The sequence below is a fragment of the Bradyrhizobium sp. 18BD genome (genome assembly GCF_054185225.1).
Map to the genome: position 1 here is coordinate 228,027 of NZ_JAVAYL010000005.1, position 55,807 is coordinate 283,833.

A 55,807-nucleotide genomic window follows, 5' to 3' on the forward strand; every position below is an offset into this window, starting at 1 on the left:
TCCTTCTCGAGCTTGTCGATCGAGCGTGCGCCGAACAGATCGAGCCTGTCCGGATCGATCGAGGCGCGCGGATCATCGCCGAGCAGGCCATCGAGCCCCGCTTCGCCGCACAGGAACGCCGCCGACATGCCGTGCATGTTCGCCGTGATCGTCGTCTCCGGCGTGTTGTAATCGGCATGCGCATCCAGCCAGAGCACGAACAGCTTGCGTCCGTGCTCCTGCCAATAGCGCGCCATCGCATTGACCGAGCCCATCGACAGCGTGTGATCGCCGCCGAGGAAGATCGGGAGCGCGCCGGTGCTCGCGATCTCATAGCCTCTGCGGCTCAGCACGCGCGTCCAGCGCTGGATTTCGCGGTAGTGATTGGCTTTTTCGGGCGGCTTGTCGGCGAGGTCCCGGACCTCGGCCACGGAAAGATCGCCGTAATCGACGACCTCAAAATCCAGGCTCTCGAGCAGTGTCGCAAGGCCGGCGGTGCGCAGTGCCGCAGGACCCATCAGGGTACCACGCTGCGAGGCTCCCATGTCGATGGGAGCGCCGAGCAAGGCGATGCGCCGGGTTCGATCCGTCATGGTCCGGTCGGTCACGGCCGTCTCCCGAGATCAGCAAGGCTGCCGCCAGCCTAACAGAGATTCGCATCCGTCGTTTCACGGAGGCGTTTCTCCTCGGACCGGAACAAAATCCCGTGCGCCGAATTGCCCATCCAAGGCCGGCACCCGCCGTTCAGAACGGCGCCTGTCGCGGATAGCCAAAGGTCGTCAGACCCGCTGTTCAAAACTAGCGCTCGCGCGGATAGCCAAAGGTGCCGGTCTCCATCTCTTCGTCGGTTCGGAGGTCGCGAGCTTGAGCACGGAAATACCGCAGCCCAATCCCCAGCCCGGTGTCGCCGAGCGCGCCATCGATGTGGCCACCGACGTCTCCCACACGATTGGCGAGGTCGCGGGCGGCCTACACGCCGCAGTCGACCGCCTCACGGCCGCGATCGACGAAGCCCGACAACCCGGCCGGCCACTCGCGACAATCGCTGCGATCACCCGCGAGGCGCCCTTAGCCAGTCTGTTCGTCGCCTTCCTGCTTGGCGTCGCGGTGGCGCGCCGGCGCTAGCAGCGCAACCGGTCCCCTCAGGCGGCGCCGACGGCTTCGAGTTGGACCGTCAGGAATTGCTTCTCGAAGGCGTCCACCGGCATCGGACGGCCGAAGAAATATCCCTGCCCTTCCCCGCACCCCATGCTGACGAGGAAATCGGCTGTGGCGCGGTTCTCGATACCTTCGGCCACGACCGTGAGCCCGAGCTGCTTGCTGAGGCCGATAGTGGAGCCAACGATCGCCGCGTCGTCGGAATCGGCAAGCAGATCGAGCACGAACGACCGGTCGATCTTGAGCCCATCGAGCGGGAATTTCTTCAGATAGCTCAGGCTGGCGTAACCGGTGCCGAAGTCGTCGAACAGGATGCGGACACCGAGCTGCTGAATCCGCTTGAACATGTCGAGCACGCGAGCCTCGTCATGCAGCAGGATATCTTCGGTGACCTCGAGCTCGAGCAGCGAGGGCGAGAGTCCGGTCGCTTCGAGCAGGGACGCGACCGAATGCGCGAGATCGCCGGAGTCGAGCTGCGACGGCGACAGGTTGATCGCAACCCGCACGTTGTGTCTGGACAATTCCCAGGCGCGCGCCTGCCGACCGGCAGTCTCCATCACCCAGTTCGCGATCCGCTCCGAGAGGGCCGAGGTGTTGACCACCGGCATGAACTCGCCGGGCGAGACGTAGCCGCGCACGGGATGCCGCCAGCGGATCAGCGCTTCGGCCCCAACCAGGCTGCCGTCGACCAGGCGAACCTGGGGCTGGTAGAACAACTCGAACTCGCCGCGATCCGCGGCAAGAGCTAGCTCGCTCTCCAGCGTCAGCCGGTTCTCCAGCTCCTGCCTGATTGAGCTCTCGAAGATCACATGGCTGCCGCGCCGTGTCATCTTCGCCTTGGAGAGCGCGAGATGGCTGTTGCTCAGGAGATCGTCGGCGTTGTGTCCGCCGTCGGGATAGACTGCGACGCCGAGGCTCACTCTGACGCGGTGCTGTCGCGAACCCGTTGCGAGCGGCGCTTCGAACGCGCGCGCGATCCGCTCGGCGAACTGCGCAATCGGCTCGCCAGCGTCCGCGCAGTCGAGCGCGATGGCGAACTCGTCGCCGCTGAGTCGCGCGACGACCGCCTTGCCGTGGACTTCGCTGCGGAGACGCTCGGCAACGGCCCGCAGCACGAGGTCGCCGGCCGAATGCCCGAGCATGTCGTTGATCTGCTGGAAGCCGTCGAGCCCAAGCACGAGCAGGGCGACGTCGGAAGAACGCCGCTCCGCAGCGGCGATGAGGCCGGTCAGGCCCGCATGCAGCATGTTGCGGTTGGCAAGCCCCGTCAACGCGTCGTGTTCGGCCAGGTATCTGACGCGTTCGGCCTCGCGCTTGCGAACGGAGATATCGCGCAGGATCGCTCCGTACTGGAAGCCGTCGGTTCCCTGCCAGCCCGAGAAGCTCGCCTCGACGGGAAAAGTTTCACCGTTCTTCCGCCTGCCCTCGAACTCGACGACGACCGCCCCACCGGGGACCAGCAGCGCCTGGCGCGCCGCATCGCGCATGGCAAACGCCTTCGCGCCGCCGTCGGCGGGCAGTGCACAGAGCGTTTCGAACGGACGCCCGATCATTTCGGTCGGCATATAGCCGAAGATCGCGCTGGCGCCCGGATTCCACACCGTAATCCGATGCTTCTCGTCAGTGCAGACGAGACCGTCGCCGAGCGACATCGCGATACGATGAAAACGGCTCTCGGCGATGCGCCCCAGCAGACTGCGGAAGTCGATCTCGTCGAGCGCAATCGCCGTCAGATAGGCCACGATGGCAATGTGAAACAGGGACGTGTCGATGACGAGGGGCCATTTCGCCTGAACGAGCGCAGCGACCAGCTCGACACCCAGCCCAGCGACGACCAGGACCGCGACGCGGACACCCGGTGCAACGCGGCGCCAGGAATACATCATGAGCACGCAGATCAGGCCGAGACCCAGGATCATGCCGACATCGGACGTCCAGCGCAGCATCCGGTTCTGCAGGATTGATTCCGCCGCGAGGGCCTGAAGGACGGGCCCCGACACGATGCGGCCATTTGGAACGCTGAAGCGGTCGCCGAGCTCGAGCGCCGTCGCACCAACGATGATCTTCTTGTCTCTCAGCTTGTCGAGCGTCGCGGTATCGCCGCGCAGGACGTCGGCATAGGAGACGCTTGGAATCGAGGCTGCTCGAATGCTGAAGTCGATCAGGAACGGAGGCCGCCGGTTGGCGTCCTGTCCGGCCAGCACGACAGCCATCGACGGCATCTGGGCATCGCCGAGCTTCTCACCGACCGGATAGCGGCGAACCAGCCCGTCAGCTTCGACCCCGACATTGACGACGGCCGGCCACGACTGGTTGCTGAACGGCTTCAGAGGACGATTGATGTGAACCGTACCGCTATTCGGCGCCGGCTGCTTGAAGGACGGCAGGATCGTCGAACCGCCGACCTCGCGAAGCGCCTTGAGGAAAGCCTCGTCGGAAGCAGGATCGGACGGCGTGCTGAAATCGACATCGAAGGCGACGTCCCGCGCGCCGGCGGCCTCGAGCCTGTGCAACAGGTCGGCATGCAGGCGACGCGGCCAGGGCCAGATCCCGATCTGGTCGATCGAGGGCGCATCGATGGCCACAACGACGACGTTGCCGGTCGCCGCTCGCGATTGCCAGGCGAACCGCAGATCGGTGAGCGCATTGCGAAGCGCGCCGTGCCATCCCGTGGACAGCACGACCGCCAGCGCGATCACGACAAGAATATGCGGCCGATAGCGTTTCACCCGATCCTCCCGCGCACCCGCTTCCGCGGGCGCGCCCCCATCCCCTTAGAATAACGCCCTAATGCTTGTTGTGACCGTAGGCGTTACCGTTGCCGTTGCTGCCGTTACCGCCGCCATTCCCGTTGCCGTTACCGTTGTTACCTTTGCCGTTGCCGGTGGCGCCGCTGTTGCCGTTCCCGTTGTTGCCGTTTCCGCTGTTGTTGGTGCCGGCTCCGGCGCTCGTGCTGATGTTGGTGCTGGTGCTGGTGGTGGTACTGCCGGAGCTATCGCTGGTTGCCCCAGCGGAGGTCGCAACGGTCGTCGTCGTACTCGACGACGTCGATGCGGCACCGGCCGCGGATGCACTGCTGCTCGTGGTGACCGCCGTCACGGTGGAGCTGTTGGCGGCCGCTGTCGTCGTGCTTGCCTTCGTATCGCTCCAGACCGTCTCGGTATTGCTGCTGGCGTTCGCGTTGCGCACCTGCCCGGGAACGACAGCGCCGTGGGCGAGCCCGTTCGTGACCTTGTGGAAGTTCAGCTTGACCTCGCCGAGCGAGCTCGAGATGCGCACGACGCCGGCCTTGGGTCCGTGAGCTCCGCTCGCTTGATGCGCTTGCTTCGATGTACCGGCCGCCTTGCTCCCCTTGTCGGTCGGACCAAGCGCATGGATCGCATGACCGTTCGCGGCGTTACGCGGCGCGGACAGGCCCGATTTCGGCACGGGGACGCGCTCGATCGTAGAGGCGCGCGGCTTGCCATGCTCGATCGGATTGAAGGTCCCGGTACCGCTCAGGCTGAGGCCGGGCTTGCCGTGCTCGAAGGCGGTGGCCGATTGACCCGGCATGATCTGGGCGATCTGTCCGGTCTTGAAGTCGGAGACTTCGACCTGGCCGCGGAGCACGCCGACCTTGGTGCTGCCGGCGCCCACGGTCACGCTGAACCGCGTCCCCTTGACCACGGCGGCGAGATAGGGCGTCTCGACCTCGAAATGCTTGACGTTGCGCTTCTCGACCTCGAGCAGGATCGAACCCGCCTGCTGGATGATGGTGGTCGAGAGCCCCTCCTTCTTCTCGGCCGGCAATCCGACCACCGAGTTCGGCGAGATCAGAATCGTTTCCTCGCCGCGGACGAGGAGCACGCGTCCATTGCGTCCGGTGCGAATGGTGTCGCCGGGCCTCAGCGTGCCTTCCTGACCTAGTGACACAGGTTGCGCGCCGTCGGCTCCGAGCCAGACCTCGCCCGAGGACTTGCTGACCGACCAGACACCGTCATCCGCAGCGGATGCGACGGAGGCCATACCAAGGATCAGCGCCGCCGCGAAGGCGCACCGCATTCCAACTTTTCGCAGCATCACGATCCTCAGTCCGCGTTTCAATCGGTGCTGAGGGGTATCCGAAATCGGTCAAGAGAGACTTAGCGGGAACCGGTGAGACGAGCGGCTGCATTAACAGTTCATTGACCATAAAAAACTAAGAAAAATCATGCGGCTAACGACCCCTTACCGTCTCCGGGACACCTCTCCGTCAAACTACGGAGAGCGGCTCCATGCGTGCATCGAGAAGCGGCAGCTCCTTACCGCACTGGTGCTGATCGCACCGCTTTTCACGGGAGTTTCGCAGGCGCTCGCGCAGCAGGCGAACGCGCCCGGCTTCGATCCGCGGCAGCCGGAAAAACACTTTGAAAACCAAACCGAGCAGGAATCGCTGAGCCGTCCGCCGGTGCGGCTGCCGTCGGTCGGCCAGCCCAACACCGGTGGTGACACCAGGCCGCAATTCGTACTGCGCGGTGTCAATGTCAGCGGCGCCCACGCCGTCCCCGGCGATCGCATCGCCGCGGTGTATCAGCCCTATCTCGGCAAGAAGGTCTCACAAGCGGACCTCGCCGCGATCGCCGGCGCGATCAGCGATCTCTACCGCGAAGCCGGATTTCACTTGAGCCGCGCGATCGTGCCGCCGCAGGACATCGCCGACGGCCGCGTCCGGATCCAGGTGATCGAAGGCGCCATCGTGCAGGCCGAGCTGAAATGCGACGGCGCCGAACAGTTCGGCGTGAGGCCGATGCTCGGACCGGTTTTGGCCGAGCAGCCGTCGCGCTTGAAAACGCTCGAGCGTCAGCTCTTCCTCATCAACGGCAGGCCGGGTGTCCGGATCATCGATACCGCGCTGGAGGAGATTGGCGGTGCGACCGGACGCTTCCGTCTCACCGTCTATTTGAAGACCGGGCACGTCTTCTCGTCGTTCGGCCTGGACAATCTGGGCTCGTCCTCGGTCGGCCCGTGGCAGACCTACGCGACCGGCGCGTTCAACTCCTACCTCGCGCCCGGCGACACGCTGGCGGTCAACCTGTCGACCATCGCCAATGACCCGCGCCAGCTCGGCTTTGCACGGATGTCCTATGACGCCCCAGTCGGCGTCGACGGCGTGCGCCTCGGCGCCTCCGTCCTCTACAGCGCGGTGCGGCCGGGCGACGCCCGCCGCCTCGACAGCGACATCACCACGACCGAAGCATTCGAAGTACGGGCCAGCACCGTGCCCTTCATGTCGCAATCGTCGGGGCTGACGTTGACGATGGCTGGCACCTTCAGCAACGTGTCCGAGCATGATCTATACGGCCCCTGGTACAACGACCACATCAGGACCGCGAGCCTGACCGCCGACTACCGGCTTCAGGATCGCTTCGGCGGCACCAATTTTGCGACGGTCACCTACCGCCAGGGCCTCGACATCTTCGGCGCCTCGCATTTCGACGACGATCTGCTGTCGCGCGACGGCGCCGCCTCGAACTTCTCGGTGCTGAACCTCTGGTTCACCCGCTATCAGACGCTCAACGACGCCTGGTCGCTCAAGCTGTCCGCGGCCAGCCAGACGGCATCGCGGCCGCTATTCACCTCGCAGCAATTCTATCTCGGCGGTGCCGCCTTCGGCCGCGGCTATGGCGCAGCCGAGATCAGCGGCGACAACGGCCTTGCCGGCTCGCTCGAAGTCCGTTTCGACCAGAAGCTGAACTTCCGCTACTGGACCGGCTATCAGCTCTACGCCTTCGGCGACGCTGGCGCAGTCTGGAACGACGGTTACCGGCTGAGCGATGGTCTCTCGCTGACATCGGCCGGAGCCGGCGTGCGCTTCTTCCTGCCGGACGATCTCCAGGCCGATCTCGGCGTGGCCGTCCCCTTGAGCTACCGGGCACCGGACAATGAGCGCCGAAGCCCGCGTTTCCTGTTCACGCTGTCGAGCGCGTTCCGGCTCTGCCCCGAACGCGGCAGGGGCGGCTGCCTCTAGTCGCCCGACTTTGGTCGCATGCCTTGATGCGGCCCTTTTGCGGCGCTTCTCACAGACTTGCCTAAATTTAATCCCGTACCCTGCTCACGATCGCTCGATCCGGGAGTTCCAAATGACCATGTTCAGCCGAAAGTGATTTGAGACCGATCCATGAAAAGGATGTTCGCAATCCTGGCGTTCCTCTGCGTCCTCGCTGTCGGCCAGTATTTCGTCGTCAGCCGGTTCGCGATCCGCCATGAGGTTTTGACCCTGTTCGACGCCTCGCGCCAGCGGCCGATTACAGTTGAGCTCGCGGTGCGGCGCGACTACGAGACCAAGGCCAATCTCGGCCTCTGGAAGCTGCCGCTCGCCATCATCAGCAACGGCAACACCGTCAAGGCCACCGAATATTCCTTCCTTGCCAACGTGCTCGCAGCGCGCGGCTATCTCGTTGCGAGCATCCAGCAGGACCTGCCGAGCGATCCGCCGCTGATGACGCATGTCGGCCAGCAATATGTCGGCCGGCGTGAGGTCTATATCCGCTGCGAGGCCAACATTCTGTTCGCGCTCAACGAGTTGAAGCGGCGGCACGACAACGTCGATTACGACCACATCACCCTCGTCGGCCATTCCAACGGCGGCGACGTCTCGATGTATGTCGCCCATCAGCATCCCGAGCTGGTGTCGAAAGTGATCACGCTCGATAATCTGCGGGTGCCGTTCGTGCTCAGCGACAACTTGAAGATCCTGTCGTTCCGCTCCAAGGACCCGCACTTCCAGACCGATCCCGGTGTGCTGCCGACGCCGGAAGAGGCCAAGGCGCGCGGCATCGACATCGTCCATACCGGCGCGCAGCACACCGATATGAGCGATCGCGGCCCTGACGCGGTCAAGGCGAAGATCCAGGCGACGCTCGACCGCTTCCTGCGTGACAGCGCCAGCAGCGCGCTCGCGCCGGCCGATACGCGAAGCCCGATGATCATGAACCCCGGCGACTACTAGCCGGAATCCTTTGCGGCAGATCAAGGCTGGCCCCGGCCGGCCAGGCTAGGAAGGGCCTCACCATCCCGGAGAGGCACGTGTCGCACTCCATCGAAAGCCTTGATAGCAAAAGCCCCGATATGACGGGCCTTGGCCTGCCCGCCGCACGGATGCCGGCATTCGCGCGGCATCTCTATCGTTCGGCCCGCAAGCTGCTGCGATCGATCATCGCCCGCATCGATCTCTCGCAATTTCCGGGATCGTGCTGTGGCTGAACGCGGCCGTAGGTCATGCATGGGGTTACCGGATGCGCCGGCATTTGAGACCAAGCTGCCTGATGCTTGTCGTGGCCGCGAGCCTCGGCACGTCTTCCGTTCTCGCCGCCGACGCCGATCATGGCGCCGATCTCGCCAAACGCTGGTGTGCAAGCTGCCACGTCGTGGCGAACGGGCAGGCCCAGGCGAGCGCTGACGTCCCCTCCTTTGCATCGGTTGCGCGCAGGCCGGACTTCAGTCCGGAGCGGCTCTCTTTCTTCCTCCTCGACCCGCATCCGAAGATGCCGAACTTCCCCTTGAGCAGGACTGAAGCCGACGACATCGCGGCCTACATCGGATCACTGCGCTAGCAGCGTACCGGGCAATCGCGACACCTCCCGCAAAATGCAAATCCCTGCCGGAGACCGACAGGGATCAGCAGAAAGGATGATGGACGGCGAATGTGAGCCATTCGGTGGCCCATCATGGACCTGCACCAGCATCGAAGTGCGGATCTCAGGACTGCGCAAGATCAATTTGTAGGCACGCAGCATCCCACGAGGAATCAGGATTTCCCCTTGCCCGGGGGCTGCATGAAACTGCCGGTCATCTGACGCATGTGATCCCCGGCGCTGGTGAACTGGCTGCGCAGGAAGTCGGACTGGATCCGCATCGCTTCCTGAAGATCGGTGGCGTGAACGAGCTTGCGCGCATGCTCGAACGCCGACTTCATGTTCTGCTCGGTGAAGGCGAGCGCCTGCTTGGAGACTTCGGTGCCCGCTCCTCCGGGAACCGATGACATCGACTTGGTCGCGGCTTCGAAAAACATGCCGAAGGCCTTTTCCGCCTGGTCGATCGTCTTCTCGGCCAGGTCGCGCAGTTCGGCCGGAACTTCGAGCTTCGGTTCGATCATGGTCGCACTCCTCCCTTTTTCTTAACTGAATACCACACTTGCCGGACCGCCTTCCAGCGGCGAACCCGGGGGCAAACGTCCCCGGCGGTCCGGCTTGGGCAGAAAAACGAAGGAAAGGGCTCCGGGCGCGCGGTCCCAGCTCAGGACAGGGGGTGCTCGGGAAGGGCTTCTTCCGTGGCGAGGTCTTCAACGAGCTTGATCACCTCGAAACGCTGCCGGGGCGCGAGCTTCAGAAAAGCACGGAGCAAACGCAGGCTCTCGACGGTGCCACTCGCAGGTGCACCAAGCTTGAGGTGCAGTTCAGCCGCGAAATTGAGGTTCTTCATCTCGCACCTATGACAAGCATCGGCCTTCCTGATTCGACATCGGGGTCCCGCGCGAGAACCGGACACCACAACCGAACGCCATGGCACGGACGAATCTCGGCCGGGAGGCCCGGCGGGTTAGCACGCTGAACGACACAACCATACGGACCGGCTCAACCGATCAGGTTGCAATTATGCCAAGGAACAACCCTTCCGGCAAGCCCAACCACCGGCTTAGTGATGCTTCGTCTGCATCGCAGCACGGCAATTCCGGATAACAGGAATATGGACTGCCGTCACCCGCCTGCGTCAAGAAGCAGCATCAATCACGCACGCGGCCTTGATCGCTGTCAACAGGTGCAGCGTTTCGGCACGTTTCCGACATGAATGGTCGTTGGCGGAGCCGGCCTAGCGCTTCTTCAGCGTATACACGTAATTGTTGAGTCCGACCTCGGCGGTTGTATCGTCGACGAAATGAACGTCGATCTCGCAGCCGGTCTCCAAAGTCCTGATCGGACCATTGGCAAAGCCGAGCGAGACGGCCAGCGCCTTCGGTTCCGCCTTCTTGTCGGCGCGTTGCATCTCGTCGAATGCACCCTGGAAGATCATATCGGGGCCATAATCCGTCACCTTGTACTGCGGCCTGGCGCAGGCAAAGGGACGCGGCCCCGAGATTTCCTTCGTCTTCAGGACGATCACCTTGCCCATCAGCCGGGCCCGCTCGCTGCCGTCAGGGGTGCGTTGCCGATCGGCCCATGGCGCGACCACGGCGGTCGTGAACGTCCAGCTGCCGATATAGAACGGGTCGGCGGCCGCAGCGGGGCCCACGGCACCGACGGACACGAGAAGGCAAGCAATGCCGGCGAACTTCATCTGACATATCCCCTTGAGCTCTCGACTTGGACTCGCCGCTTCGCATCAAGGTTCATCGCTCCCGAACTATTTCCGCACATGAACCGTCGTTCAAGATCGAACGACCAAGCGGTTGTGAAACGGCCACGCAGATCACGGGCGCCATGGCTGATGGACTTTGAAACCGATTCGGGCGCGCGTCAGCACCAAAGGACGACGGCATGCTTTCTCGCTGCGATCTCATCAAAGGCGCCGCGGTCGCGCTTTTCACCCTCTCGATTCAAGGCGCATGGGCGCAGGAGACCAAAATGAACCTGTTCAAGATCATCACCATCAAGGACGAAATCGTCGTTGGACTGTCGGCGGAAGAGCTCCAGGCCCTCGGCGGCAATGATGCGAGCGCGGTTGCGCATGCGCTGGCGCAGAAGGGCGACCTCACCGTCTGGCAATACAACGTGCATCGCGGCCCGAACGGCGAGTTGCAGCAGGCGCCGACCGCCAAGATCGGACTTCTGGCCAACGCCTCGCTCCGTGTCGAGCCCTACACGACCCCATACCAGATCGTACCGCATCCCTAAGCAGCAGACCGGCACGCCGGCGATCGAAACCGCCGGCGTGCCGCTATCACCTGCGTTGGTTTGCACGCTGTGTCCCTGTTTCCGTCGCAAAGCCGTAGATCAGCGCCAGCCGGTCCAGGCATTCGCGAAAACGCCGGGCGAAATAGTCGTTCCAGCGCTGTGTACGGACGGCCCGGAGCTCCCCGATCTGATTCATGGTCAGGCCCAGCACCAGCACGTCATAGACCAGCGCCGAGCCGTCGGTGCCGAGTTCACGCTGGACGCGATTGAGACGCAGCACCGCCTGTCGCTGGCTCTCGGTGACAGGCTCGCGTGTACCGGTGCCGTCGACATATTCACGAGTCGGATCTACCGCCTGAGGCCCTCGCTCCGCCCGCTCCCAATCGTTCTGGAAGGCACGCCCGCCGCGGTATTGGGCCTCGTCGATCTGGTGGTGGGAGTGCAGCCGGCCGAGCGGATCGCTGCGGATCGACCGGACGGCCATGATCTTCTCGCCGGGATCGAGCGCCAGCGGATTGTCGACCTCGACCTCCGCCAATTCGGCATTGAACGGGACGTCGCGCGATCGCCGGTCGTGGATCGCAGTCAATTTGTAGGACTTGTTGCGTCGGGCACGTGCCACTCGGATACTCCTTGCAAAGCAGGCAATTGAACGGGTGGCTGCGGTTTCAGGCGGCGGAGACGAGCTTCAGCACCACGGGACCCGCGACACGCTCGGGCGAAGTCCCGGACCTGCGCGTCAGGCGTGCATGCGCAGCGCAATAGCTGGAGCCGGGCTGGCACGGATGGCCGCAGAAGGTGATGTCCTCCCCTTCCTTGTCGCCGCCGTAGGGATAGCGGCAGTCGGCCTTCCCAAGTTCGATCAGCTGGATCAGGCGCGGCTGAACGCCGACGCAGCGCAACTTCACCCGCGCAACAGGCTTCATTGCGGACGGCGGCGGCACATTCAGGTACGGCAACGCCATCCGGCGCGGCGGAAGCGGACCGGCCTCGCTCGGCAAGGACGGCGCGATCGACGGGCTCGTCATCCATGTCGGCGTAACGAGCCCTAATCGCTTGGCGCGGCCGGCCACTGCGCTGCGCGTGTAAGCCGTTCCAAACCTTGCGTTAATCCGCCGCCCGATCTCCGCGTAAGAGATGCCCTTGAGAAAATAGTCGCGCAGCGCGTCGGAATGCTCCGACGGCCATTGGCCCGGTTCCATGATGCTGTCCTGTGATGCGCCTCCTCCGATCGCACGATCGGAAGGCGGAGCGCACATTCCGTTATTCCGAAACCAAAGTCAAGCAAGAATTCTGATATTCATAATTGCATTAATTCCGAATTCCGGACTACAAGGGGAGACAGTCGATGGGCAATCGAGGGAATCACCATGTTGGACGTTGCGATGATCGAGCGGGGGCTGGAGAAGACGGGCAAGAGCAAGGGGGGTCTCGCCGCGGCCATGGGCGTCCGCCCTGGCGCAGTCTCCGAGATCCTCGGCGGCGAGCGCCTGGTGAAGGCGTCGGAAATCATTCCGATCATGGAATATCTCGAGCTCAATCTCGCGCCGATCATGGGCCGCGTTGGTGCCGGCGCCGTGATCGAGCCGGATTATGAACAGGTTCCCCCGGAAGGCCTGGGCGACATCGCACTGCCCTTCCCGATCATGGAAGAGACCGTAGCCTTCGAGATCGTGGGCGATTCGATGCTGCCCAAATACGAGAGCGGCGATGTGATCGTCGTCTACAAGGACCAGCGCCATCCGCTGTCGAGCTTCTACGGCGAAGAAGCCGTGGTCCGGCTCAAGACCGGCGAGCGCTATCTGAAGACCATCGAGCGGGGCAAGTCGCCCTCCGTCGTCAACCTCACCAGCTTCAACGCCAAGCCGATCGTCGGCGTCAAGCTCGACTGGGTCGGGGAGATCTGCCTCTCGATGCCCAAGGGCCAGCTCGAGCGACTGCGGGCCAAATCGGCCCGCCCGCGCAAGAAGGGCAAGTGAGGTCGATTTCCGATTTTTGGAAATCGAGCTTGACTTAATTCCGTTTTTCGGAAATACTCTGCCGCGCGCCTGGGGCGCGGCAGGATCGTTTCATGCAGTATTTCGTCGTGATGATCGACTATGGGCGGCGTGGCCGCGAGGCGATCGTCGACCCCGAGATCACAAGGCGCGAAGTCATCTCCCGCGTCGCCTCGGGTGAATACCGGAACATCTCGTTCATCCACGAGATCGCGGAGAATGCGGTCGAGGACGTCACCGAGGCGATCCTGATCGAGGCCGCCCTTCCCCAGATTCCGCCTGAGGACGTCGACCTCCAGGCGATCCGCTTCGATCACGCCCGGGACTTGCGCAAGCACGAGAAAGCGTGACGCAGGCTGGAGCAACCTGCGCCACGGCTCAATCCGACATCACACCGTGAGAACCGTCGATCCCGTCGTCTTGCGCGCGGCGAGGTCGGCATGCGCCTTCGCGGCGTCCTTCAGCGGATAGGTCTGGTGCACCTCGATCTTCACCGCGCCGGACTTGACCACGTCGAACAACTCGTTCGCCATCGCGACGAGGGCCGCGCGTTTCGCTGCGTAGGTGAACAGCGTCGGACGGGTGACATAGAGCGAGCCCTTCTGCGCGAGCAGGCCGAGATTGAGCGGCTCGACCGCACCTGAGGATGCGCCGAACAGCGCGGCGACGCCGAGCGGCGCGAGACAGTCCAGCGACTTCAGGAACGTGTCCTTGCCGACGGAGTCATAGACCACCGGCACTTTCTTGCCGCCGGTGATCTCGTCCACGCGCTTCACGAAATCCTCGCAGGTGTAGATGATGACGTGATCGCAACCATGCGCCTTGGCGAGTTTTGCCTTCTCGTCACTGCTGACGGTGCCGATCACGGTCGCGCCGAGATGCTTGGCCCACTGGCTCAGGATCAGGCCGACGCCTCCGGCTGCGGCGTGAAGCAGGATGGTGTCGCCGGCCTTCACCCGATAGGTCTGGCGGATCAGATATTGCGTCGTGAGGCCCTTCAGCATCATCGCCGCCGCGGTCTTATCGTCGACCCCGTCAGGCAGCTTCAACAGCCGGTCGGCCGGGATCAGCCGCGCCTCTGAATAGGCGCCGAGCGGCGAGGCGCCATAGGCGACGCGATCGCCGGGCTTCAAATCGGTAACACCGGCTCCGACTTCCTCGACGACGCCGGCTCCCTCGCTGCCAAGACCGCTCGGCAGTTGCACCGGATACACGCCGGAGCGGTTGTAAATGTCGACGAAATTGAGACCGACGGCGGTGTGGCGGATGCGCGCCTCGCCCGGCCCGGGCTTGCCGACACTGACCTCCTCCCAGACCAGGACTTCCGGACCGCCGGTCTTGTGAAAGCGAATGGCATGCGTCATGGGCGTTGCTCCCTTATCGTTGCAGTGAATGTCAGAAAACCTGATCGGTCGGAGAAATAGGCATTTGGTCCGCCCGTTACAGTATAGAAGCCGTAACAAGAATGTCACAGCCAACGACAAACGCCCGCCGTTCCACCTCTGTTCGAAAGAGTTGATGACGGCCGTCGCACAACCGGCAGTACGTTTGCGCGGGGTTTGGTGGTCGCCTGCAAAGGAGAGCCGAGATGCCCGCTTATGTACAGCATCATCAGGACATCGAAATCGCGCCCGTGATTTGCCCGACATGCACAGGGTTCCTGCCGATGTATGTCCGCGAGGTCGAGCCGCATTGGAGCCTTGCCAAGATCGACTTCGTCTACGAATGCGCCGATTGCGGCGCCGAGGTCCGGCAAACCATCCGCAAGCCGGAGCTGCTGCGGCACTGATCGGGTGGCCGGCGAGCCGCCCAAGTATTTGCGTTCAGCGGAAAAAACGCCGTTCACGCGGGCCTGATGCCTCCCAAACGAGGCTTGTTCTTTGCCGGGAACGCAGGCAGAACAAGCCTCAAGCAAGACCTTTGGGAGCGCCATTTCGTGGCTGATCAGAAGGCCTCGACCTCGATCGAGGCAGTGGAGAGCGGCCTCGCCGCGCAAGGCTATATCGCGAGCCGGCAGATCGCGACCGCTGTCTATTTGTCGCAACAGATCGAGAAGCCGATCCTGGTCGAGGGCCCCGCAGGTGTCGGCAAGACCGAGCTTGCAAAGGCCATTGCCGCCTGGCGCGGCATGAAGATGATCCGCCTGCAATGCTACGAAGGCCTCGACGAGGCCAAGGCCCTCTACGAGTGGAAATACGCCAAGCAGCTGCTCTACACGCAGATCCTGAAGGACAAGCTCGGCGAAGTCCTCGGCGGCGCGCAGACGCTGCACGCCGCGCTCGACCAGTTGCACGATTTCGGCGACGTGTTCTTCTCCAAGGAGTTCGTCGAGCCGCGCCCCCTGCTCCAGGCGCTGGAGCAACCCGGCGGCTGCGTGCTGCTGATCGACGAGATCGACAAGTCGGATGCGGAATTTGAATCGCTCCTGCTCGAAATCCTGTCCGACTTCCAGGTCACGATCCCCGAGCTCGGCACCGTCTCGGCGATCACGCCGCCGACGGTGATCCTCACCTCCAACAGCGAACGCGACCTCGGCGACGCCCTGAAGCGCCGCTGCCTGCATCTGCATATCGGCTTCCCCGAGCAGCGGCTCGAGGAGCGCATCGTCGAGAGCCGCGTGCCCGGCATCTCGCAGACGCTGCGCCGGCAGATGGTCGGCTTCATCCACGAAATCCGCTCGCTCGACCTGAAGAAGCTGCCCTCGGTCAGCGAGACCATCGACTGGGCGCGCGTTCTGGTGCTGCTCCAGGCAAACGAGCTCGATACCGACGTCGTCAAGGACACGCTCAACGTGCTCCTGAAATACGAGGCCGACATCGAGGCGGCTCACCCTCAGATCACGACCTTCATTGCCAAGGCGGCACGGTCCAACGTCTTCGGTTGACGCCGATGCGCGAGAATCTTCATCGTTTCTTTCGGGCGGCGCGCGGCGTCGGCGTGCACGTCTCGCCTGCCGAAAGCATCGATGCCATGCGCGCCGTGTCTCAGGTCGGCTTTTCCGACCGCACCATCCTGCGCGACGCGCTGCTGCTGACGCTGGCCAAGTCGCAGGATGAAAAGCTCGCGCTCGGCGACTGTTTCGATCTGTTCTTCAGCCAGCCCGAGCCGCGGCAGGACCCGCCCGAGGCCGACGACAACGACGACGCTTCGCAAGGTTCGGATCAATCGCCCCAATCCGGCTCGGCCGGCGAAGCGGACGAAGGCCGGCCGCCCGAAGGCCTCGGCCCGCTTGCGCAGATGCTGCTGTCGCAGGACCGCAACGCGATCCAGGCCGCCATCGCCAGCGCATCCGGCGCGGCTTCGCTCTCCGACATCCGCTATTCCACCCAGCGCGGCATCTTCTCCAGCCGCATCCTCGACGCGATGGGCCTCCAGCGCCTGCGCGACGATCTCGACGAACTCACCGCAACCAATCCGTCGCTGGCCGAGCGTCTCCGCGCCGCGTTGGACGCGTTGCGCGAAGCCGTGCGCGACACCGTCTCGCAAGGCCTTGCGCTCTATGCCCGCGAGGAGGCCGAGAACCTCCGCAACCAGATCCTGCGCAACGCGCCGCTCGCCCGCATCGAACGGCGCCAGGTCGCCGAGATGCGCGCCCTCATCCGCCAGATCGCGCGCCGCCTGCGCGAGCGCTATTCGAAGCCGCGCAAGCGCCAGCGCCGCGGTCATCTCGATGTTCGCCGCACCCTTCGCCGCAACGCCGCCTGGGGCGGCGTGCCCTTCCTCACCGCATGGAAGCGCAAGCATCGCGATCGGCCGAAGATCGTGGCGCTGTGCGACGTCTCCGGCTCGGTCGCGCAGGTGTCCGACTTCTTCCTGCTCCTGATCCACTCGCTGCACGAGGTCGTCGACGACGTCCACTCCTTCGCCTTCTCCTCGCACCTGATCGAGGTCAGCGAGATCCTGGAGAAGAAGTCGCCGGAGGAAGCGATGGCGGAGATCATGTCCAAGGTCGGCTTCGGCTCGTCCGACTACGGCTCCTCGCTGGTCGATTTCGAGAAGGACTTCATGAGCACGCTGACGCCGCAGACCACGGTGATCGTGCTCGGCGATGCCCGCAGCAACAATCTCGACCCGCGCGCCGACATCCTGCGGCGCATCTCCGAGCGCTCGAAGCGGCTGGTCTGGCTCAATCCCGAAGGACGGCTCGCCTGGGGCTTTGGCGATTCCGAGATGCCGCGCTACGCGACCTTCTGCAGCGCGGTGCGGCAATGCGCTACCGCGCAGCAGCTCGAGCGCGCGGTGTCCGATATCGTGGCAACTTATCAATAGAGAATGATCGCCCTCGGCGTCAGGCGGCGTTCAGCTCGGCCTGCGCGAGATTGCACTCACGAAAATGATACGCGATTTCATCGAGTGCGCGCTGTTCCCATTCCTGGGCCTGCGCGAGCCAGAATGTCCGGCGTTCCGAATCGAGCGCAGCGCGCTCACGGCACAAGAATTCCTGGCTGCGAATCTCGACCAGTCTCTTCATGCAATCACACTCCTGTCGTGTGAAGCCATTCCCACCAATCAAGCTAGCAGGGTCCCGAGCAGCGAGTCTCACCAATCCTGTGCGTATAGCGACGCAGAATGGGACAGCAACGCTTCCCGTGCACCGCGCAAATCGCAGCGCAACATCAAGCCCGGATCATCAATAAGTGATCGCCGCTCGGGACGATATCTGTGCGCAAACGATCTTAACGCTTATGGCGTAATGATCTGCGGTAATTTGTGAAGAGACGTTCTAAACAGCTCACCGAATTCCCGACTCATTGTCGTCGCACGGTCTTCATGCAGCGCCGCTAACAGGGGCGCGCGAACGATACTATTGCTTGAGGCAGCATGAGCAACGATTTCGACTTCGATCTTTCACCGGACCAGTGGGAAGCGCTGAAGGCGCTTCGCAACCCGGTGTCGAACGGTCGCCACTTGAAAGCCTACCTCGTCGAAGGACTCGTCAAGCTTGGCCTGGTTGTCGTCAATGACGGCGTACCGGCGTTGACACCGATCGGACGCAAGGTGCTGGTACGCGGATCGTGCCGGCTGCTGGATCTCGTCGCGTAAACGCCTGCATCAAAATATCTGCGCGATCACGATCGCGTAAGCGATGAACACCACCCCGAGGCCCCACACCATCGCCGGAATCTGCGACCGCCGGCCGACGGCCACTTCCAGAGTGATGTAGCTCAGCGTGCCCAGGGCCATTCCGTTGATAAGGTTGTTGGTCAGCACGGTGACCAGCAGCGTCAGCACGATCGGAACCGCGTTGCCGAGATCGGTCATGTCGATGCGAGCGAGGCCCTGCATCATCAGCACGCCGACGAGCACCAGTGCGGGCGCGGTTGCTTGCGGCGGGATGATGACGAAGATCGGCCAGAAGAACAGCGCGAGGCAGAAGAACGCCGCCACAGTCAGCGAGGTCAGGCCGGTACGCCCTCCGGCCTGCACGCCGGTGATCGATTCGATATAGGCCGTCACGACCGACGTGCCGAGCAGCGGACCGACGATGGACGCCGTCGCATCCGTCGCGAATGCGGCGGTGGCATTCGGGATCGAGCCGTCGGGTTTGCGCAGATGGGCCGCGCCCGTCACGCCGATCAGCGTGCCCAGCGTCGAAAAGAATTCGGCGCACAGGAAATAGAACAGCAGCGGCAGCGCCACGACGAAATGGCTCAAGAGATAGCCGACGTCGAGCGCCATGAAAGTGCTGGTCGGCCAGCGCGGCCACGACAGGATGGCCGACGGCATCGATGTCACCATCTTGCCGTTGGCGCCGGGAACGAAGAATCCGATCAGGGTCAGCAACGCAATCGACAGGATTAGCGCCGCCGGCACCCGGCACACCACGAGCACCGGCGTGAGCAGGAGGCCGAACAGCGTCAGCAGCACGGCCGGGCTGCGCAGGGATCCCATGGCGATGTAAGTCGACGGGTTCTGGACGACGAATCCGGCGCCGCGCAGCGCAATGAAGACGATGAGGGTCCCGACCGCCGCCTGGATGCCGATCTTCAACGCTTCCGGCACGTCCTTCGCGACCTTCTCGCGCAGCTTCGACAGGCTGAGGATCAGGAACAGCACGCCGGTGAAGGCGACCATGGCGAGCGCGCCTTGCCAGGGCATGCCCATCTGCTTGACGATGACATAGGTAAAGATGACATTCGAACCCATCGCGGGCGCGACTGCGAGCGGCAGATTAGCCCACAACCCCATCATCACCGAGCCAAGGATCGCCGCGAGCGCGGTGGCGCTGACGAGATCGGCGCGATCCATTCCGGCGTTGGACATGATGGCCGGGTTCACGGCGATGATATAGGCCATCGCCGCGAACGTCGTCGCTCCGGCCATCATCTCGCGGCCGACGCTCGTGCCGCGCTCGGTGAGGCGAAAGGCCCGATCGAGCGGCCCCGTAGCTGCCGGCTCTGCGGCCGCAGCCTGCGGCTTCGCCATCTCGTTCATCCCCTGCCCTCCCTACCAGACCACCGGATGCGCTTCGCCGGTCTGCACGTTGATGAAACCGAGCGGCGCCTGCTCGCACGGCGCCACCAGCACCCAGCTCCAGGGCGCGCAGGTCAGCGTTGCGAACATCAGCCGTTCCGGGAATCCCGGATACCAGCGCGGCCGGAACGTCGGCTCGTACATCCAGTCGACCTTGCGGCCCTCCGCGTAGAGCGCCTGCATCTCGGCATCGAGCGCTTGCGCCGAGCGACAGCTCATCAAGCCGCCGACCTCGAAGCGCACGGTGGCGACGAGCTCGCCCTCGCGCACCAGCGCCCATCCGCCCTGAAGTTCGATCAGCGCGTTCACCGCCTTCGCCATCGCCACGTCGGACGAGCCGACCACCCAGATATTGTGCTTGTCGTGCGCCACCGAGCAGGCGACCGCTGTCTCCGGCGTGCGCGGTCCACAACCGCGCCAGAACATCTTTGCGACACGCCCATCGCCGGAAAAACGGTCGACGATGGCGAATTTGGTAATGGCCTCGCTCTCGTCGCGCTGCACGGCACCGTCACGCACCGGCAACTCGAGAGTGTAGAACTCAGAATGCCAATGGAAGGGGCGGATCACTGCCGCCTTCATCGTGGCCCGGCCGGGCTCGGCCCGCAGCTCGAAATCCTCAGGCTTGATCGTGCGCTTGATGTTGATCGTCCTGGTCGCCCACTCCGGCCATGCGATCGCCGGCACTTCGCCGAGATAGCGCTTGCCGTCGGAGACCTGCGCACCATCCGCCCACACCTCGGCGATCTCGAGCTTGGCAACATCCGACAGCAGCACGACGTCGCCGAAGCGTCCCGGCGCCAGACTGCCGACGAACGGCGTGAGGCGCATGTGCCGCGCCGGATTGATGGTGAGACACTGGATTGCGATTTCCGGCGCAAGGCCGGCCCCGATCGCGACCCGCGCATTGTGATCGCTGGCGCCGAGCTCCAGCGTATGGCTGGCACTGCGGTCATCCGTGGTGAACGCGATCTGCGACCAGTCCTGCAGACCCTTCGCGAGCAGCCATTTGACGATCTCGTCCATGGCATAGACGCGCAGCTCGACGAACAAGCCGCGCGTGAGCTTGTCCCAGGTCTCCTCCGGGGTCTGCACTTCATGATCGGACGCCAGCCCGGCCGCGGCAAAGGCGTTGATGGAGGGCAGATCCCGCAAGCCGGAGGCATGGCCTTCGACCACACCGCGCGCCGCGAACGTCGCCTCTATCATGCCCCAGAGCCGCTTGTAGGACGGGTTGTCGGGATTCCACACCGCCGGCCAGTCCATGACTTCGTCGAGGCCGGTGACCATCAGACTTTCGCTCATGAAGCGCGCCTGCTCGTCGCGGCCATACCAGCCGCCACCCCATTCATAGGCGGTCGGCGGCACCGCCGAGCCGGGCTGCGGAAAGATCTTGAGCGGCGAGCCGCGCCGGCGTGCCTCGAACCAGAATTCGAGATTGCGCGCACCATCGACATTGGAGAATTCGTGGCTTGCCTCGCAAGTCCAGGTATTGCCATGCGGCAGCACCAGCGCCGCCTCCCATTCCGGCGTCAGATGCGAGCTTTCGATATGCTTGTGCACCTCGCCAAAACCCGGCACGGCCGCGAGATCCGGACGATGCACGCGCTCGCGGACCTCGCCGGGATAGCTTCCGGCCGGCCCCACCCACGCGATACGCCGGCCCTTGAAGACGATCTCCTGATCCTCGCTCCAGGTGCGGCTGTGCACGTCGAGCAATCTGCCGACCCGCAAGGCGCGATCGGCCGGGCGGTGCCCCAGCGTTGTCAGCACCAGGTCCTGGCGAATGCGAACCTCGTCGGGCGCGGTGATCAGGAGATCGTCGGGTATCGTATTCATGGCTTGCCTCGCTCTATGCCGGCACTTTCGCAGCCGCGGCCCGCTTCCGCGGTGATTTACCAGCCTTGTTACCGGCCTTGCTATCGCTCTTGCCGCTGCGAGCAGCGGCGGCATCGCGCTGCCGAACGTCCTTCAGGAGGGTCGTGAGCGCCCACTCGATCGCATCGGCGATCTCGCTGCTCGTCATGCCGAAATCCTCGCGCATCGCGTTCCAGGCCAGCACGTTGTTGAGGTAAGACGCGAGCGCCTCTGCCTGACGGACGTCCTTGGCGGGGAGATGCCGCACCAGCGGCGCCATTGCCTTGCGATGCTGGTCGATCAGGTGTCGCCGGAAGCCGGCGCGGACCCAGCGACCCGCCCGTGTCACCGCAATGGCGCGCGCCAAATGCGGATGACGGTCGAACCGCTTGCACAGCTTGCGGAAGATCTCGGGCAGTTCGTCGGGCGAGGTGAAGGGAATATAGCTGAAGACGTTGTCCTCGATCCATTCGCCGGCCGCCGCGAACAACTCGGCGCGGGTCTTGAAGTGCCGATAGATGGTTCGTTCGGCCACCTTCGCACGCTTGGCCACCGCCGCCATGGAAATGTCGTCAGCGGCCTCATCCTCCAGAGTCTCGACAAACGCCGCGACGATGCGCTGCCGCGTCATCTCGGCATATTCGTCGCGAAGATTGACGATGTGTCGCTTTGCTGTACTCATGTCATAAGCCTGACATCGGGCAGATTGGAGGGTCAAGCCGAGACTTGAGGCAGGCCGCGCCGCAACAATGGGCGCCGTCGCGCCCGGACGGCCGGCGATCCTCACACGCACGGCTTTCGCTTACCGCCTGAAAAATGGACTTTTGCGTATCGCCGAAATGAGATTTGCTCTGCCGCGAACTGCGCGCAACGGCGCCGCGCGGACGGCAAGGAAACGGCAACGGAGCTGATCATGAACGGGCTTGGCGGGTTGAACAAATCGCCTGAGGGCGTGGTCATCGGGCTGGTGCAGTTGCAGTTGCCGAATGTCGTGACCCACGCCGATCTGGCCGAACAGACCGAGCGTATCGTCTGGATGGTCGGCAAGGCCCGCCGCAATCTCTCCACCATGGATCTGGTGGTGTTCCCCGAATACTCGCTGCACGGCCTCTCGATGGACACCAATCCCGAGATCATGTGCCGGCTCGACGGGCCCGAGGTCGCGGCGTTCAAGAAGGCCTGTATCGACAACAAGATCTGGGGCTGCTTCTCCGTCATGGAGTTCAACCCGCAGGGCAATCCCTACAATTCAGGCCTGATCATCGACGATCACGGCGAGATCAAGCTCTATTACCGCAAGCTCCATCCCTGGATTCCGGTCGAGCCGTGGGAACCCGGCGATATCGGCATTCCCGTGATCGAGGGGCCGAAGGGCGCGAAGATCGCGCTGATCATCTGCCATGACGGCATGTTCCCGGAGATGGCGCGCGAATGCGCCTACAAGGGCGCGGAGATCATGATCCGCACCGCCGGCTACACCGCACCGATCCGCGACGCCTGGCGTTTCACCAACCAGGCCAATTCGTTCCAGAACCTGATGGTCACCGCGAACGTCTGCATGTGCGGCTCGGACGGCTCGTTCGATTCCATGGGCGAAGGCATGATCGTCAATTTCGACGGCATCGTGCTTGCGCACGGCACCACCGGCCGCGCCGACGAGATCATCACCGCCGAGGTGCGGCCCGACCTCGTGCGCGAGGCGCGGATCAATTGGGGCGTCGAGAACAACATCTACCAGCTCTGGCACCGCGGCTATGTCGCGGTGAAGGGCGGCGCGATGGACTGTCCCTACACCTTCATGCAGGACATGGTCGCCGGCACCTATCGTCTGCCCTGGGAGGATCGGGTCAAGGTCACCGATGGCACCTCCTGCGGGTTCCCGGCGCCGACGCGCATGTTCGGCAGGACGGCGAAAGCAGCGGAATAAGCCGGCCCCCAGGGGGATGTCCGCGACAATCTGGCACGGTTGTTGCTCCTTTTGACGTCCAAGTCGCGTCAAATCGGGGGAATCCACCATGTCGACCATCACCGCGGCGCCCACCGCCGAGCCCAAGCCGCTCTACACGTCCCTGTTTGTCCAGGTTCTCGCCGCGCTCGCGCTTGGCGTCATCCTGGGGATGGCCGTCCCGGACTTCGCCATCGGGCTCAAGATCCTCAGCGACGCCTTCCTCAAGCTGATCTCGATGATCGTCGCCCCGATCGTGTTCTGCGTTGTCGTGCATGGCATTGCCGGCGCCGGCGACCTCAAGAAGGTCGGCCGCGTCGGCGTCAAGGCGCTGGTCTATTTCGAGGTGATGACGACAGTGGCTCTCGTGGTCGGCCTGCTGCTCGCCTACCTGTTCGGCCCCGGCCACGGCATGAACATCGATCCCTCGACGCTGGATGCCAAGGCGCTCAACACCTACGCCGACAACGCCCACAAGCTCTCCGGCGGCGGCATCGGCGCCTTCCTGATGAATGTGATCCCGACCACCTCGTTCGATGCGCTGTCGCGCAATGACGTGCTCCAGGTGCTGTTCTTCGCCGTCCTGTTCGGCGTCGGCCTCGCGCTGGTCGGCGGCGAGAAGGGCGCGCTCGTCACCAACATGATCGACGCGGCCTCCACAGTGCTGTTCCGCGTCATGGGGCTCATCGTTCGCGTTGCCCCGCTTGGCGTGCTCGGCGCGGTCGCCTACACCGTCGGCAAGTACGGCGTCGGCTCGCTGAAGCAGCTCGTGTCGCTGGTGATGCTGTTCTACGTCTCGGTCGGCATCTTCGTGCTGGGCGTGCTCGGCGGCGTGATGGCGCTCGCCGGAATCAATATCCTAAAATTCCTCGCCTACCTGCGTGAGGAGCTCACCGTCGTGCTCGCAACCGCCTCGTCCGACGCGGTGCTGCCCCAGATCATGAAGAAGCTGGAGCGGATGGGCGTGAAGGATTCCGTCGTCGGCCTCGTGATCCCGACCGGCTATTCCTTCAACCTCGACGCCTTCTCGATCTATCTCACGCTCGCCGTCGTCTTCATCGCGCAGGCGACCAACACGCCGTTGTCATTCGGCGATCTGTTGCTGGTGCTCGGCGTCTCCCTGATCACGTCGAAAGGCGCGCATGGCGTGCCGGGCTCGGCCATCGTGATCCTGGCGGCGACGCTGAACGCGGTGCCGAGCATTCCCGCGATCGGCCTCGTGCTGGTGCTGTCGGTCGACTGGTTCATCGGCATGGCCCGCGCAGTCGGCAACCTCGTTGGCAATTGCGTGGCGACGGTCGTCGTGGCCGCTTGGGAAGGCGACCTCGACCGCGCCAAGGCGGCCAAGGTGCTTGAAGGCGGCGAGCTCGTAGACGTGACGGCGGGCTAGGTCCGCGGATCAATCATTCCACTGGAGGAGCGGCGTTCCATACGCCCTCCTCCAGACGGACAGGAAGCGCGGAAACCAGGAGTGCGCCACGGCGCCCTTATAGGCCCATGTGCGATATTTCAGGCCCTGCTCCGAGATCAGTTCCTGATATCCGCCGTGGACTTCCGTCGCGGTGCGGATGTCCTTCAATATCCCTTGCGCGCAGGCGCGGTAGGTCTCGCTGCCTGAGGCCTCATCGAAGTCCAGCATGCGATCCGCAAACTCGACGTTGAACGTCGGCCAGGACGAACGCCCCTGATAGGCGGGCGCCGCGATCTTGTGGATCATCTTGTTGCGCGGATTGTCCGCGGACACCAGGAAATGGAACGTGCTCGGGATGCGGAAGCGCGGTTCGGCGATGATCAGATCCGTCGTAGCCGCGAACAGCGCACGCTCGCCGGCATCGTTCATATTCCAGAAGCCGCGATGCACGCTGACGAAATCCAGCGCGACCAGGGACACCGGCGGGCCCGCCGGGCCATCCAGAGAATGCCTGATGTAGCCGTTCTTGCCGAACAGGCGGAGCAGGTCCCTCTTGTACTGAGCGAGGTCGCGCCCGAGCAGCCGCTTCAGCTCGTTCTCGTCGACGATCCCGAGCTGCACGCCCCACACGAACGTCGTGTAGACGCAGGCATTGGTGACGAAGCGCCTACGCTCTGCGCGTGTGTCGGTTGCCGCAGAGCGCGGCCCGCTGGCGTCGCACAGCAAATATCGGGTGCCGTCGGCGTCGAACGGCTCGAGCTCGCTTGCGAGCTTCAGGATCGCGCGCTTGAGGTCGCCGCCATGTTCATCCAGCAACAGGCGGCCGGCATGCGCGCATTGCGACATCGCCAGATAGGACGACGCCCGCTCCTCGGCAGAGAGCATCTGCTGGAGACCGGCGATAATGCCAAGCAGCGTGTCCGAGGGACGGGAGAAATAATTCACGCCGAGATACCGGCCGCGTCCCGCGGGAACGATGGTCGTGGTGACGACGTCGGCGCGAACCGCCTCCAGCAGCAAGCGCACGCTCTTTTCGAGCAGGCGCACGCGGCGCACCGCGTCCTGCGCATCCATGATGGTCTCGGGATCGAGAACGTCGGGATAGAACCAGGCGAAGTCGCGCGGATAATAGGCGGAGGCGTGCGGCGCGCCCGTGACGAGGAAGGCTTCGGTCACCGAAAAGGCGCTGTCCATCGAATGCCGGTAGAGGTCCTCGATGGCCGACAGCGAGTGATGCGACTTTCTCAGAAAACGATCGCCGAGAAAATTGACCGCCTGAAGCGCGTTGGCGACGAAGGTCGCGGCTGTGCCCTGGTAAAAGCGGTTCTCACGGTGCGATGGAAAGGAGATGTCGCTGTTCATGCGTAATTCGGTTGATGTCTCGTGATCCCGGTGACGGCCACCATCTTAAACATCTCTGATTCGTGTCTCTACCCGGTGACGGGCTCCAGGCGATCAGCGGCCCTCCTGCGGCCTGAAATTCTCGATCACCCGCAGCAGCACCCGCGCGCCTGCGTCGGCGTCCGCCAGCTCAACATGCTCGTCCGGATGATGGCTGATGCCGCCGCGGCAGCGAACGAAGATCATGCCGACGTCAGCAATGTCGATCATCGCCATGCCGTCATGCCCGGCCCCGCTCGGCAGCTCGAATACGTCAAAGCCCTCCGCTCCGATCGCCTGCGCGATCTGGTCCTTCAGCCAGGACGCACAAGGCGCCGTGCGGTTCTCGTGGGTGACATCGAGTTGAAGCGCCAGTTGCCGGCGTTTGGCAATCGCCTCGATCTGGCGAACGACATCAGCCACCGCGCGCTTGCGATGCATGTCGGTCGGCGCGCGCATGTCGATGGTGAAGGACACTTCACCCGGAATGACGTTGGTCGCACCGGGCCGCGCCTGGATGTAGCCGACTGTGCCCACCAGCCCACTCTCGTCCGTACGGCAAAACTGCTCGATCGCGCCGATGCATTCGGCAGCGCCGGTGAGCGCGTCGCGGCGCAGCGCCATCGGCACGGTGCCGGCGTGGCCGGCCATGCCGGTCAGCCGCGCGGCAAGGCGCGTCGCGCCCGCAATCGCGGTGACGACGCCCACGGGCAGGTTCTGGGCTTCCAGCACTGGCCCCTGCTCGATGTGCAATTCGAGATAGGCCAGCAGCTCGCGCCGCGTCCGCGCCGCCTTGCCGATATGATCAGGATCGAGCCCGAACCGAACCAGCGCATCGCGCATCGAGACGCCATCGCGATCCCTAGTGTTCAGGACGCTCTCGTCGAAGGTGCCGGCGACCGCACGGCTGCCGAGCAGCGTCGAGGCGAAACGCACGCCCTCCTCATCGGCAAAGCCGATCACCTCGATCGCAAACGGCAGGCGCTTGCTGCGGCGGTTGAGATCGGCAACGCAGGCGATTGCCGTGATCACCCCCAGCGGCCCGTCCCACTTTCCGGCATCGCGCACGGTGTCGTAATGCGAGCCGAGCATCAGGCAGGGTGCCCCCGGCCGCGCACCTTCGTAACGGCCACATACATTGCCGACCGCATCGAGATGCGCGCTCATCCCGGCCTCGCGCATCCAGCCGAGAATGAGGTCCGTGGCCGCGCGCAGCTCCTTGCTGAGATAGATGCGGGTGAGCTTTCCGGATTCTTCCGAGATCGCAGCGAGCTCGTTGATGCGGCGAACGATCTCCTTGCCGAGCGATGCGTCGTGAACGGCGGTACCAGCACCCATCTCGGCGAGCTTTCCATCTTCTAAGGGCCACGGCGGCGGTCCTGCGGCGATCGATACAAGTTCGGTGCCAGCAAAATCGCGCGGTCGGCGCCGTCCCAATCAGCGCGTGGTTAGCATGAATGCGTACCGCCGGCAGACCACCCAACACTGGTCATGCACATGCCAAAGCTGGTTAAGACTGCTTAACTCCATTGCATACAATGATAGGATGCTGCCCACAATTTCATCTGCTACTTTCCTCACCAAGATCCGAATGCAAAATATATATTAGTAATATCAAATATTTGCATCTAATCGCACACTTTCTAGCCGCTGGCACGAAGCTTGCGACATCCTATCGCGGCTCCGCCAGACCGGCGCAGCCGCGAGATTTAAGGCGGCGCATCCGCCAAGGGAGCGAGCAATGGATTTTGGCAGGATTTCACGACGTCATTTGTTGCAGGGCGGCGCGGCCCTCACCCTCGGCGCAGCGGCAGGCGCCCGGCCGGCCTTCGCGGCCGACACTACCATCGGCTTCATCTATGTCGGCTCGCGCGACGACTACGGCTACAACCAGGCGCACGCGCAGGGCGCGGCTGCACTGAAGAAGATCCCCGGCCTGAAAGTCGTCGAGGAAGAGAAGGTGCCGGAGACCGACGCGGTCGAGAAGACGATCGAGTCCATGATCAATCTCGACGGCGCCACCCTGCTCTTCCCGACCTCGTTCGGCTACTACAATCCGCACATGGTCAAGATGGCCAGCAAGTACCCGAAGCTGCGCTTCGAGCATTGCGGCGGCCTGTGGAGCGACAAGGATCCCAAGAACGCGGGCAGCTATTTCGGCTACATCGACGAAGCCCAGTACATCTCCGGCATCGTCGCAGGCCTGACGTCGAAGAGCGGCAAGCTCGGCTTCGTCGCGGCCAAGCCGATTCCCCAGGTGCTGCGCAACATCAACGCCTTCACGCTGGGCGCCAAGTCCGTCAATCCGAAGGCCACCACGCAAGTGATCTTCACCGGCGACTGGTCGATGCCGGTCAAGGAAGCTGAAGCCACCAACAGCCTGATCGACCAGGGCGTGGACGTGCTGACCTGTCACGTCGATGGCCCCAAGACCATGGTCGAGAACGCCGCGCGGCGCGGTGCCTTCGTCTGCGGTTATCACACCAACCAGTCGGCGCTGGCGCCGAAGGCCTATCTCACCGGCGCCGAGTGGAACTGGGAAGCACTCTATCCGAAGTTCGTCAAGATGATCGCCGCCGGCGAAAGCATTCCGAACTTCTACCGCGGCGGCCTGAAGGAAGAGATCGTCAAGGTCTCGGCCTATGGCGAAGCCGTCTCGCCCGAGGCGCGCAAGGCGGCCGACGAAGCCAAGGCCAAATTCCTGTCCGCGGACGGGTTCGCGATCTTCAAGGGCGGGCTGGTCGACAACAAGGGCAAGACGGTCATCGCGGCCGGCACCGATCGCGGCCAGAAGGACCCTGAACTCGAGAAGATGGACTACCTCGTCGAAGGCGTGATCGGAGCGACTTCGTGACCACGGAAGCGGCGGACTCCACCGAAGCGGTCGGGACAGTTGCCCCGGCCGCCGATCCGGGATTCCTCCAGCGTCACGGCGGCACGATCGAATATGTCCTGATCCCGGGTGCGGCGCTCGCCGCCGCGCTCGCGGTCTTCGGCATCTTCGTCGCAATGTTCGGCAAGAACCCGCTCGACCTCTATTTCTACATGTATTACGGCGCGTTCGGCACCTGGTTCTCCTGGCAGAACACGCTGACGCGCGCGGCGCCCCTGATCCTCACCGCGCTCTGCACCGCGCTGCCGGCGCAACTTGGCATGGTCATCATCGGCGGCGAAGGCGCGCTGCTGATAGGCGCGCTGTCGGCGACGAGCGCCGCACTCGCGCTCCAGGGCATGCCGCCGCTGATCGTGCAGATCGCCATGGTCATCGCCGGCGTGATCGGCGGCGGGTTGTGGATCATGCTGTCGGGCGCGCTGCGCCAGTATCGCGGCGTCAACGAAACCATCTCGAGCCTGCTGCTCGTCTACATCGCGCTCGCGATCCTCAATCATCTCGTCGAAGGGCTGATGCGCGATCCCGCCAGCCTCAACAAGCCGTCCACGCGCGAGATCGGCGCGGCCAACATGATCGGCACCATCCCCGGCACCGACGTGCATTGGGGTCTCGTCTTCGGCCTGATCGCCGCGATCGCCGCCTACATCCTGATCTATCACACCGTGTTCGGCTTCGCCGCGCGCGTCGCCGGCGGCAACATCCGCGCCGCGAAGATCGTCGGCCTCGGCGTCAGCAAGCTGATCCTGACCGTTTGCTTCCTCGCCGGTGGTGCAGCGGGTCTTGCAGGCATGGTCGAGGTCGCCGCCGTGCAGGGGCGCACCAACGCCAACCTGGCGGCCGGCTACGGCTTCACCGGCATTCTCGTCGCCTTCCTCGCGCGACAAAATCCGCTCGCGATCATTCCCGTTGCGATCCTGCTCGGCGGCATCAGCGCCAGCGGCGGCCTGCTGCAGCGCCGCCTCGGATTGCCCGACGCCTCCGTGCTGGTGCTCCAGGGCATCATCTTCGTCTTCGTGCTCGCCAGCGATGCGCTCTACGGCCGCATCGGATTTCTGAAAGGCAAGTCCTGATGAAAGACAAGTCCTGATGGCAGACGGATCGATCGGACTCTGGACCGTCCCGCTTGCCGTGCTCGGCGGCGCCATTCGCGTCTCGACGCCCTTCCTGTTCGTGAGCCTCGGGGAATGCATCACCGAGCGCTCCGGCCGGATCAATCTCGGCCTCGAAGGCACGCTGGTGATGGGCGCGATGAGCGCCTACGGCATCTCCTATCTCACGGGATCGCCTTGGCTTGGCGTGCTCGCCGCCGGCATCGCCGGCGCCCTTCTCGGCGCGCTGCATGCCGGCATCTGTTCGCTGCCGCGCGTCAACGACGTCGCGGTCGGCATCGCCTTGATGCTGTTCGGGACGGGTCTGGCCTTCTATCTCGGCAAGCCGCTGATCGAGCCGACTGCACCGCGCCTGCCCGCGATCGATTTCGGCTGGTGGAGCGACATCCCGCAGGTCCGCGCCGCGCTGCGGGTCAATGTCCTGTTCCTGATCGGCGTCGCGCTCGCACCAATCCTGTACTGGGCGTTCCGCACCACACGCTGGGGCCTGCTCATCCGCACCGCGGGCGAGAGCTCGGACGCCGCGCGCGCGATGGGCCATTCCGTGCTGCTGATCCGCCTGCGCGCCACCATGGTCGGCGGCTTCCTCGCCGGCATCGGCGGCTCGTTCCTGTCGCTGTTCTATCCCGGAAGCTGGAACGAGGGCCTCTCCTCCGGCCAGGGCATCACCGCGGTGGCGCTCGTCATCTTCGCGCGCTGGGATCCCCTGCTCTGCCTGTGGGCCTCGCTCGCCTTCGGCGGCGCCGCGGCGCTGGGGCCCGCGCTGCAATCCGTCGGCGTCACCTCCGGCTATCATCTCTTCAACGCCGCGCCCTACATCCTGACGCTGGCGATCATGATCATCACCTGCTCGCCGAAGCGCACGCTGACCGGCGCTCCCGCCGAACTCTCGATCACAAGGTAACACGCGCACCAACGAGGTCGTCCATGCCCGAGCGCTATATCAAGTCCGAGCCCTACGCCTGGCCCTACAACGGCGATCTGCGCCCGCAAAATACCGCGCTGATCATCATCGACATGCAGACCGATTTCTGCGGCGTCGGCGGCTATGTCGACAAGATGGGCTATGACCTCTCGCTGACGCGCGCACCGATCGAGCCGATCAAGAGGCTGCTCGCGGCGATGCGCAAGCAGGGCTTTCACATCATCCATACCCGCGAAGGCCACCGCCCGGATCTCTCGGACCTGCCCGCCAACAAGCGCTGGCGCTCGCGGCAGATCGGCGCCGGCATCGGCGATCCCGGCCCGTGCGGCCGCATCCTGGTGCGCGGCGAGCCCGGCTGGGATATCATCGAGGAACTGGCACCGCTGCCGGGCGAACCGATCATCGACAAGCCCGGCAAGGGCTCGTTCTGCGCCACCGATCTGGAACTGATCCTGCGCGTGCGCGGCATCGAGAACATCGTGCTGACAGGCATCACCACCGACGTCTGCGTCCACACCACCATGCGCGAGGCCAATGACCGCGGCTTCGAATGCGTGCTGCTGCACGATTGCTGCGGCGCGACCGACAAGAGCAACCACGACCACGCGGTGAAGATGATCAAGATGCAGGGCGGCGTATTCGGCGCGGTCTCGACCTCCGACGCCTTCATCGGAGCGATTTCGTGATCATCGGCGAGACGCCTCCGCCCTCAGGCGCCTTCGGCGTCGACGCCATCGCCATGACCATGCGCTTCGGCGACTTCCTGGCGCTGGACAATGTCGAGCTGAAGGTGCGGCCGGGCTCGTTCCATGCGCTGCTGGGCGAGAACGGCGCCGGCAAGTCGACCCTCGTCAAATGCATCATGGGCTACTACCACGCGACCGAAGGCGACATCCTCGTCGGCGGCCGCGAGCAGGCGATCGCCAACCCGAAGGATGCCCACGCGCTCGGCCTCGGCATGGTCTACCAGCACTTTACGCTGGTGCCGGCCATGACGGTCGCCGAGAACCTCGTGCTGGCCCGCGACGATGTCCCCGCAATGGTGAACTGGCCGAAGGAGATGAAGGAGCTCGAGGCCTTCCTTGCCCGGATGCCCTTCAAGGTGCCGCTCTCCGCAAAGGTCTCCGACATCTCGGCCGGCGAGCGGCAGAAATGCGAGATCCTCAAGCAGCTCTATCTGAAGCGCCGCTTCCTGATCCTGGACGAGCCGACGTCGGTGCTGACGCCTGCGGAGGCCGACGAGGTGCTCGGCATGCTCCGCGACATGGTCGTCAGGGGCGAGCTGACCATCTTGATGATCACGCACAAATTCCGCGAGGTCATGGCCTTCGCCGACGAGGTCACCATCCTGCGCCGTGGCAAGCTCGCCGGCGCGGGCAAGGTCGCCGAGCTGACGCCGGATGCGATGGCGCGCACCATGATCGGCGCCGAGGAGCTGACGGTCCAGCCGCCGCGTACCGGCGAGGCCGGCAAAGCGCGCCTTGAGCTGGAAAAACTTCGCGCGCTCGACGATGCCGGCGGCGTTGCCGTCCATGACGTCTCACTGACCGTACGTGCCGGCGAGATCGTCGGCATCGCCGGTGTCTCCGGCAACGGCCAGCGCCAGCTCGTCGAGGTGCTCGCCGGCCAGCGTGAGGCCGAGGGCGGCGAGGTTCGCGTCGCAGGCGATCCCTACCACGCCAGTCGCGAGGAGATGCGCCGCCACAAGATGTCGCTGCTGCCGGAGGAGCCGCTGAAGAACGCCTGCGTCGGCGGCATGAGCGTTGCCGACAACATCGCCTTCCGCGAATTCGACCGGGCGCCCTTCGCCAGCGGCGGCTGGTGGCTCAATCGCAGCGCCTTCCGCGAGGGCGCGAAGAAGAAGATCGGCCAGTACAAGATCAAGACCCGCACGCCGGAGACGCCGATCTCGGCACTCTCGGGCGGCAACGTCCAGCGCGCCGTGCTCGCCCGGGAGCTTGCCGGCGATGTCGAGGTGCTGATCGCGGCCAACCCCTGCTTCGGCCTCGACTTCGCGGCGGTGGCGCAGATCCACGCCGAGATCATGGCCGCGCGCAATCGCGGTGCAGCGGTCCTGCTCGTCAGCGAGGATCTCGACGAATTGCTGGAGCTGTCCGATCGCCTGGTGGTGATGTTCCACGGCGAATTCGTGTATGAAGCACGGACCAGCGAGGCCGATCTCACCGAGGTTGGCCGGCACATGGCGGGGCACTGACCAATCGTTTGAGCATGATCTCCCGATCATGCCTTGGGAGCATCGATGGACGCATCAGAACGCGACGAGCACTTTTTGCGTTTGTCCTTCGCGGTCGCCCGCCGTTCGCTCACCCATGGCAACCACCCCTTCGGCTGCACCGTGGTCGATGCGGATGGCAAGGTGCTGATCGAATCCGAGAACGGCTACATGCCGGATCACGACGGCACCGCCCATGCCGAACGCCTCGCGGCCACGCAGGCCTGCCGCACGCTCGGCCGCGATGTGCTCGCGCAGGCGACGCTCTATTCCTCGGCCGAGCCCTGCGCGATGTGCGCCGGCGCGATCTACTGGGCCGGCATCGGCCGCGTCGTCTACGGCCTCAGCGAGCATCGCCTGCGCGGCGTTACGGGCAACCATCCGGAGAACCCGACGCTCGATTTGCCCTGTCGCGAGGTCTTTGCCAGCGGCCAGCGGCCGACGGAGGTCGTCGGGCCGCTGCTCGAAGACGAGGCCGAAGCCCTGCACGACGGCGTGTGGACGAAGTAGGCGCCCAGCAAACAGTCCCGCAGGGTGGGCAAAGGCGCCTTGGCGCCGTGCCCACCATCTGACTTCAACATCAATAGAAGTCGTGGGCACGCTTCGCTTTGCCCACCCTACGGCAGCCTTCTCCTTCGCAAACACGAAGGGCGCCGCGCATCTCAGCGCGGCGCCATCCGAATCTTGGAAATCGTCAGCCCATCAGAACTTCACAGTGACGCCACCGTAAACCGTCGACTCCGTGCAGCTCTTGGTGCTCTGGCCCGTCGCGGCGATGGTGCAGACGCCCGGCATGGCGTTGTGGTCGAGGCCGAACTTGTTCTGCCAGTAGCGGTAGGCGACCCAGAGGTCGACGAAGTGCGAGTACTTGTCACCCCACACGGCCTTCGACGCGTCGAAGGTCAGGCGGATCGGCTCGCTGTTCAGCTCGGTCTTGGACGCGGTGGAGAAGCGGCCAACGCCCGAGAGCGCAGGAAGGCCGTTGGAGTCGCCCTTCGGGCCGTACCAGCCGGCGCGGCCGCTGATCGACCAGAACTGCATGTTCGGCGGCAGGAAGCCGAGGTCCATGTAGTAGTTGATTTCGACGGCCCAGGTCGGCCGGTAGCTGACATTGCCGTCCGAGTTACAGGTCACGCCCGCCACACCGGCACCGAACAGGCCGCACTGCGTGAAGGCGTTGTGGTTCAGGAACTCGTAGTACATCAACGGCGCGACGTTGATGTAGCCCTTGTAGGGAAGGTCGAAGGCGAACTGCAGACCGGCGACAACGTCGCGCTTGGCGGGCGCGAGGAAGTTGTTCTCGGTGTTGCCGTCCATACCGACTTCGAACGAGATGTTGTGCAGCGGCCCCATGGTGAAGGCCTTGGTGTTGAACAGTTCGTTCCAGCCGAAGGTCGAGCGGAACAGACCGTAGATCTCGGTCGCGCCGGCGCAGTCGGCGGCGCCGCCGGTGATCGTTACGCCCGGCGCGGTGCAGGGAGCAGCGGGATCGTTCTTGCCCGACTTGAACATCGAGATGGTGAAGAAGTTGGTGCCGTAAGCCCACAGATCGAAGTGGGTGAACGAGTAGACCTGCTTGGGGGTGGTGCCGTTGATGGTGCCGTTGGGATTGACGCTCCACATGCCGGGATCGGTGCCCTTGGGCATCCAGGAGAAGGTGACGCGGTTGTCGATCACCAGGAAGAACGGGACATCCGCCGCCTTCTTGGCAGCCTTGACCGGCAAGTCCGCCGCCTGTGCCAGGCCAGCGGTGGCAAGCGTAGCAAGTGACAGCACGGCGGCTGCAATTGCCTTGAAACGAAACGACATCCTGAATACCCCCAAGTTTGGACACGTAAAAATGAACGTCCCTTGGGTGCGACACTTGCGCCGATCTCCCGGGGTGAGAAGCCTCAACTTTTTTCAAGGCATGCCGCATGTTTTGGCAGCAGTCAGCGCTTCACCGCAGTATTTTGCTGGTTCTTGCACTTCGACGTCGCGTGCGCGCGGCTCTGCGATATCAGGCTTTGCCAGACATTCCCGTTTGATTTCGTTCGTCTTTTGTAGCGGCCTCGCATTGTCGAGACGATCGCCAACTGCGATCGTCGCCCCGATCTTGAATTGCATACGCGTGCTGACGCGATTTTGCTCAACTTCACGTCAAGCCTGCACAGCGGGTTCCGATTTGGTTTGAACCGTCACAAATTTGCAACAGGCGTCCTTTGCAGCAAGCGACTGCAACCACCCACGAAGGCCGGTTGGAGACGCCGCTCGGCCAGCGAGGGACTGCGACTCGCGACACCAGCTGCCCTGCCGCAGCGTTGAGCAAGGGATGACGCTTTTTCACACCTTACGCGGCGGTTCAAACTAGCCCAGTATTGAGGCACTTCACCCATGCAAGCGCATCAGCGAATGTTAGATCCGACGCCTAACGGCCTGCATTCCGGCGAGTCCCCGTTGCTTCAGACGGTCGGGCTGACCAAGCGCTATGGTGATTTCCTCGCCAACGATTCCATCGACATCGACATCTGGCCGAACGAAATCCACGCCCTGCTCGGCGAGAACGGGGCCGGCAAGTCGACGCTGGTGAAGGCGATCTACGGGCTGATCCAGCCCAGCGCCGGCGAGATCCGCTGGCAGGGCCAGGGATTCGTGCTGTCCGGCCCGTCCGAAGCGCGCAGCCGCGGCATCGGCATGGTGTTCCAGCATTTCTCGCTGTTCGACAATCTTACCGTCGCCGAGAACGTCGCGCTTGGCCTCGACGGCAAGGAATCCTTCAAGGACATGTCGGCGCGCCTGGAGCAGGTGTCGAAGACTTACGGGCTGCCGCTCGATCCCAAACGCGAGGTCTGGCAGCTCTCGGTCGGCGAACGCCAGCGCATCGAGATCGTCCGCGCGCTGATGCAGGATCCCAAATTCCTGATCCTGGACGAGCCGACCGCGGTGCTGACGCCGCAGGAAGCGGATCAGCTCTTCATCGTGCTGGAGCGCCTCAGGGCCGAAGGCCGCGCCGTCCTCTACATCAGCCACAAGCTCGAGGAGGTGAAGCGCCTCTGCGACACCGCCACGATCCTGCGCGGCGGCAGGAAGGTCGAGACCTGCAATCCAAGGCTGGAGACCGCAGCCTCCCTCGCCCGCATGATGGTCGGCGGCGAGATCAAGGAGGTGAAGGCACCGGCCGGCCGGAAGACCACCGTGCCGCGGCTCGTCGTCAACGACCTTTCGCTCGCCCCGAACGAGGCCCATGGCGTTCGCCTCGAGCACATCTCGTTCGAGCTGAAGGGCGGCGAGATTCTCGGCATTGCCGGCGTCGCCGGCAACGGACAGGACGAGCTGTTCGCCGCGCTGTCCGGCGAACGCCTGTCGAAGGACCCCGGCACGGTCGTGATCGAAGGCATCGCCGCCGGCCATCTCTCCATCACGCAGCGCCGCAAGCTCGGCGCGGCCTTCGTGCCCGAAGAGCGGCTCGGCCACGGCACCGCGCCGCGCATGAAGCTGTCGGAGAACGCACTGCTGACCGGGCACGCGGCCAGCGGCATGGTCCATCACGGCTTCATCGACACCGCAGCAACATTGAAGACCGTCGACCGCGCGACTGAAACGTTTGACGTCCGCAAGGCCAAGCGCGATCCGGAAGCCGCGAGTCTTTCCGGCGGCAATTTGCAGAAATTCATCGTCGGACGTGAGATCCTGCGCACCCCCGCGGTGCTGGTGGTGAGCCAGCCGACCTGGGGCGTCGACGCCGGCGCCGCCGCCGTGATCCGCCAGGCGCTGCTCGATCTCGCCACCGCCGGCGCCGCTGTCCTCGTGACCAGCCAGGACCTCGACGAACTCGCGGAGATCGCCGACCGCATCGCCGTGATGTTCCACGGCAAGCTGTCCGCGCCACTCGCCACCGTTGATGCGACGCGCGAAAAGCTCGGCCTTCTCATGGGCGGCAGCAGCCTCGAGCCGACGGAGGCCGCGCATGCAGTTGGTGCTTGAGAAGCGCGCCGAGCGCTCCAACACGATCGCGCTGGTCTCCCCGCTCATTGCGATCGGCCTGACGATCCTCACCATGGTCATCCTGTTCGCGATCCTCGGCAAGAACCCGCTGCTCGCGCTGCATGCCTATTTCATTGCGCCCTTGACCGACAGCTATTCGCTGCAGGAGATCGCGGTGAAGGCGACGCCGCTGGTGATGATCGCGATCGGGCTGTCGCTCTGCTATCTCGCCAATGCCTGGAACATCGGCGCCGAAGGCCAGTTCCTGATCGGCGCGGTCGCCGGAAGCTGGATCGCCGTGAAGACGCAAGGCACCGACGCCGGCGCCTGGGTATTGCCGGTGATGCTGGTGCTCGCCGCGGCGGCAGGCGCGCTCTACGCGCTGATCCCGGCGATCTGCAAGGTGAAGTTCGGCGCCAGCGAAATCCTGACCAGCCTGATGCTGGTCTATGTCGCCGATCTCTTTCTCGACTATCTCGTGCGCGGGCCTTGGCGCGATCCGCAAGGTTTTAATTTCCCGACCACGGCCGAGTTCGATCCGGTGGCGACCGTGCCGCTGCTGATCGAAGGCGGCCGGCTGCATCTCGGCTCGATCATCGCACTGCTCGTGGTCGCTGCCGCGGCCATCCTGCTCGGACGCACCATCAAGGGGTTCGAGATCCGCGTGGTCGGCGCAGCACCCCGCGCTGCACGCTTCGGCGGCTTCAATGCCAACCAGCTCATCATCCTGACCTTTGCGGTCTCGGGCGCGCTGGCGGGCCTTGCCGGCATCATCGAGGTTGCGGGACCGGTCGGGCATCTGCAGCCCGGCATCTCGCCTGGCTACGGCTTCACCGCGATCATCGTTACCTTCCTCGGCCGGTTGAACCCTCTTGGAATATTAATTGCAGGCCTTTTTCTCGCACTGACCTTTATCGGCGGCGAGCAGGCGCAGATCGCGATGAAGATCCCGTTGGATGTCACCAAGGTATTTCAGGGCATTCTGCTGTTCTACGTGCTCGCCTGCGATTCCCTCATTCTCTACCGCTTCAAGCTGGTGTTCCCGAACCGACAGGTGACCCGTGGAGCTGGTTGAAGCCATCATCCTGGCGGTGCTCGCCGCATCGACACCGCTCCTCATCGCCGCGACCGGCGAGCTCGTGACCGAGCGCTCCGGCGTGCTCAATCTCGGCGTCGAGGGCATGATGATCGTCGGAGCGGCCTGCGGTTTTGCCGGCGCGTGGCTGACCGGCTCGATCTTCATCGGCGCGCTGTTCGGCATTGTCGCGGGCATGTTGATGTCGCTGGTCTTCGCGCTGATGGCGCTCGGCCTCGCGGTCAACCAGGTCGCGACGGGCCTTGCGCTGACCATCCTCGGCATCGGGCTGTCCGGTCTGATCGGCGCCGGCTTCGTCGGCGAGCGCATCACGCCGGCCGTGCATCTCACCATCCCCGGCCTCACCGATATTCCGCTGATCGGCCGCGTGCTGTTCGGCGAGGATGCCTTCGTCTATTTCTCCGTCGCGCTGATCATCGGCGTCTGGTGGTTCTTGTATCGCACGCGGGCGGGATTGATCCTGCGTGCCTGCGGCGACAACCATGTCTCCGCGCATGCGCTCGGCTATCCCGTGTTGCGCATCCGCACCTTTGCCGTGATGTTCGGCGGCGCCTGCGCCGGCCTTGCCGGCGCTTACCTGCCGCTGGCCTATACGCCGTTCTTCATTCCCGGCATGACCGCAGGACGCGGCTGGATCGCACTGGCGCTCGTCGTGTTCTCGTCCTGGCGGCCGGGCCGGCTCGTGGTCGGCGCCTATCTGTTCGGCGCGGTGACGATCCTGCAATTGCACGCGCAAGGCTGGGGCGTCGGCATTCCCTCGCAATTCATGTCGGCGTTGCCTTATCTCGCAACCGTCATCGTGCTGGTCCTGCTCTCACGCGCGCGCACGGGCGGCTCGACCGCGCCGGCCGCGCTCGGCACCGTGTTCGTGCCTGACCGCTGACGTTTCAATTCCGCGGCGTGCGCGATGGGGCGCGCACATTGCGGATCGTGGCTTTCCCCTGATGTTTGGAGATTGATGATGAGGAAATCAGTTCTTGCGCTCGCTGCCGGGCTTTTGCTCGCCGGAAGCGTCAGTGCAGCCTCCGCCGCCGACAAGCTGAAAGTCGGTTTTATCTACCTCGGCCCGATCGGCGATCTCGGCTGGACCTATCAGCACGAACTCGGCCGCCAGGCGCTGGCGAAGGAGCTCGGCGACAAGATCGAGACCACTTATCTCGAAAATGTGCCCGAGGGTCCCGACGCCGAGCGCGCCATCGAGCAGCTCGTCCGCGCCGGTAACAAGCTGATCTTCACGACGTCGTTCGGCTACATGGACCCGACGCTGAAGGTCGCAAAGAAATATCCGAACGTGCATTTCGAGCACTGCTCGGGCTACAAGCGCGACAAGAACATGTCGACCTATTCGTCCAAGTGGTATCAGGGCCGTTACATTCAAGGTCTGATCGCGGCCAAGATGTCGAAATCAGGCGTGCTCGGCTACATCGGCTCGTTCCCGATCCCCGAGGTCGTCTCCGGCATCAACGCAACGGTCATCGCAGCGCAGACCATCAACCCGAACATCAAGGTCAAGATCATCTGGGCCAACACCTGGTTCGATCCGGGCAAGGAAGCCGACGCCGCCAAGGCACTGATCGACCAGGGCGCCGACGTGATCATGCAACACACGGACTCGCCGGCCGCGATGCAGATCGCCAGCGAACGCGGCAAGCTCGCCTTCGGCCAGGATTCCGAGATGATCAAGTTCGGGCCAAAGACCCAGCTGACCTCGATCCTCGACACCTGGGGCCCCTACTACGTCGAGCGCGTCAAGGCCGAGCTCGCCGGAACCTGGAAGTCCGAGGACACCTGGGGCGGCCTCGACAGCCACATGTTCGCGATGGCGCCCTACACCAACATGCCCGACGACGTGAAGAAGATCGCCGAGGATGCCCAGGCCGCGATCACCACGGGCAAGCTGCACCCGTTCAAATGCCCGATCGTTGGGCAGGACGGCAAGGAGGTCGAGTGCAAAGGCGGCGCCAATCTGGCTGATGGCCAGATCCTCGGGATGAATTTCTACGTGAAAGGCATCGACGACAAGCTGCCGGGCAAGTAGCACGCTTCTTGCATTGCCTAAATCACCTGCTCCTCCCGGAGGAGGTTCGGAGGGGGTGGCCAGAAGCACCCGGCACTTGTGGTCGCCCCCTCTTTCTACTTTCGCTTCTATTTTTCCCGGCTCATCCCGCCTGCATCGCCCGCGCCGCCGAACTGTGGCGGCGGATGAGGTCGGTGACATCCAGTCCTGGGATCGCGCCGTCGATCACCGCCCATTGTCCCGCCACCATCACCCTGTCGGCCCGATGTGCGCCACACAGCACCAGCGCAGCCAGGGGATCGCCGTGACCGGAGAAGCGCAACTCGTCGAGCTTGAACAGCGCAAGGTCCGCCGCCTTGCCGACCGCGATCTCGCCGAGTTCCGGCCGGCCGACGCAGGCCGCCGAGCCCTTGGTAGCCCAACGCAACGCGTCCTTGTGGCTCACCTTCGTCACGCCATAGCGGGCCCGCTGCAGCAGGAACGCGGCACGCACCTCCTGCATCAGGTTCGATCCGTCGTTCGAGGCGGAGCCGTCGACACCGAGCCCGATGCCGACACCCGCCTCCTCCATCTCGCACACCGGGCAGCAGCCCGATGCCAAGAGCTGATTGCTGCACGCGCAATGGCTGATGGTCGTCTTGGCCTTGCCGAGCCGCTTCATCTCGTCGGCGTTGAAGAAGATGCCGTGCGCGAGCCACGTCCGCGCATTGAGCCAGCCGCATTGCTCGAGATAGTCGAGGGGACGGCAGCCATACATCTGCTGGCAGAATTTGTTCTCGTCCTCGGTTTCGGCGAGATGGGTGTGCAGGCGCACGTCGAGCTTATCCGCGAGATCGGCGGTGGCGCGCATCAGGGACGTCGTCACCGAGAACGGCGAGCACGGCGCCAGCGCGATCTGCACCATCGCGCCCGCGCCGCGCTGGTGATACTTGCTCACTACGCGCGCGCTGTCGGCGAGGATCGTATCCTCGTCCTGCACGACGCTGTCGGGCGGCAGGCCGCCGTCGCGCTGCGACAGGTTCATCGAGCCGCGCGTCAGCAGCACGCGCACACCGAGCCGCTTGGCGACGTCGACCTCGATATCGACGGACTCCTCGAGCCCCGCCGGGAAGACATAGTGATGATCCGTCGTCGTGGTGCAGCCCGACAGCAGCAGCTCGGACATCGCCACGGTGACGCCGAGCCGCAAGCGCTCCGGCGTCAGCTTCGCCCACACCGGATAGAGCGCCTGGAGCCAGGGAAACAGCTCGCGGTCCATCGCCGCCGGCAACGCCCGGGTCAGCGTCTGATAGAAGTGATGGTGGGTGTTGATCAGGCCCGGCAGCACGACCTGCTCGCCAGCATCGAACACCGTGACATCCGTCGTCGCCGGCGTGGCGCCGGCCGGCACCAGCTCGACGATCCGGCCATCCTTCACCACGATCCCGCGCTCGGCGCCGTCAGCGAGGATGGCGAGGGGATCCCTGATCCAGATCGGCTTTGCGTCGCTCATAGCTCCGGTTCTCCTCACACTGTTACGACTTGTTTGTTGCGACTTGGCTCCGGTCTTGCAAGACTCATCTCTACGATTCACCGGGCGAAAGCTTTGGCGCAGCCATGGATTTGAATACCATCACGACGGTGGCCCATCCGCAAACGCGCGCACAACTGCCCGTTTGGACGTCAGGTGATGCTTGGCTCGCGGGCGGCACCTGGCTGTTCTCGGAGCCGCAGGCGCACCTGAAACGGCTGATCGATCTCACCGACCTGAAATGGCCGGCGCTGACGATCACAGACAACCATCTCAGCATCGCCGCCACCTGCACCGTCGCGCAGCTCGATGGCTTCGCCTGCCCGCCCGAATGGCTCGCAGCTCCGCTGATCGGCCAGTGCTGCCGCGCGTTCCTTGCCTCATTCAAGATCTGGAAGACGGCGACCGTCGGCGGCAATGTCTGCATGTCGCTGCCGGCGGGACCGATGATCTCGCTCACCTCGGGGCTCGACGGCGTCTGCACCATCTGGAAGGCCGGCGGCGGCGAGCAGAGGATTCCCGTCATCGATTTCATCACCGGCAACCAGCGCAACCGCCTGACGCCGGGCGACCTGCTGCGGCAGATCGATATCCCGCTTCCCGCGCTGAAGCGCCGCACGGCGTTTCGCCAGATCTCGCTCGCACCGGTCGGCCGCTCGGCGGCACTCCTGATCGGGAGCCTCGATACCGACGGCACATTGGCGCTGACGGTCACCGCCTCGACGGTGCGGCCGATCCGGCTGTCCTTTCCCAAGGCCCCGGACGCGACCGCGCTTCGCGACGCCATCGCGCAGCAGATCACGGATGATCTCTACCACACCGACATCCACGGCAAGCCGCTTTGGCGCAAGCACATGACGCAGCGGCTCGCCGAAGAGATCCGCGGCGAACTGCTCGGGGTAGCGCGACCATGAGCTTCGAGGTCAACGGCAACACATTTTCGCAAGCGCCGCGCGCGGGGCAGTGCCTGCGCACATTCCTGCGCGAGCTCGGGCACTTCGGCGTCAAGAAGGGCTGCGATGCCGGCGATTGCGGCGCCTGCACCGTGCTGCTCGACGGCGAACCCGTGCATAGCTGTCTGATCCCGGCATTCCGCGCCGAGGGGCGCGCGATCACGACGATCGAAGGGCTTGGCGGCGACCAAGGCGCGCATCCGATGCAGCAGGCCTTTCTCGATGCGCAAGGCTTTCAATGCGGCTTCTGCACCGCCGGCATGATCCTGACCTGCGCCTCGCTGAACCAGGCGCAGCGCACCGATCTCGGCTCCGCGCTGAAGGGCAACATCTGCCGCTGCACCGGCTATCGTTCGATCGAGGACGCGCTGCTCGGCAAGCTCAATGTCGAGGAGAGCGTCGAGCCCGGTGCCGCCTTCGGCCGCAGCCTGCCGGCCCCGGCAGGCCCGGACGTCGTGCGCGGCAAGGCGCGCTACACATTCGACACCGAGATCGACGGCCTGCTGCACATCAAGCTGCTGCGCTCGCCCCATGCCCACGCCAGGATCGTCGCGATCGACACGTCGGACGCCCTTCGCGTTCCCGGCGTGCACGCGGTGCTGACGCATGAGGATGCGCCGTCGGCCCTGATCTCGACCGCGCGGCACGAGAAGGACTGGATGGACCCCGAGGACACCCGCGTCCTCGATGACGTTGTTCGCTTCATCGGCCAGAAGGTTGCCGCCGTTGTCGCCGAGAGCGAAGGTGCTGCAGAGGAGGCGTGCCGCCGGATCAAGGTCGATTACAAGGTCCTGCCCGCGCTGATCGATCCGGAGGAGGCGATGGCGCCGGGCGCACCGATCCTTCATCCCGACCGCACCACCGCGAACCGCATCGCCGATCCCCAGCGCAATCTCGCGGCGGAGACGCACGGCGAATATGGTGACGTCGCGGCAGCGCTCGCCACCTCCGCCGTCACCTACGAGGCCACCTTCCACAGCCATCGCGTGCAGCACGCCGCGCTGGAGACCCATGGCGGCCTCGCCTGGCTCGATGATGCGGGCGTGCTCAACGTCCGCACCTCGACGCAGGTGCCGTTCCTGACCCGGCGGGCGTTGTCGGACATCTTCCAGCTTCCCCTGGACAAGGTCCGCGTGTTCTGCGAGCGCGTCGGCGGCGGCTTTGGCGGCAAGCAGGAGATGTTCGTCGAGGACATTCTGGCGCTCGCCGCGCTCAGGACCGGGCGGCCGGTGAAGCTGGAGCTCACCCGCGAGGAGCAGTTCATCGCGACCTCGACGCGGCATCCGATGCGGGTTCACATCAAGGCCGGCGCGGATGCCGACGGCAAGCTCACCGCGCTCCAGCTCGACGTGCTCTCCGACACTGGCGCCTACGGCAATCACGCCGGGCCCGTGATGTTCCACTCGCTGTCCGAGTCCATTGCCGTCTACAATTGTCCCAACAAGCGGGTCGACGGCTACGCCGTCTACACCAACACGGTGCCGTCGGGTGCATTCCGCGGCTATGGCCTGCCGCAGACGCTGATCGCGATCGAGGCCGCGATCGACGAGCTGGCGAAGCAGCTCGGCATCAGCCCTTACGAGATGCGTCGGCGCAACATCGTCAGGCTGGGCGACCCTATGCTGTCGCCGCCGCCGTCCGAATTTCACGACGTGCTCTATGGCTCCTACGGGCTCGACCAGTGCATCGACCTCGTCGAGCGCGCGATGCAGGCCGATGGTCCGCAGCCGGAGCTGTCGCCGGAATGGCTGATCGGCGACGGCGTCGCGCTGACCATGATCGACACGGTGCCGCCCGCCGGCCACATCGCAGATGCCATGATCGCACTCAACGACGACGGCGGCTTCGATCTCACCGTCGGCACCGCCGAGTTCGGCAACGGCACCAGCACGGTGCACCGGCAGATCGCAGCGACGACGCTCGCAACCACCGTCGACCGCATCCATCTGCGCCAGTCCGACACCGCCCATGGCGGCCACGACACCGGCGCCTATGGCAGCGCCGGCACCTTTGTCGCGGGCAAGGCAACGCATGAAGCGGCCATGCAGCTTGCGACCGAACTGAAGGCCGCGGCTGCAGACGCCTGGCTGTGCAGCGCCGAGAGCTGCACGCTCGAGGACGAAGCCGTCGTCAGCGGCGTGCGGCGGATGTCCTTTGCGGAACTCGCCAAGCTCGCCCGCGAGCGCGGCCAGCCATTCGCCGCGCACGGCAATTCCGGCGGCACGCCGCGCTCGGTCGGCTTCAACGTGCAAGGCTTTCGCGTCGCCGTGAACAAGGGCACCGGCGAGCTCAGGATTCTTAGGAGCGTGCAGGCGGCGGACGCCGGAATCGTCGCCAATCCCATGCAGTGCCGCGGCCAGGTCGAAGGCGGCGTCGCGCAGGCGCTCGGGGCCGCGCTGTATGAGGAGATGGTGATCGACGCCGAGGGGCGCGTCACCAACCCGAAGTTCCGCGACTACCATTTGCCGTCCTTCGCCGACGTGCCGCGCACCGAGGTGCTCTTCGCCGACACCTCCGACACGATCGGGCCGCTGGGCGCGAAGTCGATGAGCGAGAGTCCGTACAATCCGGTGGCCGCCGCACTCGGCAACGCAATCGCGGATGCCACCGGCATCCGCTTCACCGCGCCACCTTTCAAGCCGGATCGGCTGTTTCCGGCACTACACGAGAAGTTCGGTAGCTAGCTGCCGCGATAGGTCGAATAACTCCAGGGCGTGACCAGCAACGGCACGTGGTAGTGGTTTTCCGGCTCGCTGATCGCAAAGCGCAGCGGGATTTCGTCGAGGAACGGCGGATCGGACAGCGGCACATTGCGCTCGGCGTAGTATTTCGCGACGCTGAAGCGAAGCTCATAGCGGCCGATCGGCAGCGGGCGGCCGCCGATCAGCGGCTGGTCGGTGCGGCCGTCTGCGTTCGTCACGGTGCGCGCGATCACGCGACTTTCACCGAGATTCGAGAGCTCGACGAGCTCCACCGGGATGCCGGGCGCAGGCTTGCCGGCGTGATTGTCCAGCACATGCGTCGAGAGCCGGCCATGCACCTTCAACTTGTCGTCAGCAATGACGAGCTGATCGAGCCGCAGTGCCGAGATGCGGCCGATCTCCTCGATCGCACGGCGCGTCTCGGTCTTGGCGATATTGCGCAACCGCGTCTCGAAGTCGCTCAGCACGGAATCCCTAGTGTGGCGCCGCACGCAGACAATATAGGGGATTCCGAACTTGTCACGGTAAGCATTGTTGACGCACTCGAACGCGGTGTATTCGGCGTCCGACAGCCGGTCGAGGCCCGCACTGTTCTGCTCATCGGTCGATTCCGCCGTGAGCCCCGCCGCGCGCTGGGTCTTGTTGGCGAGATCCGGATGCGCGCGGATCAGAGCGAGCTGCACGTCGGGGTCGGCACTCTGGATCGCCGCCATCAGCGCGGCATGCAATTGATGGATGCCGGCGAACGGCCGTTGTCCGGCGAGCTGCTCGGCGATCCACGGCGAATATTCGACGACGTTGGCGAGCGCAGCGACGAAGTCGCTCTTGCTAGCGGCATTGAGATCGGCGAGCGAGATTTGCGACATCACGGCTTTACCCGATCTCGAACGCATCAGTGGCAAGATGCGCATGCTTGTCGTGCCAGTGCTGTGCGATCTGAAGTCGCGTCGGCACCCAGACCCGCTCGTGCTTGCCGATATAGTCGAGGAAGCGGATCAACCCCGCAGCGCGGCCGGGCCGCCCGGCGAGACGGCAATGCAGCCCCACCGACATCATCTTCGGCGCGGTCGCGCCTTCCGCATAGAGCACGTCGAAGGCATCCTTCAAATAAGTGAAGAACTGCTCGCCTTCGGCAAACCCTTGCGGATTGATGAAGCGCATGTCGTTGGCATCTAGCGTATAGGGAATGACGAGCTGCTTGCCCTTGGCGCCCTTGACCCAATAGGGCAGATCGTCGGCATAGGAGTCGCAGAGATAGAGGAAGCCGCCCTCCTCCATCAGCAGACGGTTGGTGTTGATCGAGGAGCGCCCGGTGTACCAGCCGAGCGGCCGCGTGCCGGTGGCCTCGGTGTGGACGCGGATCGATTCGGCGATCTCGGCGCGCTCCTGCGCCTCGGTCATGTCCTTGTGCTCGATCCATTTCAGGCTATGGCTCGCGATGTCCCAGCCGGACTCCTTCATCGCCGCAACGATCTCCGGATTGCGCTTCAGCGCGGTGGCGACACCGAACACGGTGGTCGGCCACTTCCGCTCATTGAACATCCGCCACAGCCGCCAGAAGCCGGCGCGCGAGCCGTATTCGAACATCGACTCGATATTGGCGTGGCGCTGGCCCGGCCAGGGCTGCGCGCCGAGCACGTCGGACAGGAAGGCCTCCGACGCGCGATCGCCGTGCAGGATGTTGTTCTCGCCGCCCTCCTCGAAGTTGACGACGAACTGCACCGCGACCCGCGCGTTGCCGGGCCATTGCGGATGCGGCGGATTGCGGCCGTAACCGCGGAGATCGCGCGGGTAGCGGACGTCAGTCACTCAGACTTCCTCGAAGCGGATCGGCAAGGCGCCCTTCCACAGCACGCTCTTGCCGAGGGTTGCGAGATTCTCGAGGCCCGAGGTCACGGTGATGAAGTGATTGCCGGCGAGCTGGCCCATCTTGCTGGCGAAGCTCACGCCGCCATAGGCCATTAGGATCTCGGTCTCGCTGATGCCGCCCGGATACAGGATGATCTGGCCGGGCGCGGGATAGCTGGTGTGGTTCTCGTAGCCGACGCCGAAGTCGAGGTCGCCGAGCGGCATCCACACCGCCTCGCCGCTCCAGCGCACATGGATGATGTGGCTCTCGAACGGCAGCGCCTTGCGGAACGCCGCGACGGTCTTGGGCGCCGCCTGCTCCTCGAAGCGGGCATCGAAGGTGAAATCGCCGGCGCGGATAACGAGTTTGCTCATCTCATCTCTCTGGATCGGGGGCCAAGGGATCGGAGGCCCCACGGTGAATTTTCAAGCAAAGAGCATTCCAGACGACGTCGCGCAAGTGGCGAGGCGCGTCACCTGCGGTCGTAGGACCAGCCGAAAATGCCGCTCCGCCGCGTCTCCGGCTCCGCCTCGGCGGCGGCCGGCGGAGGCGGCGCCTCCTTCAGTTCCGCCTGCGGCGGCGGCGCGGGCGGCGCCGGCAGGTTCTCGCATTTCATGGAATAGACCAGCTTGCCGTCTGCGGTCCGCCCGATCGGGGCACAGGGGTCCGGATGCGCCGCCGAGCTCTTCGGGGTGAGCTTGACCTGCGCCGCGGCCGGCGAGGCGATCAGGAGGAGAACCAGCAGATATTTCGACATCATTGTCGCCGGGAAACCAAAGTCTGGAACCGAATTCGCCCCATTGAACCGGATTGCGGCAGGCAAGTCCATCGCAGCATTGGCGCGATTGCCGAATATTTAGCCGAGCGCAAAAAATTGGCTCGCCCCATCGTGATGGCCGCGCGTCCGATCGTGACGCCGTCGCTGCTGATATTCGGCAGGCCCCATCGCCATGTCAGCCCCCGACGACGAACACATGAGACATTTTTCTCACAGCCGGAGTCGCCGTCACGGGAGAAACAACCATGCGAAAGACCTTTGCCATTCTCGGCGCCACCCTGATTGCCGCCGCCACCATCCAGACCGCCGCAGCGAGCGATCGTCACCACGTCCGCAAGGCGCACCCGGCGCCCATCACTCAGTCGGTGCGCGACTCCAATGCGGCCATGTGGCCCTCGCAGCAGCCCGTGCCCGACTGGTCGCGTTACGCCAACGGCGCGATGTCGGCGCCGGCGGGGCGGTGAGAGCACTGCTGCATCCACATATCGTCGCTCAGGCGCTAAGTTAGCTCCGTCATCCTGAGGTGCGAGTGATGGGGCGCGAAGCGCCCCATCGGGAGCCTCGAAGGATGAGCGGCCACGATGTGAGAGCCGGGCTGTCGCCCTTCGAGGCTTGCTCAGCGGCGCGAGGCGCCGCAGAGCGCGCACCGTGAAGGGTATAGATTGGAGTTCGCTTCCTCCGCATCGTCATTGCGAGCGTAGCGAAGCAATCCAGAGTCCCTCCGCGGAAAGACTCTGGATTGCTTCGTCGCTTTGCTCCTCGCAATGACGGAGCAAGGAGCAGCATCGTCGGCCTCCAAGGCGCGTTTCAACTTGCAGACACGCCTTCGCATTCTCGCGGCTCAATTCGCCCGAGCTTTGCTTGGTCATTCCACCCTCCAGAACCAAGAGGGCGCAGGGAAGGCCGGGTGCCGGCTGGCACCCGCGGTCCGCTGCGCGAAAGTGGTGCGCTAGGAGACCGCACAGCAGCATACAGGTGAAGCCCAACACACGGCCTTCCCTGCGCGATGGTTGGACGGCTTATGCCGCGCTCTCCCGGGAGCCGAGTTCCCTTTGGCCTCCCTCACCTTCGCGAAAGTCGCCAGCACCGCGCCGGTTGACGCTGATGCCGCATCCACGAAAGCTTGACCGTAGCAACGACGGCCAGGACCACACGGTTTTGCCGTACGCACGGCTCGCTGCTCGCCGCAGTTTTCCCGGCCCTGTCGACGGAGCCGGAAACTTACTGGCGAAACGAACCTGACAGCGCCGCTCGTCGGCACGAAGTCTTGGGCTCACGGAGAGCAATCCGCCCTGCCCAATCCTCTCGCGCCCGACGCTGCCGCGTCCACCGCAAGCCCGGCTCGCGAAAATGACGACCACATGATCGCCCCTCAAGGATGAGCCGGGATGGGGCAATGGATACGACAATTCCGAATTTCGGTAAAGTAGAATATTTTCGAGCAGGCTGATTGACACCCTTGGGGGTGTTTTGCCCGACGGGCAATTGTCAGTACGGATTGTAGTAGTAGCGCGGACCGCCATAATAGCCGTAGCCGGGCCCATAATAGCGCGGACCGCCATAGTAATAATTGTCGTAGTATTCCTGGCGGCGGCTCTCGGCAATCGCGCCGCCGATCAGGCCGGCCGCGACACCCATGAAGGCAAGGCCGGCAGCGTTCGGTCCGCGCCGGTAATAGTGACGACGTCGCGCGGCGCTGAAATCGGTGGCGCTAGAGGTGCCCTGGCCAGCGACCGCAGCCTTCCCAGCGACCGCAGCCTTCGGGGCCGGCGTGGTCGATGCCGCGGCGGACGGCGATGCAGAGGCCGCAATCAGGGCGAGGCTTGCGAACGCAGCTACAACAGTCTTGCGGCCGGACATCACGGGTCCAATACTCATCTTGACCTTCCTCTATTCTCGCCCAAAGAGACCTAAGCAAACGACCGATAACGAGCAAACCACTGAAATGGTTTCATGATCGCGGCAATCTGCCACGCTTTGAACGATTGTAAGCCGAACGACCTGATCCAGCTTGCACCACTCAACCTGAGCGGATAATGAACAGCCGCGCGCCGCTTTCCGGTCGCCGTAAGCGTTCACGTGAACCAACGCATCAACCGACGCCGTCGGGATCGATGCCATTTTTCAGGGTTCGCCGTGACTGACGCGTCCTTTCCTTCAAGAGAAATCAGATGATTGCGGTTCGCAAACTGCCGGCGCGCTATGCGCCGATCGTGATGCCATTCGTGCTGTCCATCCTCATGACGGCGGTGGTGTCGGTCATTTCGACGCTGCGGAGCCTCGGCGCGACGCCGGCGTTCCTCGCGACGTGGCCGGGCGCCTGGGCGCTGTCATGGCTCGTCGCTTTCCCCACGCTGCTGATGGTGCTGCCACTGGTCCGCCGGATCGTGGCCTGCCTCGTCGCATCCCCCTCTCAACCAGGCCGATAGCCGGCGCGGACGGCGACGCATGAGGCGCGCCGTCGCGCTTCCAGATTGCTCAACACCTTGGACCAAGCTTCCACACTTCTCGCTTCACCCGTCGCGCTGTCGCGACATCCGCCGCTGCTGCTCTACATCGCCTCGCGAAGCCTGTCGGAGTTCTCCTACCAGGTCGCAACCGTAGCGGTGGGCTGGCAGATCTATGCGCTGACCGGCAGTGCCTTCTATCTCGGCCTCGCGGGCCTCGTGCAATTCATCCCGAGCGCGCTACTCGTCTTCGTCGCCGGACATGCGGCCGACCGCTACAACCGCCGCCGTATCGTGCAGCTCTGCGAGGTGACGCAGGGTCTTGCGGCCGGCTATCTCGCCATGCGGCTGCTGATGGGGACACTGACGGCGCCCGAGATCTTCGCCGTGCTCGGTGTGTTCGGGCTCTGCGGTGCCTTCGAAAGCCCGGCCTCGTCCGCGCTGCTGCCGGCCGTCGCGCCTGACGGCATGCTGCAGCGGGCAACGGCGCTTGCGACCGGCGCCTGGCAGGTCGCAACCATCGGCGGCCCTGCCGTCGGTGGTCTCACCTACGCGCTGTCACCCGGCGCGCCCTTCGTGCTGATGGCGGTGCTGTCGCTGATCGCGAGCGGCCTCAGCGGCCTGATCCGCGTCGAACGTGTCGCCCCTTCCGAGCACGAAGGTGTCGAAGGGCTTTTCGCCGGCCTGCATTTCGTCCGCAACAATCCTGCCATCCTCGGCACGATCTCGCTCGACCTGTTCGCGGTCCTGCTCGGTGGCGCCACCGCGCTGCTGCCGATCTATGCCAAGGACATCCTGCAGGCCGGACCCTGGGCGCTCGGCGTGATGCGGGCCGCGCCCGCCGTCGGTGCGCTATTGATGACGGCGGTGATCGCGCGCCATCCGATCACGCGGCGCGCCGGACTGCGGATGTTCCAGGCGGTGATTGCATTCGGGCTCGCCACCATCGTGTTCGCACTGTCGCGAAACGTCTGGCTATCGATCATCGCGCTTGCCGCGATGGGCGCGGCCGACACGATCAGCGTCGTCGTCCGCGTCGCGCTGGTGCAGCTCGCAACGCCCGATGCGATGCGTGGCCGCGTCGGCGCCGTCAACTTCCTCTTCATCAACGCCTCGAACCAGCTCGGCGAATTCGAGAGCGGCATGGCGGCAGCCCTGCTCGGCGCCATGCCGGCAGCCGCGCTCGGCGGTATCGGCACCATCGCGATCGCGCTGCTCTGGATGAAGCTGTTCCCGGTGCTGCGGGAGGTCGATCAGCTGGAGTGAAGTTTACGACAACGCGCCGAGCACGCCGCGCGTCGCCTTGTCGATCTCCTCGACATAGCGGCGGCGGGCGAACGTCTCGGTGAGGAAGCCGACCACTTTGCGGCTGTCGGTGGAATCGACCACCGCCAGCATCTCGGCTTCCGCCTCGTCGAACACCGCCATCGCCGATTTCACGTTCATTTCCGGGATCAGCACGATGTCGAGCAAGCGGGCGAGCTCGATCACCTGGATGTCGTCGGCGATGCTGTCGAGATCGCTGGAGAACAGATCGGGCAGCAGGACGAGGCCGACATATTCGTCGGCATTGTTGACGATGACGACGCCCGGGCGCGAGCCCAGCGCGAATTCGCGGCGGACCGCAGCGATCGTTGTGGTCGACGGCACCTTGCCGACGTCGGAGCGCATCAGCCGCTCCACGGTGAGGTTGCGCAGCCAGCCGACGTCGTTGGCGCTGCGGATGGTCTCGCCGCGCAGATGCAGGCGCCAGGTCGAGAAGGAATGGCCGAACATGAAGCGGACGCAGATCGAGGTGACGATGCAGCCGGCCAGCACCACGGCGGTGACGTCGACATTGCGGGTCATCTCGAGCACGAGGAACGACATCGTCAGGGGACCGCCGACGATGGCGACGCCGAGCGTCGCCATGCCCGTCAGCATCGCCACCAGCGGATCGATCACGAAGTTCGGGCTGATCAGGAGCAGCACCGCGGCGAAGAACTTTCCGATCAGACTGCCGACGAACAGCGAGGCGAAGAACAGGCCGCCGCGGAAGCCGGAGGAGAGCGAGATCAGGCAGGCCGTCACCTTCAGGGCAATGATGGTCGCGATCAGGCCGATCGTCATGTCGTGGAACAGATCCAGCACCATGGCGCCGTGGCCGGCGGCGAGCACCTGCGGCGTCACGATCGCAAAGCCGCCGACCATAAGGCCGCCAATCACCGGGCGCAGCCAGACCGGCAGCCAGGCGAACAGGCGCTCGAACACCGGCGAGGAGCGCATCACCGCGATGCCGACGCCGCTGGTGACGAGGGCAAGGCCGATCAGCGCCAGATACTGCTCGACGCCGACGGCGCTGACCTTCGGGATCTCCAATGAATACGGCGCGCCGCCGAGCCATTGCGCGGTCAGGGCACCCGCCAGCGAGGCCGCCAGGATCGGCGCCGCGCTGCCGACCGAATAGACGCCGACGATCAGCTCGCAGGCGTAGAAGGCGCCGGTGATCGGCGCACCGAACGCGGCGGCGATCGCGGCCGCGGCGCCGCAGCCGACCATCAGGCGCAAATCGTTGCGGCGCAGGTTGAAGAACTTGCCGAACAGCGAGGCGATGCCCGAGCCGATCTGGGTATAGCCGGCCTCGAGGCCGACCGAGGCGCCGCAGCCGTTCGAGATCAGCGTCTGGCTCGACACCACCACGCTGTCGCGCATCGACAGATTGCCGCCGCGCAGCGCGTTCGCCTCGATCGGGTCGACCGCGTTCGAGATCTTCATCCGCCGCCGCCACCATTCCATGACGCCGAGCGCGAGACCGCCGAGCGCAGGTGCGAGCATTGCGGCCCACGGGCTCACTCGGGTGTTGGCCGAGAGGCGCACGTCGATGGGAATGCCGTAGATCACGACATGGGCGATCTGCGCGATCTCGGCCATCAGTGTCACCACCGCGCCGGCCAGCGTCCCGATCACCAGCGACAGCGGGATCAGGTAGAACTCGTTGCTGCGCAGCAGTGCGCGCAGCCGAACCATGGTGCGGTTCGTCCCCTTGCGATCGACGAAATGTCTGATCCGCATCAACACGTCTGTTCGCCCTAGCCCTCCGACATGCCGTAGCCGGCCATGCGCTGGCGGACCCGTTCGATCTCGTCGCTGGAGAGCAGCGGCGGATTCCCGATCTGGAGGCAGCCGTGATATTGCCGCGCCAGGGTCTCGACCTCGACGGCGAGCCACATCGCCTTGTCCAGCGTCTTGCCGGTCGCGATCATGCCGTGATGGTCGAGCAGGCAGGCATGCCGCCCCACCAGCGCCCGCAACGCGTGCTCGGAGAGTTCCGCGGTCCCGAAAGTGGCATAGGGCGCGCAGCGGATGCTGTCGCCACCCGCGGCCGCGATCATGTAGTGCGCTGGTGGAATCTCCAGGCCCATGATCGCTAGGATGGTGCAATAGGTCGGGTGGGCGTGGACGACGGCATTGACGTCATCGCGAGCCTTCAGGATGTCCAGATGGAAGCGCCACTCGCTGGACGGCCTCTGTTCAGGCGCATGCGAGCCGTCCATGGCCATGAACACGATCTGGTCCGGCGTCATGGATTCATAGGGCACGCTGGTCGGGGTGATCAGGAGCCCTGCCCCATGCCGGACGCTGATATTGCCGGAGGTGCCCTGGTTGATGCCGAGCGTATTCATGCGGCGGCAGGCGTCGATGATGGCCTGTCTCTTGGCAAGCTCGTCCGCTGGCAACGACATCTCGGTTTCTTCTCGGCTTCTTAGCGATGGGCGCTTGTTAGACCCGAAGTACGTCAAAGCAATATGGCAGTGCAAGAGAAAGCGGCCCGGATCAGCCACCGTCTTGTTGGATGTACCGTTACATCAGGGAATATATCATAAAATCAGCAGATTAGCCGATTGTCGCAGCCTTACGAAAAGCTCGCGCGGACGGCCGCAATCCCGTTGATTACGAACTGCACCGAATAGGCCGCGAGCAGCATGCCGAGCACACGCGAGAGCACCGCATTGCCGGTGCGTCCGAGCGTTCGCGCGATCAGGTGAGCCGAGACGAAGCAGAGCATGCAGAGCAGGCACGCCGCGAGGACGATCGCGATGATGATGGCGAGATTAACCCCGTAGCCGGCGCCGCCCGACAGCAGCAGCGTGGTCGCGATCGCGCCGGGACCGGCCATCATGGGGATGGCGAGCGGAAACACCGCGACATCGGAGGCATGCTCCGCGGTCGCCTTGTCCGCCTCCCGCGCCTCGCGATGCGGCCGGTCGCCGAAGATCATCTGGTAGGACACGCCGAACAGCAGCAGGCCGCCGGCGATCTGGAAGGCGGGGATGCCGATCCCGAGCTGGCGCAGCAGCCAGTTTCCGGCCAGCGCGATCACGACCAGGATCGAGGCCGCGATGACCGGCGCGCGCAGCGCCACCGTCCGCTTGACCGTGTCGGGCATGCCTGATGTCGCGGCGAGAAAGGCCGGCGCGAGGCCGACGGGATCGACCACCAGCAGCAGCGTGACGAAGGCGGACAGGGCGAAGTCGAGCATGGAGGGCGTCTTCTGCGAGCGTAAAAGGCCAGCCATAACGGCTCGCACGCGCCTTCGCGAGGAACATTTGCAGACGCCGGCTCTTGATCGCGTGAGGAGTGAGGAAGGGCGTGCCTTCCCGTGTCGCCTCATGAGGAGGATCGGATCTATGGCTAAGAAAGCAAAGAAACGTGCACCTAAGAAAAAGACCGCATCGCGCCGCCCGCGTCAGGCGCCTAAGATGCTCAGCGACCTGTTTCTGGCAACGTTGAAAGATATCTATTTCGCGGAGAACAAGATCATCAGGACGCTGCCCAAAATGGCCAAGGCCGCGCATTCGAAGGACCTTGCGGCCGCCTTCAACAAGCATCTGCGGGAGACGCAGGGCCAGGTCAAACGTCTGGAGCAGATCTTCCGGATGCTGGACAAGCCCGCGCGCGGCAAGCCGTGCGAGGCGATCAACGGCATCACCGAGGAGGGCGCCGAAATCATGAAGGACTTCAAGAACGCCCCTGCCCTCGACGCCGGACTGCTCGCCGCCGCACAGGCCGTCGAGCATTACGAGATCTCCCGTTATGGCACACTGCGCACCTGGGCCGAGGAGCTCGGCATGCCCGAAGCGGCAAGGCTGCTCCAGGATACGCTGGACGAGGAAGAGGCCACCGACCACACGCTGACCGAGCTCGCCACCTCCGTGATCAACCTTGAAGCGGAGGCCGAGTACCGCGAAGCCGCCTGATAAAGCCGTCCCGCCCCATTGTTGCCTCCGGCGCCGCGGAACATCT

General features: G+C 64.5%; 56 protein-coding genes (1 of these 56 running past the window's edge). 30 read left to right on the forward strand and 26 right to left on the reverse strand.

Translation table 11 applies throughout. From position 1 onward, the window contains the following. Nucleotides 1-587, reverse strand: the 5' portion of a protein-coding gene (rocF, locus tag RAD16_RS11655) for an arginase (protein ID WP_458158013.1). The gene continues 391 nt to the left of window position 1, outside the view; 587 of the gene's 978 nt are visible here — the first part of the coding sequence; the start codon lies at nt 585-587; its stop codon lies off the left edge, out of view. Between the two features lie 256 nt (nt 588-843). On the opposite strand from rocF, the gene RAD16_RS11660 reads away from it, so the two are divergent. Continuing rightward, nucleotides 844-1,104 (forward strand): hypothetical protein, encoded by a 261-nt coding sequence (locus RAD16_RS11660; protein ID WP_458158014.1) that lies wholly within the window; start codon nt 844-846, stop codon nt 1,102-1,104. Between the two features lie 17 nt (nt 1,105-1,121). Here RAD16_RS11660 and RAD16_RS11665 read toward each other — a convergent pair whose 3' ends face one another. Both RAD16_RS11665 and RAD16_RS11670 read right to left on the reverse strand, forming a co-directional pair. Beyond that, on the reverse strand, nt 1,122-3,866 hold the full coding sequence (locus RAD16_RS11665) for an EAL domain-containing protein (RefSeq protein ID WP_458158015.1): 2,745 nt from the start codon (nt 3,864-3,866) through the stop codon (nt 1,122-1,124). Between the two features lie 58 nt (nt 3,867-3,924). Next, a complete protein-coding gene (locus tag RAD16_RS11670) occupies nt 3,925-5,196 on the reverse strand; it encodes a FecR family protein (protein WP_458158016.1) in 1,272 nt (423 codons plus the stop codon). A 130-nt stretch (nt 5,197-5,326) separates the two neighbouring features. Here RAD16_RS11670 and RAD16_RS11675 point away from each other — a divergent pair, with 130 nt between their 5' ends. The 4 genes from RAD16_RS11675 to RAD16_RS11690 all read left to right on the forward strand — a co-directional run bounded on the left by RAD16_RS11675 (nt 5,327) and on the right by RAD16_RS11690 (nt 8,708). Beyond that, the gene (locus RAD16_RS11675; RefSeq protein WP_458158017.1) at nt 5,327-7,123 is read left to right on the forward strand and encodes a ShlB/FhaC/HecB family hemolysin secretion/activation protein; all 1,797 of its coding nucleotides are present in this window, start codon (nt 5,327-5,329) and stop codon (nt 7,121-7,123) included. 150 nt (nt 7,124-7,273) lie between these two features. After that, nucleotides 7,274-8,104 (forward strand): alpha/beta fold hydrolase, encoded by an 831-nt coding sequence (locus tag RAD16_RS11680; protein ID WP_458158018.1) that lies wholly within the window; start codon nt 7,274-7,276, stop codon nt 8,102-8,104. Between the two features lie 77 nt (nt 8,105-8,181). After that, the gene (locus RAD16_RS11685) at nt 8,182-8,358 is read left to right on the forward strand and encodes a hypothetical protein (RefSeq protein WP_458158019.1); all 177 of its coding nucleotides are present in this window, start codon (nt 8,182-8,184) and stop codon (nt 8,356-8,358) included. A 32-nt stretch (nt 8,359-8,390) separates the two neighbouring features. Continuing rightward, nucleotides 8,391-8,708 carry a c-type cytochrome gene (locus RAD16_RS11690; protein WP_458158020.1) on the forward strand — a complete coding sequence of 106 codons (318 nt, stop codon included), beginning with the start codon at nt 8,391-8,393 and terminating at the stop codon, nt 8,706-8,708. A 194-nt stretch (nt 8,709-8,902) separates the two neighbouring features. Here the strand turns inward: RAD16_RS11690 and RAD16_RS11695 are convergent, their stop codons facing one another. The 3 genes from RAD16_RS11695 to RAD16_RS11705 all read right to left on the reverse strand — a co-directional run bounded on the left by RAD16_RS11695 (nt 8,903) and on the right by RAD16_RS11705 (nt 10,428). Next, nucleotides 8,903-9,250: a phasin gene (locus RAD16_RS11695; protein ID WP_458158021.1), complete on the reverse strand. Its 348-nt coding sequence runs from the start codon at nt 9,248-9,250 to the stop codon at nt 8,903-8,905. Between the two features lie 140 nt (nt 9,251-9,390). Continuing rightward, nucleotides 9,391-9,576: a hypothetical protein gene (locus RAD16_RS11700; RefSeq protein ID WP_007601490.1), complete on the reverse strand. Its 186-nt coding sequence runs from the start codon at nt 9,574-9,576 to the stop codon at nt 9,391-9,393. Between the two features lie 387 nt (nt 9,577-9,963). Next, nucleotides 9,964-10,428, reverse strand: coding sequence for a hypothetical protein (locus RAD16_RS11705; protein ID WP_458158022.1), 465 nt, complete (start codon nt 10,426-10,428; stop codon nt 9,964-9,966). Nucleotides 10,429-10,628: 200 nt separating this feature from the next. Between RAD16_RS11705 and RAD16_RS11710 the strand changes: the two genes are divergently transcribed. Then, complete coding sequence (locus tag RAD16_RS11710; protein ID WP_458158023.1) at nt 10,629-10,985, forward strand: hypothetical protein; 357 nt, start codon at nt 10,629-10,631, stop codon at nt 10,983-10,985. 46 nt (nt 10,986-11,031) lie between these two features. Here the strand turns inward: RAD16_RS11710 and RAD16_RS11715 are convergent, their stop codons facing one another. Together RAD16_RS11715 and RAD16_RS11720 are read right to left on the reverse strand one after the other, a co-directional pair. After that, nucleotides 11,032-11,607 carry a hypothetical protein gene (locus RAD16_RS11715; protein ID WP_458158025.1) on the reverse strand — a complete coding sequence of 192 codons (576 nt, stop codon included), beginning with the start codon at nt 11,605-11,607 and terminating at the stop codon, nt 11,032-11,034. 46 nt (nt 11,608-11,653) lie between these two features. Further along, nucleotides 11,654-12,187 carry a GcrA family cell cycle regulator gene (locus tag RAD16_RS11720; RefSeq protein ID WP_458158026.1) on the reverse strand — a complete coding sequence of 178 codons (534 nt, stop codon included), beginning with the start codon at nt 12,185-12,187 and terminating at the stop codon, nt 11,654-11,656. Nucleotides 12,188-12,355: 168 nt separating this feature from the next. On the opposite strand from RAD16_RS11720, the gene RAD16_RS11725 reads away from it, so the two are divergent. Then, on the forward strand, nt 12,356-12,964 hold the full coding sequence (locus RAD16_RS11725; protein ID WP_018644790.1) for a S24 family peptidase: 609 nt from the start codon (nt 12,356-12,358) through the stop codon (nt 12,962-12,964). Between the two features lie 92 nt (nt 12,965-13,056). Then, nucleotides 13,057-13,332 (forward strand): hypothetical protein, encoded by a 276-nt coding sequence (locus RAD16_RS11730; RefSeq protein ID WP_458158027.1) that lies wholly within the window; start codon nt 13,057-13,059, stop codon nt 13,330-13,332. Nucleotides 13,333-13,371: 39 nt separating this feature from the next. On the opposite strand, the gene RAD16_RS11735 is transcribed toward RAD16_RS11730, so the two are convergent. After that, nucleotides 13,372-14,346 carry a quinone oxidoreductase family protein gene (locus RAD16_RS11735; RefSeq protein ID WP_458158028.1) on the reverse strand — a complete coding sequence of 325 codons (975 nt, stop codon included), beginning with the start codon at nt 14,344-14,346 and terminating at the stop codon, nt 13,372-13,374. 224 nt (nt 14,347-14,570) lie between these two features. On the opposite strand from RAD16_RS11735, the gene RAD16_RS11740 reads away from it, so the two are divergent. The 3 genes from RAD16_RS11740 to RAD16_RS11750 all read left to right on the forward strand — a co-directional run bounded on the left by RAD16_RS11740 (nt 14,571) and on the right by RAD16_RS11750 (nt 17,251). Further along, nucleotides 14,571-14,771: a hypothetical protein gene (locus RAD16_RS11740; protein WP_458158029.1), complete on the forward strand. Its 201-nt coding sequence runs from the start codon at nt 14,571-14,573 to the stop codon at nt 14,769-14,771. Nucleotides 14,772-14,918: 147 nt separating this feature from the next. Beyond that, nucleotides 14,919-15,866 carry an AAA family ATPase gene (locus tag RAD16_RS11745; protein WP_458158030.1) on the forward strand — a complete coding sequence of 316 codons (948 nt, stop codon included), beginning with the start codon at nt 14,919-14,921 and terminating at the stop codon, nt 15,864-15,866. A gap of 5 nt (nt 15,867-15,871) precedes the next feature. Beyond that, nucleotides 15,872-17,251, forward strand: coding sequence for a vWA domain-containing protein (locus RAD16_RS11750; RefSeq protein ID WP_458158031.1), 1,380 nt, complete (start codon nt 15,872-15,874; stop codon nt 17,249-17,251). Nucleotides 17,252-17,270: 19 nt separating this feature from the next. On the opposite strand, the gene RAD16_RS11755 is transcribed toward RAD16_RS11750, so the two are convergent. Continuing rightward, the gene (locus RAD16_RS11755; protein WP_458158032.1) at nt 17,271-17,453 is read right to left on the reverse strand and encodes a hypothetical protein; all 183 of its coding nucleotides are present in this window, start codon (nt 17,451-17,453) and stop codon (nt 17,271-17,273) included. Nucleotides 17,454-17,803: 350 nt separating this feature from the next. Here RAD16_RS11755 and RAD16_RS11760 point away from each other — a divergent pair, with 350 nt between their 5' ends. Next, nucleotides 17,804-18,025, forward strand: coding sequence for a hypothetical protein (locus RAD16_RS11760; RefSeq protein ID WP_458158033.1), 222 nt, complete (start codon nt 17,804-17,806; stop codon nt 18,023-18,025). A gap of 9 nt (nt 18,026-18,034) precedes the next feature. Here the strand turns inward: RAD16_RS11760 and RAD16_RS11765 are convergent, their stop codons facing one another. The 3 genes from RAD16_RS11765 to RAD16_RS11775 are packed head-to-tail and all read right to left on the reverse strand — an operon-like array spanning nt 18,035 to nt 21,995. Continuing rightward, a complete protein-coding gene (locus RAD16_RS11765) occupies nt 18,035-19,417 on the reverse strand; it encodes an NCS2 family permease (RefSeq protein ID WP_458158034.1) in 1,383 nt (460 codons plus the stop codon). Between the two features lie 12 nt (nt 19,418-19,429). Then, nucleotides 19,430-21,295 (reverse strand): adenine deaminase, encoded by a 1,866-nt coding sequence (locus RAD16_RS11770; protein ID WP_458158035.1) that lies wholly within the window; start codon nt 21,293-21,295, stop codon nt 19,430-19,432. Nucleotides 21,296-21,308: 13 nt separating this feature from the next. Continuing rightward, entirely contained in the window at nt 21,309-21,995 is a 687-nt protein-coding gene (locus RAD16_RS11775) for a TetR/AcrR family transcriptional regulator (RefSeq protein WP_458158036.1), read from the reverse strand. Between the two features lie 231 nt (nt 21,996-22,226). Here RAD16_RS11775 and RAD16_RS11780 point away from each other — a divergent pair, with 231 nt between their 5' ends. Further along, nucleotides 22,227-23,240, forward strand: coding sequence for a formamidase (locus RAD16_RS11780; RefSeq protein WP_458158037.1), 1,014 nt, complete (start codon nt 22,227-22,229; stop codon nt 23,238-23,240). Nucleotides 23,241-23,328: 88 nt separating this feature from the next. Next, on the forward strand, nt 23,329-24,648 hold the full coding sequence (locus RAD16_RS11785; protein ID WP_458158038.1) for a dicarboxylate/amino acid:cation symporter: 1,320 nt from the start codon (nt 23,329-23,331) through the stop codon (nt 24,646-24,648). A gap of 9 nt (nt 24,649-24,657) precedes the next feature. Here the strand turns inward: RAD16_RS11785 and RAD16_RS11790 are convergent, their stop codons facing one another. Continuing rightward, the gene (locus RAD16_RS11790) at nt 24,658-26,031 is read right to left on the reverse strand and encodes a hypothetical protein (RefSeq protein ID WP_458158039.1); all 1,374 of its coding nucleotides are present in this window, start codon (nt 26,029-26,031) and stop codon (nt 24,658-24,660) included. Between the two features lie 93 nt (nt 26,032-26,124). Continuing rightward, complete coding sequence (locus tag RAD16_RS11795) at nt 26,125-27,387, reverse strand: allantoate amidohydrolase (protein ID WP_458158040.1); 1,263 nt, start codon at nt 27,385-27,387, stop codon at nt 26,125-26,127. 403 nt (nt 27,388-27,790) lie between these two features. Between RAD16_RS11795 and RAD16_RS11800 the strand changes: the two genes are divergently transcribed. From RAD16_RS11800 to RAD16_RS11825, 6 genes are read left to right on the forward strand one after another with little or no spacing between them, the layout of a single operon-like run. Next, the gene (locus RAD16_RS11800; protein ID WP_458158041.1) at nt 27,791-28,903 is read left to right on the forward strand and encodes a BMP family ABC transporter substrate-binding protein; all 1,113 of its coding nucleotides are present in this window, start codon (nt 27,791-27,793) and stop codon (nt 28,901-28,903) included. Then, complete coding sequence (locus RAD16_RS11805; protein ID WP_458158042.1) at nt 28,900-30,012, forward strand: ABC transporter permease; 1,113 nt, start codon at nt 28,900-28,902, stop codon at nt 30,010-30,012. Before RAD16_RS11800 ends, RAD16_RS11805 begins: the two co-directional genes overlap by 4 nt. Nucleotides 30,013-30,028: 16 nt before the next feature. After that, nucleotides 30,029-30,955 (forward strand): ABC transporter permease, encoded by a 927-nt coding sequence (locus tag RAD16_RS11810; protein WP_458158043.1) that lies wholly within the window; start codon nt 30,029-30,031, stop codon nt 30,953-30,955. 23 nt (nt 30,956-30,978) lie between these two features. Beyond that, complete coding sequence (gene biuH / locus RAD16_RS11815; RefSeq protein ID WP_458158044.1) at nt 30,979-31,662, forward strand: biuret amidohydrolase; 684 nt, start codon at nt 30,979-30,981, stop codon at nt 31,660-31,662. After that, complete coding sequence (locus tag RAD16_RS11820; protein ID WP_458158045.1) at nt 31,659-33,191, forward strand: ABC transporter ATP-binding protein; 1,533 nt, start codon at nt 31,659-31,661, stop codon at nt 33,189-33,191. Before biuH ends, RAD16_RS11820 begins: the two co-directional genes overlap by 4 nt. 45 nt (nt 33,192-33,236) lie before the next feature. Then, a complete protein-coding gene (locus RAD16_RS11825; RefSeq protein WP_458158046.1) occupies nt 33,237-33,719 on the forward strand; it encodes a nucleoside deaminase in 483 nt (160 codons plus the stop codon). A gap of 192 nt (nt 33,720-33,911) precedes the next feature. Here RAD16_RS11825 and RAD16_RS11830 read toward each other — a convergent pair whose 3' ends face one another. Continuing rightward, nucleotides 33,912-35,018, reverse strand: coding sequence for a hypothetical protein (locus RAD16_RS11830; protein WP_458158047.1), 1,107 nt, complete (start codon nt 35,016-35,018; stop codon nt 33,912-33,914). A 93-nt stretch (nt 35,019-35,111) separates the two neighbouring features. Then, nucleotides 35,112-35,315 carry a hypothetical protein gene (locus RAD16_RS11835; RefSeq protein WP_458158048.1) on the reverse strand — a complete coding sequence of 68 codons (204 nt, stop codon included), beginning with the start codon at nt 35,313-35,315 and terminating at the stop codon, nt 35,112-35,114. 285 nt (nt 35,316-35,600) lie between these two features. Between RAD16_RS11835 and RAD16_RS11840 the strand changes: the two genes are divergently transcribed. From RAD16_RS11840 to RAD16_RS11855, 4 genes are all read left to right on the forward strand, one after another. Continuing rightward, nucleotides 35,601-37,172: an ABC transporter ATP-binding protein gene (locus RAD16_RS11840; protein WP_458158049.1), complete on the forward strand. Its 1,572-nt coding sequence runs from the start codon at nt 35,601-35,603 to the stop codon at nt 37,170-37,172. Continuing rightward, a complete protein-coding gene (locus RAD16_RS11845) occupies nt 37,156-38,247 on the forward strand; it encodes an ABC transporter permease (RefSeq protein ID WP_458158050.1) in 1,092 nt (363 codons plus the stop codon). The genes RAD16_RS11840 and RAD16_RS11845 overlap by 17 nt, the downstream gene beginning before the upstream one ends. Then, a complete protein-coding gene (locus tag RAD16_RS11850) occupies nt 38,234-39,151 on the forward strand; it encodes an ABC transporter permease (protein ID WP_458158051.1) in 918 nt (305 codons plus the stop codon). Before RAD16_RS11845 ends, RAD16_RS11850 begins: the two co-directional genes overlap by 14 nt. Nucleotides 39,152-39,229: 78 nt before the next feature. Further along, entirely contained in the window at nt 39,230-40,306 is a 1,077-nt protein-coding gene (locus tag RAD16_RS11855; RefSeq protein WP_458158052.1) for a BMP family ABC transporter substrate-binding protein, read from the forward strand. A 121-nt stretch (nt 40,307-40,427) separates the two neighbouring features. Here RAD16_RS11855 and RAD16_RS11860 read toward each other — a convergent pair whose 3' ends face one another. After that, nucleotides 40,428-41,777 carry an 8-oxoguanine deaminase gene (locus RAD16_RS11860; protein ID WP_458158053.1) on the reverse strand — a complete coding sequence of 450 codons (1,350 nt, stop codon included), beginning with the start codon at nt 41,775-41,777 and terminating at the stop codon, nt 40,428-40,430. A 104-nt stretch (nt 41,778-41,881) separates the two neighbouring features. Here RAD16_RS11860 and RAD16_RS11865 point away from each other — a divergent pair, with 104 nt between their 5' ends. Both RAD16_RS11865 and RAD16_RS11870 read left to right on the forward strand, forming a co-directional pair. Beyond that, on the forward strand, nt 41,882-42,709 hold the full coding sequence (locus tag RAD16_RS11865; RefSeq protein ID WP_458158054.1) for an FAD binding domain-containing protein: 828 nt from the start codon (nt 41,882-41,884) through the stop codon (nt 42,707-42,709). Further along, complete coding sequence (locus RAD16_RS11870) at nt 42,706-45,432, forward strand: molybdopterin-dependent oxidoreductase (RefSeq protein WP_458158055.1); 2,727 nt, start codon at nt 42,706-42,708, stop codon at nt 45,430-45,432. The genes RAD16_RS11865 and RAD16_RS11870 overlap by 4 nt, the downstream gene beginning before the upstream one ends. On the opposite strand, the gene uraD is transcribed toward RAD16_RS11870, so the two are convergent. The 4 genes from uraD to RAD16_RS11890 form a co-directional block, all read right to left on the reverse strand. Next, entirely contained in the window at nt 45,429-46,316 is an 888-nt protein-coding gene (gene uraD, locus RAD16_RS11875) for a 2-oxo-4-hydroxy-4-carboxy-5-ureidoimidazoline decarboxylase (RefSeq protein WP_458158190.1), read from the reverse strand. The genes RAD16_RS11870 and uraD overlap by 4 nt on opposite strands. Nucleotides 46,317-46,323: 7 nt before the next feature. Further along, nucleotides 46,324-47,259, reverse strand: a complete 936-nt coding sequence (puuE, locus tag RAD16_RS11880; protein WP_458158056.1) for an allantoinase PuuE — start codon at nt 47,257-47,259, stop codon at nt 46,324-46,326. Further along, nucleotides 47,260-47,673 carry a DUF3830 family protein gene (locus RAD16_RS11885; protein WP_092022597.1) on the reverse strand — a complete coding sequence of 138 codons (414 nt, stop codon included), beginning with the start codon at nt 47,671-47,673 and terminating at the stop codon, nt 47,260-47,262. It lies immediately after the preceding gene. 98 nt (nt 47,674-47,771) lie between these two features. Beyond that, complete coding sequence (locus RAD16_RS11890) at nt 47,772-48,056, reverse strand: hypothetical protein (protein ID WP_326898189.1); 285 nt, start codon at nt 48,054-48,056, stop codon at nt 47,772-47,774. Between the two features lie 266 nt (nt 48,057-48,322). Between RAD16_RS11890 and RAD16_RS11895 the strand changes: the two genes are divergently transcribed. Further along, nucleotides 48,323-48,541, forward strand: coding sequence for a hypothetical protein (locus RAD16_RS11895; protein WP_458158057.1), 219 nt, complete (start codon nt 48,323-48,325; stop codon nt 48,539-48,541). Nucleotides 48,542-49,565: 1,024 nt separating this feature from the next. Here RAD16_RS11895 and RAD16_RS11900 read toward each other — a convergent pair. Further along, nucleotides 49,566-49,955: a hypothetical protein gene (locus tag RAD16_RS11900; RefSeq protein WP_458158058.1), complete on the reverse strand. Its 390-nt coding sequence runs from the start codon at nt 49,953-49,955 to the stop codon at nt 49,566-49,568. 293 nt (nt 49,956-50,248) lie between these two features. On the opposite strand from RAD16_RS11900, the gene RAD16_RS11905 reads away from it, so the two are divergent. Beyond that, nucleotides 50,249-50,506 carry a DUF2798 domain-containing protein gene (locus tag RAD16_RS11905; RefSeq protein ID WP_157326962.1) on the forward strand — a complete coding sequence of 86 codons (258 nt, stop codon included), beginning with the start codon at nt 50,249-50,251 and terminating at the stop codon, nt 50,504-50,506. Nucleotides 50,507-50,602: 96 nt separating this feature from the next. After that, on the forward strand, nt 50,603-51,790 hold the full coding sequence (locus RAD16_RS11910; RefSeq protein WP_458158191.1) for an MFS transporter: 1,188 nt from the start codon (nt 50,603-50,605) through the stop codon (nt 51,788-51,790). Nucleotides 51,791-51,793: 3 nt separating this feature from the next. Here the strand turns inward: RAD16_RS11910 and RAD16_RS11915 are convergent, their stop codons facing one another. The 3 genes from RAD16_RS11915 to RAD16_RS11925 all read right to left on the reverse strand — a co-directional run bounded on the left by RAD16_RS11915 (nt 51,794) and on the right by RAD16_RS11925 (nt 55,043). Further along, nucleotides 51,794-53,581 (reverse strand): chloride channel protein, encoded by a 1,788-nt coding sequence (locus tag RAD16_RS11915; RefSeq protein ID WP_458158059.1) that lies wholly within the window; start codon nt 53,579-53,581, stop codon nt 51,794-51,796. An 11-nt stretch (nt 53,582-53,592) separates the two neighbouring features. Then, complete coding sequence (locus RAD16_RS11920; protein ID WP_458158060.1) at nt 53,593-54,246, reverse strand: L-fuculose-phosphate aldolase; 654 nt, start codon at nt 54,244-54,246, stop codon at nt 53,593-53,595. Nucleotides 54,247-54,416: 170 nt separating this feature from the next. Next, nucleotides 54,417-55,043 carry a MarC family protein gene (locus RAD16_RS11925; protein WP_458158061.1) on the reverse strand — a complete coding sequence of 209 codons (627 nt, stop codon included), beginning with the start codon at nt 55,041-55,043 and terminating at the stop codon, nt 54,417-54,419. A 148-nt stretch (nt 55,044-55,191) separates the two neighbouring features. Here RAD16_RS11925 and RAD16_RS11930 point away from each other — a divergent pair, with 148 nt between their 5' ends. Next, on the forward strand, nt 55,192-55,761 hold the full coding sequence (locus RAD16_RS11930; RefSeq protein ID WP_458158192.1) for a YciE/YciF ferroxidase family protein: 570 nt from the start codon (nt 55,192-55,194) through the stop codon (nt 55,759-55,761). The last annotated feature ends 46 nt before the right edge of the window (nt 55,762-55,807 follow it).

What these genes read in the sequence shown, in the direction of transcription:
- RAD16_RS11800 (WP_458158041.1), top strand. Translation starts at nt 27,791, where the DNA reads ATGGATTTTGGCAGGATTTCACGACGTCATTTGTTGCAGGGCGGCGCG.
- RAD16_RS11675 (WP_458158017.1), top strand. Translation starts at nt 5,327, where the DNA reads ATGCGGCTAACGACCCCTTACCGTCTCCGGGACACCTCTCCGTCAAAC.
- RAD16_RS11890 (WP_326898189.1), bottom strand. Translation starts at nt 48,056, where the DNA reads ATGTCGAAATATCTGCTGGTTCTCCTCCTGATCGCCTCGCCGGCCGCG.
- RAD16_RS11790 (WP_458158039.1), bottom strand. Translation starts at nt 26,031, where the DNA reads ATGAACAGCGACATCTCCTTTCCATCGCACCGTGAGAACCGCTTTTAC.
- RAD16_RS11840 (WP_458158049.1), top strand. Translation starts at nt 35,601, where the DNA reads ATGTTAGATCCGACGCCTAACGGCCTGCATTCCGGCGAGTCCCCGTTG.
- RAD16_RS11860 (WP_458158053.1), bottom strand. Translation starts at nt 41,777, where the DNA reads ATGAGCGACGCAAAGCCGATCTGGATCAGGGATCCCCTCGCCATCCTC.
- RAD16_RS11735 (WP_458158028.1), bottom strand. Translation starts at nt 14,346, where the DNA reads ATGACGCATGCCATTCGCTTTCACAAGACCGGCGGTCCGGAAGTCCTG.
- RAD16_RS11760 (WP_458158033.1), top strand. Translation starts at nt 17,804, where the DNA reads ATGAGCAACGATTTCGACTTCGATCTTTCACCGGACCAGTGGGAAGCG.
- RAD16_RS11900 (WP_458158058.1), bottom strand. Translation starts at nt 49,955, where the DNA reads ATGAGTATTGGACCCGTGATGTCCGGCCGCAAGACTGTTGTAGCTGCG.
- RAD16_RS11810 (WP_458158043.1), top strand. Translation starts at nt 30,029, where the DNA reads ATGGCAGACGGATCGATCGGACTCTGGACCGTCCCGCTTGCCGTGCTC.
- RAD16_RS11770 (WP_458158035.1), bottom strand. Translation starts at nt 21,295, where the DNA reads ATGAATACGATACCCGACGATCTCCTGATCACCGCGCCCGACGAGGTT.
- RAD16_RS11930 (WP_458158192.1), top strand. Translation starts at nt 55,192, where the DNA reads ATGGCTAAGAAAGCAAAGAAACGTGCACCTAAGAAAAAGACCGCATCG.
- RAD16_RS11755 (WP_458158032.1), bottom strand. Translation starts at nt 17,453, where the DNA reads ATGAAGAGACTGGTCGAGATTCGCAGCCAGGAATTCTTGTGCCGTGAG.
- RAD16_RS11700 (WP_007601490.1), bottom strand. Translation starts at nt 9,576, where the DNA reads ATGAAGAACCTCAATTTCGCGGCTGAACTGCACCTCAAGCTTGGTGCA.
- RAD16_RS11895 (WP_458158057.1), top strand. Translation starts at nt 48,323, where the DNA reads ATGCGAAAGACCTTTGCCATTCTCGGCGCCACCCTGATTGCCGCCGCC.
- RAD16_RS11885 (WP_092022597.1), bottom strand. Translation starts at nt 47,673, where the DNA reads ATGAGCAAACTCGTTATCCGCGCCGGCGATTTCACCTTCGATGCCCGC.
- RAD16_RS11825 (WP_458158046.1), top strand. Translation starts at nt 33,237, where the DNA reads ATGGACGCATCAGAACGCGACGAGCACTTTTTGCGTTTGTCCTTCGCG.
- RAD16_RS11905 (WP_157326962.1), top strand. Translation starts at nt 50,249, where the DNA reads ATGATTGCGGTTCGCAAACTGCCGGCGCGCTATGCGCCGATCGTGATG.
- biuH (WP_458158044.1), top strand. Translation starts at nt 30,979, where the DNA reads ATGCCCGAGCGCTATATCAAGTCCGAGCCCTACGCCTGGCCCTACAAC.
- RAD16_RS11690 (WP_458158020.1), top strand. Translation starts at nt 8,391, where the DNA reads ATGCGCCGGCATTTGAGACCAAGCTGCCTGATGCTTGTCGTGGCCGCG.
- RAD16_RS11695 (WP_458158021.1), bottom strand. Translation starts at nt 9,250, where the DNA reads ATGATCGAACCGAAGCTCGAAGTTCCGGCCGAACTGCGCGACCTGGCC.
- RAD16_RS11920 (WP_458158060.1), bottom strand. Translation starts at nt 54,246, where the DNA reads ATGTCGTTGCCAGCGGACGAGCTTGCCAAGAGACAGGCCATCATCGAC.
- RAD16_RS11730 (WP_458158027.1), top strand. Translation starts at nt 13,057, where the DNA reads ATGCAGTATTTCGTCGTGATGATCGACTATGGGCGGCGTGGCCGCGAG.
- RAD16_RS11855 (WP_458158052.1), top strand. Translation starts at nt 39,230, where the DNA reads ATGAGGAAATCAGTTCTTGCGCTCGCTGCCGGGCTTTTGCTCGCCGGA.
- RAD16_RS11780 (WP_458158037.1), top strand. Translation starts at nt 22,227, where the DNA reads ATGAACGGGCTTGGCGGGTTGAACAAATCGCCTGAGGGCGTGGTCATC.
- RAD16_RS11830 (WP_458158047.1), bottom strand. Translation starts at nt 35,018, where the DNA reads ATGTCGTTTCGTTTCAAGGCAATTGCAGCCGCCGTGCTGTCACTTGCT.
- RAD16_RS11775 (WP_458158036.1), bottom strand. Translation starts at nt 21,995, where the DNA reads ATGAGTACAGCAAAGCGACACATCGTCAATCTTCGCGACGAATATGCC.
- RAD16_RS11705 (WP_458158022.1), bottom strand. Translation starts at nt 10,428, where the DNA reads ATGAAGTTCGCCGGCATTGCTTGCCTTCTCGTGTCCGTCGGTGCCGTG.
- RAD16_RS11925 (WP_458158061.1), bottom strand. Translation starts at nt 55,043, where the DNA reads ATGCTCGACTTCGCCCTGTCCGCCTTCGTCACGCTGCTGCTGGTGGTC.
- RAD16_RS11670 (WP_458158016.1), bottom strand. Translation starts at nt 5,196, where the DNA reads ATGCTGCGAAAAGTTGGAATGCGGTGCGCCTTCGCGGCGGCGCTGATC.
- uraD (WP_458158190.1), bottom strand. Translation starts at nt 46,316, where the DNA reads ATGTCGCAAATCTCGCTCGCCGATCTCAATGCCGCTAGCAAGAGCGAC.
- RAD16_RS11835 (WP_458158048.1), bottom strand. Translation starts at nt 35,315, where the DNA reads ATGCAATTCAAGATCGGGGCGACGATCGCAGTTGGCGATCGTCTCGAC.
- RAD16_RS11845 (WP_458158050.1), top strand. Translation starts at nt 37,156, where the DNA reads ATGCAGTTGGTGCTTGAGAAGCGCGCCGAGCGCTCCAACACGATCGCG.
- RAD16_RS11740 (WP_458158029.1), top strand. Translation starts at nt 14,571, where the DNA reads ATGCCCGCTTATGTACAGCATCATCAGGACATCGAAATCGCGCCCGTG.
- RAD16_RS11710 (WP_458158023.1), top strand. Translation starts at nt 10,629, where the DNA reads ATGCTTTCTCGCTGCGATCTCATCAAAGGCGCCGCGGTCGCGCTTTTC.
- RAD16_RS11870 (WP_458158055.1), top strand. Translation starts at nt 42,706, where the DNA reads ATGAGCTTCGAGGTCAACGGCAACACATTTTCGCAAGCGCCGCGCGCG.
- RAD16_RS11785 (WP_458158038.1), top strand. Translation starts at nt 23,329, where the DNA reads ATGTCGACCATCACCGCGGCGCCCACCGCCGAGCCCAAGCCGCTCTAC.
- RAD16_RS11720 (WP_458158026.1), bottom strand. Translation starts at nt 12,187, where the DNA reads ATGGAACCGGGCCAATGGCCGTCGGAGCATTCCGACGCGCTGCGCGAC.
- RAD16_RS11680 (WP_458158018.1), top strand. Translation starts at nt 7,274, where the DNA reads ATGAAAAGGATGTTCGCAATCCTGGCGTTCCTCTGCGTCCTCGCTGTC.
- RAD16_RS11725 (WP_018644790.1), top strand. Translation starts at nt 12,356, where the DNA reads ATGTTGGACGTTGCGATGATCGAGCGGGGGCTGGAGAAGACGGGCAAG.
- RAD16_RS11865 (WP_458158054.1), top strand. Translation starts at nt 41,882, where the DNA reads ATGGATTTGAATACCATCACGACGGTGGCCCATCCGCAAACGCGCGCA.
- RAD16_RS11795 (WP_458158040.1), bottom strand. Translation starts at nt 27,387, where the DNA reads ATGGGTGCTGGTACCGCCGTTCACGACGCATCGCTCGGCAAGGAGATC.
- RAD16_RS11765 (WP_458158034.1), bottom strand. Translation starts at nt 19,417, where the DNA reads ATGAACGAGATGGCGAAGCCGCAGGCTGCGGCCGCAGAGCCGGCAGCT.
- RAD16_RS11750 (WP_458158031.1), top strand. Translation starts at nt 15,872, where the DNA reads ATGCGCGAGAATCTTCATCGTTTCTTTCGGGCGGCGCGCGGCGTCGGC.